Here is a 57671-nt window from a genome sequence, read left to right as displayed (position 1 = left end):
GGTAGCCGCACTCGCGGGCCACCAGGGCAACGTCTTCAGGGGTGGTTCGCGGCGTAATCCGGTCGACGGAGGTGCTCACGAAGCTGACGTTCGCCTCGATCCAGGCTGCCAGGCCGCCGTCGAGGTCCCGGGCGATACCCAGCACCCCTTCCTTGGCCACGTTGCCGTTGTCCGAGAGGTTGTCGCAGGAAACCACGGCGAGGGGTCCGGCGTCGGCGTCCTTGCGTGCGGCGAGGCCCAAGACCAAGCGGCCCAACGGCGTCGTGGGTTCCTGGCCGGAGACCAGCAGCGGGGCGTCTCCGGCACCGAGGCCGTACGCCGCTTCCGTGATGGTCAGGGTGACCACCGATGTCTGCGGCGCGGCGAGCAATTCAACCAGCCGGCCAATGTTGGCGCCATCCACGGCCTCAACGATGCTACCCACAACCTCAAAGGTGTCGCCCGAATCCGAGCGCTCCACCACGGTGAACAAACCGTCCTGGGCGGCCAGGACCTCGGCTGCGTCCGGGCGTCGACCAGTGAAGGAGGCGATGCCCCACTCCCCCGCGTCACCGGCGTGCTGGGTGAACCAGGCCTGATGCGAACGGTGGAAGGCGCCAAGGCCCAGGTGAACGATGCGCACTGGCGCTTTGGGGCGGGGCGCAACGTCGCGGCCCAGGCGCGGAAGTCCGGCGGTCATAGCTTGAACACCCGTCGGGGCGAGGAATCGACGACGTCGAGGATCAGCTCATGCGCGCGGTCTTCAGTCACGCGGTGCTCGGCTACGAGACGCGCGAGGAAGGCGGCTTCGATCCTGCGGGAGGCGTCGTGCCGTGCCGGGATGGAGCAGAAGGCCCGGGTGTCATCAATGAACCCCGAGGAGCGGGAGAATCCGGCGGTTTCAGTGACGGCCGAACGGAAGCGCAACATGGCGTCCGGTGCGTCGAGGAACCACCAGGGGGCACCGATGTAGACGGATGGGTAGAAGCCGGCCAGAGGCGCCAGTTCGCGGGAGAACACCGTCTCATCCAGGGTGAAGAGCACCAGGTGGAAATCCTTGGCCGTGCCGAAGTCCTGCAGCAACGGACGGACGGCCTCGGTGTAGTTCACGGCAAACGGAATATCGTGGCCGGTGTCGGCGCCAAAGTTCTCGAAGGTGGGCCCGTGGTGGTTCCGGTACGAGCCTGGGTGGATGGTCATGACCAGGCCGTCCTCCACGGACATCCGGGCCATCTGGTACATCATGTGGGCCTCGAACGCATCGCGGTCTGCGGCCGTTGCCTTGCCGGCGCGGGCCCGTTCGAAGAGCGCTTCAGCGTCGGCAGGGTCCAGCTTGAGCGTGGCCGGGGTGCGGACGCCGTGGTCTGCGGAGACAGCGCCATGTTCCACGAAATAACGACGCCGGTTTTCCAGCGCTGCGATGTAGCCGGCGTAGCCGGTGGCGCCGTCGGCAGCGGCCTCGATGAGCCGGTCCACGTTGGAGCTCCAGCTGGGGTGGGCCACGTTCAGGTAGGCGTCCGGGCGGAAGGTGGGCAGGACGCGGCCGTTGAAGCTCGGGTCCTCGGACAGGGCTTTGTGGCTGGCCAGGTTGTCCAGGGGATCATCCGTGGTGGCCAGGACCTCGATGTTGAAGTCCTTGAAGAGTTGCCGCGGGCGGAAGTCCGGTTCCACCAGCTTGGCGGCAATGGCGTCGTAGCTTGCATCGGCAGGAAGCTCGCTGAGGTCGGCGCCGAGCTTGAAGACGTTGTCGAACTGCGTGCGCAGCCAGTATCCGGAAGCTGTTCCCTCGAACAGGGGCCAGGCCTCCACGAAGGTGCGCCAGATCTGCCGGGACTCCGGTGCGGACGCGGTGCCGGCAAGCAGCTGATCCATCGGAACACCGTTGGCGTGGATCAGGCGGGTGACGTAGTGGTCCGGGCTGACCAGGAGGGCAGCGGGATCGGGGAACGGCGTGTTCTGCTCGATGACTGCGGCGTCAACGTGGCCGTGCGGGGAAATGATGGGCAGGTCCTGGACGCGCTCCAGCAAGGACCGCGCGATGCTGCGCGTCCCGGGATCTGCGGGCAGGAGCCGGTCAGGGTGTGCTGCGATGGACTGTGACATAGATCAATCTTGGCCGCCATGTCCAACTTTTGTCAACCGGTTGCCAAAAATTGCCAACTAGTTGCGACAGGGCTGTTCACACAACAGCAACTGTTGGGGAAACTACGCCAGCAGGCGCCCACTGGAGCCGCGCACCACGAGCTCCGTTTCCACCCGGACTGCTTCGCCGGGAGCGTCATGGCCTTGGAGCATGTCCAGGAGGATGGTCACGGCGCGGGTGCCGCACTCCCCCAACGGCGAACGGACCGTCGTGAGGGCAGGAGTGGTGAAATCGGCGCCAAAGATGTCATCAAAGCCAACAATGCTGATCTGGTCCGGAACGCGCATGCCGCCGGCCTGCAGTTCCTGCATCAGCCCGATGGCCAGGAGGTCGTTGTAGGTGATCACCGCCGTCGCCCCGCTTTCCAGGACGTCGCGCGCAACCTGCCGGCCGCCGTCGACCGTTGGTTTGGACGACTCAAGGCGCACCGCGCTGAGCTTGGACCACTCGGCGGCGGCTTTGACGCCGTCCCAGCGGCGGGCCGTCATCCAGGACTGCTTGGGGCCGGCCACGTACGCGAGCTTCTCGTGGCCATTGGCGGCCAGGCTGCGCACGGCCTCGCTGATGCCCTTGTTGACGTCCGGAACCACGCACGGAACGCCTTGGATCTCGCGGTTGATGACGGCGACGGGTTTGTCCGCAGCCAAAGCACGGATGTGGTCGTCGTCCATGCGCGGGCTGGCCAGGATCAGTCCGTCCACCGTGCTCAGGAGCCGGCGGGCCGCGGTCACTTCCGTTTCCGGCGACTCCGCTGACTCAGCCAGGACCAGAGTGTAGTCCCGGGCCGAACCGGTGGTTTCAGCGCCGCGGATGATGTCGAAGAACGTGGGGTTGGTGATGTCCGCAACGATCAAGCCGATGGTCTGTGTACGGCCTGTAGGCAGGGCACGTGCAAAAGGGTTCACCTGGTAGTTCAGCTCAGCGGCAGCATCCTCAATGATCTTCTGCGTCTTGGCGCTGACACGGCCGGGCTTGCTCAGGGCACGCGAGACGGTGGAGGGATTCACCCCCGCCAGCTTGGCGATGTCATAGATCGTGGCAGAAGACTTCTCCCCCCGCCCTCTTTTGGCAGGGGCGGGTGCTGCTCCGTTGCTCGTCACGTCAGTCACCGCTCCATCGTAGACCGCATGGCAACAAAAACAGGCCGGTTGCCATCCATTTGTTGGCAACCGGCCCCGCCCTCTGTGAAACGTCCCGCTTAGGATCGTTCGGCGAACTTGCCCTCTTCGGCGATTCGCTTGTTCAGTTCATGCAGGAACTCGTCCTCGTCAAAGTCCAGCGCCACTTCCTTGCCCGTCCAGGCCGAGAGGTGGATGGCGTTGGCCAAACGGACACCGTTGATGCCATCGGAGCCCGGGGCCAGCAGCGGAGTACCGTCCAGGATGTTGGCAGCAAAGTTCTCCAGGACCCCTGCATGCTGGCCGCCCCAGACGGACTCGAATTCAATGACTTCCGTGCTGTAGAGCTCTTCCCGGTTCAGCTGGCCCATGAAGAGCTTGCGGACATCGTCCATGCCCATCGAGTCGCTGATTTCCCTCTCCGGCTTGACCAGGCGGGTAACCGTGGCCACTTTGCTGTCTTCCACCACGATCTTGCCTTGGTCGCCCAGGATTTCGAACCTGTCGGTTCCCACGATGTCGTGGGTGGCCGTGACGAAAACGCCGGTGGCGCCGTCGCCATAATCCACGACGGCGGTCACTTCATCCTCGACGGCGATGTCACGGCGGAAGCCGAACGCCACCTTCGAGTACACCGACTTCGGGACGCCACAGATCCACTGCCAGAGGTCCAGCTGGTGCGGGGCCTGGTTGACCAGGACGCCGCCGCCCTCGCCGCCCCACGTGGCGCGCCATTCGCTGGAGTTGTAGTAACCCTGCGGACGCCACCAGTTGGTGATGATCCAGTTGGTGCGGCGAATGCTGCCGATCTCGCCGTTATCGACGATCTCCTTGAGCTTCTTGTACAACGGGTTGTTGCGCTGGTTGAACATGATGCCGAAGGAGAGCTCCGGCTTGGAGGCCGCGAACTCGTTGAGCTCCTTCACCTGCTTGGTGTAAACGCCGGCAGGTTTCTCCACGAGTGCGTGGATGTTGCGCTTGAGGGTTTCGATGGCCATCTCCGGGTGCAGGAAGTGCGGCACGCAGGTAACTATCGCATCCACCGCACCGCTCTCCAGCATCGTGATGTAGTCCTCAAAGAACGGGACACCTGGGTACTGGGAGGCTGCGAGCTCCTTCTTCGCGGGATCGATGTCGCAAATAGCGGCGATCTCCATGTTCGGGACCAGCCCATCATTGATGAACCGGGCATAGGCGCCGCCCTGCTGGCCAAGGCCGATGATGCCGAGGCGTACTTTTTTACTCATGAACGGAATCTCCTGTGTGGGAATCTAGAAAAGGTCGGCGTGGCCCATGGCCACCAGGTTGTCGTACGAGGTCTGGAGGGCATCCCACATAGTGCGTCCGTACAGTTCGTCCTGCTCCACCAGGAGGTACTGCGCGCCTGCGGCGACGGCAGCAGGAATGATCGAGGGGAAGTCCAGGTTGCCTTCGCCCACTTCGGCGAACTGCACGACGTTCCGGAACTCGGCCATGAAACCGGCGAAATCGCCCTTTTCCAAGAGCCCGAAGGATGCTTCCGGCAGTTGGCCGATCCTGTAGTCCTTCAGGTGCACCATGGCAGTCTTGCCCGCATACTTTTCCAGGGTCCGCACAGGATCCAGGCCACCGCGCTGCACCCAATGGACGTCAATCTCCATGCCCATCGCCGGGGAGTTCTCCGCGATGATGTCCAGCATGTACTTGCCGTCGAACTTCGCGAACTCAATGTGGTGGTTGTGGTAATAAAGGCTGATGCCCTGTTCCTGCAGCCGTTCCGCATAGCCGTTGGCTTGCTTGGCGAATTCAATCACTGAGTCCAGGGATTTCATGGCTCCAAAAGGAAGCATGCCGATCCGCAGCAAGGAGCTGTCCAGGCGCTTGGCGTCATCCACGATCTTGTCGAAGTTGTCCGCCAGTGATTCCACGGGCATGCCCTTGCGGCCTTCAATGTTGACCGACAGCGCCGCGATGTCCATTCCCAGCTCCGTGCGGGAGCGGTCCAGCTCGTCCACGTTCGCAGGGGTCATGGGAATCTGGGAAATTTCGACGGCGTTGTAGCCGATCGCGCTGACCTTGCGGAGCGTTTCGAACGCTCCAATGTCAGCAAAACTGTCCTTCAGCATCATGGCTTGGACGCCTATTGTGGCCACTTTTTCCTCCGGGGTTCTTGGGCCCTTCCGGACCCTGGGTCGCTGTTGGGGTGCTTGGCTGTTCAGGCCACGGCACCTTGCTGTTCGATTTGGCTGTGCTGGTTCGCGAGCAAGCGGTGACGGTCTGCCCGGCGTTGTTCCTGCCGGTCAGGGTCCGGCACGGGCGAGGCCAGCAAGAGGCGCTGGGTGTAGGGGTGTTCGGGATCGCGGGTGACTACCTCGGCGGGGCCCTGCTCCACGATTTCGCCGTGGTACATCACGGCCACCCGGTGGCTGATGTGCCGGACGACGTCGAGGTCGTGGGACACGAACAAGTACGAAACACCGGTGTCCTTCTGGATTTGCAGGAAGAGGTCCAGCACGCGGGCCTGGGTGGAGAGGTCCAGCGCACTGACGGGTTCGTCGCAAACGATCAGCTTCGGGGACAGGGCAAGAGCCCGCGCAATCGCGACGCGCTGGCGCTGGCCACCGCTGAACTCGCGCGGCAGCCGGTGGATGGCGTCGGTGGGCAGGCCCACCTGGTCCAGCAGTTCTTTGACGCGCTTTTTCGCAGCGCCCGCCTCCATGCCCTGTACGCCCAGCGGCTCTGCGAGGATGTCACCGATTTCCAAGGCCGGATTCAGCGAGGTGTACGGGTCCTGGAAAACCACTTGCAGGTCCCGGCTCAGCGTGCGGCGTTCCTTTCGGGACGCGTTGCTGATGTCGTTGCCTTCGAAAATCACTTTGCCGGCGGTGACCGGGGCCAGGCCCAGGACGGCGCGGCCAAGGGTGGTCTTGCCTGAGCCGGACTCCCCCACCAAACCCAGGGTCTCCCCCTGGCCGATGGTGATATTGATGTCCGTCAGGGCGCGGAAGGGCTTGGCCCGGAACCGCTTGCTTGGGTACTCCACCACCAGGTTCTCCACTGAGAGGAGCGGGGACTTGCCCGTTGACTCAAGAGAGGCACTCATGCCACCGGCTCCTTCTGTGCTGCTGATCCAGGCTGTGCTGCTGATCCAGGCTGTGACACAAGCATGGTCATGGGGGTCTTTCCTTCGAGCATGGACCCCAGCAGGGTCTGCGTGTAAGGCTCTTTGGGGTTCCGGAGGATCTCGCGGACCGTTCCTTCTTCCACCAGCCGCCCGTTCTGCATGACCGCTACGCGGTCGCAGAGATCGGCGACAACGCCGAAGTTGTGGGTCACCAGGATCACGCCGATGTTCAGGCGTTGCTGAAGTTCGCGCAGCAGGTCCAACACATCGGCCTGCACGGTGACGTCCAGGGCGGTGGTGGGTTCGTCAGCGATCACCAGGTCCGGTTCGCAGCTGATGGCACCGGCAATCAGCACGCGCTGTGCCATGCCGCCGGAGACCTCATGCGGGTAGGCGTTGAAAGTGCGTTCCGGGTTGGTAATTCCGACGTCGGTGAGCAGCTTGAGCGCACGCTGGCGGGCTTCAGCTTTGGAGATTCCCAGCACGCGGACCATGGGCGTGACCAGTTGGTAGCCGATGGTGAAGGCCGGGTCCAGGTTGCTCATGGGTTCCTGCGGAATGTAGGAGATCCGCTTGCCGCGCAGTTTGGACAACCGCTCCTGGCTGACGCGGTCCTCGCCCGGGGCAACGGTGTAGTTGCCGTCGAACTGGATGGAACCGCCCACAATCCGGGCGTTGTCCGGCAGCAAGCCCAGGATGGAGAACGCGGTCTGGGACTTGCCCGAACCCGATTCCCCCACGATGCCCAGGATTTCGCCGCGGTCAACATGGAAGGAAACGTCGTCCACTACCTTCTTGATGGACCCATCTGCCTGCGGATAGCCGACGCCGAGGTTGGTCACCTTGACCAGGTGGTGTTCGGTTCCGGCGTCGACGGCGGCCACGGACTTCCGTGACTGGCGCGCCTTGGCGGGGTCCGCCGTCGTGCTTGCAGAAGAACTCGTGCTTTCTGCCGTTGCAACCGCGCGTGTTTTGCGGTGCTTGATCTTTTCGCCGTCTTCGAGGGCGTCGCGGATGGCGTTGCCCAGCAGGACCAGGCCGCCGATGGTCAGTGCCATGGCAAGTGCCGGCCAGAGCAGCAAAATCGGCGTGAGATAGACGTTCTTGAAGCCTTCGGAGAGCATGACGCCCCACGTGGCTTTGGTGGGATCGCCCAGGCCCAGGAACTCGAGTCCGGACTGGATGGCGATGGCAACACCGGCGATCGCCGCGGTTTGGATGATGATCGGAGCCCGGACCACCGAGAAGATGTGGCGGGCAATGATGCTGAGGTCGGACAGGCCCGAAACCCGGGCGGCGTCCACGTAGAGCTCGTTCCGGACCGACTGCACCGCGGTGCGGGTGAGCCGGAAGTAGGAAGGGCTGATGAGGACACCGAACGCGATCATCGAGATCCACACCGAGGGGCCGAAGGCTGCACGGATGGTGAGCAGGACGATCAGGCCGGGCAGGCTCATGAGGATGCTGACTACCCAGTTGGAGACGGCTTCGAATTTGCCTGCGTAATAGCCGGCGATCAGGCCTGCCGGGAGCCCGATGGCAATGGCGACGCCGGCACACAGGAGCGCGGACAACAACGTCAACTGGGCGCCGAAAAGCAGCCGGCTCCAGGTATCGCGCCCCGCGCTGTCCGTGCCCATGATGTTGACCGAATCCGGGGCAGCCAGGGTTTTGGAGATATTGGCGAAGTTCTCTTCGAAAGGCGCGATCACCGGCGCAAGGATGGCCAGGGCCGCAATGGTCAGGAGGATCACCAGCGAGGCGATGCCCATGGGGTTCTTCAGGAGCCGGCGCATCACGGTGGAACGGACCACTGTGCCGCTCTGGCCTGATCCCTGCTTCGCCGCGAGGTCGGTACTGGCCGTTGTTACTGCAGCTGAATCTACGGAGTCGCTCATGAGACACGTACTTTCGGGTTGAGCCAACCATTGAGGATGTCCACCAGGAGGTTCACGACGATGACAACCACCACGGTGTACATCACCACTCCCATAACCACGGGAAGATCGGTTTGGGTGGTAGCGGCAACAGCCAGCGGACCCATTCCGGGGAGGGCGAAGATCTGCTCGATGATCACCACGCCTCCCAGCATGCCGATCAGCTGGAGGCTCAAGACGGTCAAGCCTGCCGGTGCGGCGCTGCGGAGCACGTGCTTGAAGAGGATTTCACGCTCTCCAATGCCTCGGCTGCGCAGCGTCCGGACGTAGTCGCGCTCGAGCTGCTTGATCACGGCGGAGCGGATCTGCTGGGCACCACCGGTCACGCCGTTGATCAGCAAGGCGATGACGGGAAGGGTCATGGAATAGACCCAGGCCTCCGGCCCCACCTCCGGGGAGATGGTGCTGGTGGCGGGGAAGAAGCCGAGCTGGATGGCCAGGATGGTTACCAGGAACACGCCGATCACGTAGCCGGGGATGGAGTCCCCCACGATCGCGCCGATCTGGACCACCCTGTCCACCCAGCCGCGCTTCACGGCTGCGGCAACACCGATCAGTGCTGCACAAATGGCGATCAGGATCATTGCGGTGAAAACCATGGTCATGGTGACCGGGATGCGGGTGGCCAGGGAGTTGGCCACCGGCTCCGAGGTGAACCAGGAGGCTCCAAGGTTGCCTGTCAGGGCGTCGCCCAACCAGGCGAAGTAGCGGACAAAGAGGGGCTGGTCGAGTCCGAGCTCCTGTTCCTTCAGGGCCACCTGTTCAGGCGTGGCCTGATCACCCAGGATGTTCTGGGCAATACTTCCGCTGGAGGTATACAGCAGGGTGAAGGTGAGGACCGAGACGACGAACAACACCACCAGACCACTGCCCAGTCTTTTCGCAATGAACTTGATCATGGGGTCCTACTTGGCGGGCGAGTAGTTGTAGATGGACGGAACGGCCTGCTGGACCTGCGGCGTGACGTTCACTTTGTCGTTGTGGTAGTACATCTGGTTCACACGGAACAGCGGGGCGAACCAGGCTTGTTCCACCACGTATTTGTTCACTTCCTGGGCCAGCTTGCCGGCATCAGCTCCACCCGTGCGCACGGCCGCGATCTTGGCCTCCAGCTCGGGGCTGGTGGTCTTGAACGGGTTGTAGAGGGCCTTGGTGGAGACGATCTGGTCGATCGCCACTGTGGGCTGTCCCTGGAAGAGGTTGTAGAAGAGTGCCGGGTACTTCTGGGCGGCAACATCGGAGGTGAAGGTGTTGGTGATTGCCGCACCCGGGTTCAGGGTGATGCCAACATCTGCCAGTTGCTGCTTCATGACCGAGATGAGGGTTTCACCACCGGGGAGGGTGGGAACGTCGATGCTGACCTTGCCCTCGAAGCCGGACTCCTTCAGGAGCTGCTTGGCCTTTTCGGGATCGTAGCTGTAGTAGTTCTCCAGCTCCTCGGTCCAGGCACCACTGTCCTTACCGAAGGGCTGGGAGGTGGGAGTGCCCTGTCCCAGCATGACCTGGTCCAGGATGGTCTTACGGTCAAAGGCGTGGTTGATGGCCTGGCGGACCTTGACGTTGGCCAGTGCCGGGTTTTTGGTACCGTCACGGTCCAGCAGAAGCAGGCCGGACCAGTCGACCTGGTTGGTTTCAAGCTTCATTTTGGCGCCCTCGGCCTGCTTGCCGTTCTTGGGATCCAGCAGGGTGGCGTCAATCTGGCCGGACACCAAGGCGTTGGTGCGGGCCGTGGGATCGAGGAGGATCTTGAGCGTGAGCTTCTTGAACTTCTGGAGGTCCTTGTTCCAGTAATCCTCGCGTACGGTGAACACGGACTGGGAGTCCTTCACCGAGGCTGCCTTGTCCATCACGTAAGGGCCGGAACCTACGGGAACGGTCTTGATGGCGTCGGTTCCCAGTGCGGCCGGGCTCCCCATCAGGCCTGCAGCCTGGCTGAGGAAGAATTCCAGGGCGGGCTCAGGTGCGGTGAGGTTGATGTCGATCGTGTCGGCATCCACCACGGCAACGTCCGAGACTGAGCTCAACTGGGCCATCTGCGGACCGTTGGCCTTCTTGAAGTGGTCCATGTTCGCCTTGGCCGCAGCGGCGTCGAACTTGGCTCCGTCGCTGAAGGTGACGTCCGTGCGGAGGTCAACAGTGAGCTTGGTGTTGGTGTCGTTGTACTTCCACGCAGTTGCCAGCATGGGGCTGAGCTTGCCGTCCGGTTCGCGGAGGATCAGGGAATCGTAAGCTGCCTGGTAGGGCTGGAGTGCGTGGCCTACGTGGGCCTGTGCCGGATCCCAGGAAGTGAGGTCCCGAAGGGTGCCCAGGGTCAGGGCCGTGACGGTTTTGCTGCCGGCAGTGGAGCCATTTCCGGCGCCGGCACCCCCGCCACCACATGCGGTGAGCGCCAGGGAGGCGCTAAGGACGATGGCGGCTGCTGCCGCCTTGGGACCTAACTTCATTGTCGGCTCCTACTGAGTCTTTGCCTGATGCGAGTCAGAGCTTGGAGTGTGTGGCCTGGACCACATTTTTATTGGGTGTGGGATTTACAGTACGGACTTTGCCCGGCCTTGGCAACCGATTGTCAAAAGTTTCTTATATTGTTGCCAAACGTCGGGGCGGGACGTCTGGATTCATCACCGTGGTGGGGTGAAAACGGCGCGAAATCCTTGAAATTCAGGCGTTTTCACGCGGTGTTTTCTGGGTTGGCTGCGGTTGCCTCAGCCGACCCGGTCCAGCATGTCCGGGTAGCTCTGCGCGTAAATGTCCTTGATGATGCCCAAGGACTTGCCTGCCTCGGCAGGGTTGATCCAGAACTGGCCCGGCTCCCCCAGCGTTGCGTAGAAGTCGGCGATAAGCAGCTGATGGGATACGCCCCAGTACGACCTTCCGCCGGTTTCCGCCACCCGCTCCTGGATGACGTCAACCCTTCCGTCCGCATAGGTCACAGTGAGGTCGCCCCGCAGGCTGAGCGTCGCCTTCTCGGTAACGATGTCCAAGGTCACCGGAGCATTGGCGGCGTTGGCCAGGGTCGCGTAGAAAACGCTGCGCGCACCGTTGACGTGCTCGGCAACGAACTCGGCAGTGTCTTCCACTTCGATCACTCCACCCAGCGAGCGCGTAGAGGCGTGGCCCTCCACTTTGGCTACATCACCTACCAGCCATTGGAGCAGGTCTACCGTGTGGATGGCCTGGTTCATCATCAGGCCACCTCCGCCTTCAGCCCAGGTGCCGCGCCATGGGCGGCTGCGGTAGTAGCTGCCGTCCCGGTGCCACATCACGGTTGCCGAGGCGCCGACCACCTGACCCAACGTGCCGCCGTCGAGCAGTTCATGCATTGCTTGCGACGTCGCGTTGTAGCGGTTCTGGAAGCAGACGCCGATCCTCGCCGGACTGCGTTCGGCCACCTCGACCAGCCGCCGCCCCTCCTCCAGCGTATGGGCCAGCGGCTTTTCGACGATCACGTTGACGCCGCGCTCCAGGCAGTCAGCCGCCACCGAGGCATGGAGGTGGTGCGGCGTACAGACATGGACGACGTCGGGACGCACCTTCTGGATCATGTCCAGGTAGTCCGCGTAGCCGGGGACGCCGTGGGTGGCTGCCGCCGCTTCCAGCCTTTCGGGGTCGGTGTCGCAAACGGCCACCAACTCCACGTCCCCCAACGTCGATAGTGCCTGGAAATGGACGGTCGAGATGTCGCCGCAACCGATAACTGCCGCTGTAGGCATGTCCTGCTCCTTCGAAGGATGATGCTGAATTGTTGGGGGCCGGCCGTCAGGCCAGGGTCACGCCGTTCTTGCTTGCCAGGCCGGCAAAGGCCCGGGCTGCGATGCCGAACGCTACCGGGCCGGAGTATCCGCCGAGTTCGTGGGCACTGGCCAGATGAGGCTCCAGGGACGCGAAGCCGGTGTAGCCATCGGCTGCGAGGGCAGCAATGGTGGCGTCCAGTTCGCCGTCGCCTTCGCCGGAGGGAACAACTTCGCCTGTAGTGGCGATCGCATCCTTGACCTGCAGGTATTCAAAGTAGGGGCGGAGCAGTGCATAGCCCTCGGTGTACGGCTTGACGCCTACCTGGACGAAGTTGGCGTTGTCCCAAGCGACCCGCAACGCCGGCGAACCAACTGTTTCCATGATGTCCAGGACTCGTTCAGGGGTGTCGCCGTAGATGCCCTTCTCGTTTTCGTGCAGCAGAACCACGCCGCCGGCTTCTGCTTCAGAGGCCAAGGCGGTCATCCGTTCCATCACAGCATCGCGGACCTCTTCCTGGCTCTGGTCCTCACCGCGGTAGAAGGAGAAGATGCGGACGTATTGGGTGTCCAGGGCTTTGGCGACGGAGATGATCTGGCGGAGCCGGGTGAGTTCGTGCTCCACCGGCAGGCTGACGTCCACTTTGCCGATGGGGCTGGCCACGGCCGAGACCTTGAGTCCGTTCTGGTCCAGTATTTCCTTGAGTCGGTGGACAGCATCGGGCTCCAGCTCGGACACATTGGTGCCCCAGGCGCTGCGGACTTCGATGTGACCTGCGCCGAGGGCCAGCAGCACGGCGGCCTGGACAGAGGGATCTGGATCTACTTCGTCGCCGAAACCGGACAGGCTCCACACGGCTTGGGGGTGGGTCACGAATTCTCCTAGGTAGCCCGTGATGCCACCGGCCGGAGCACGGTGACGCAGTTCACAGGAGTGTCTTGTCCCCACGAGTTTAGCCATCTTGGCACGAAGTTGACAACCGATTGCCATATCCGGCCAAGCTGTGGCATTCTTGACCCACGGTGTGGCAGTGGTCACAGCCGAATGATCTTTTGTCGTTCCGGAAGGAACGCCCATGTTTGCTGTTCAGAGAGGAACGCCCATGGCGACGCAACCCATGGCGACAGGCCGGCCTGCCACCATCCATGACATCGCTGCGCTGTGCGGCGTTGCGGCGTCCACTGTTTCACGGGCCCTCGCCAATCCTGAGCGCGTCAATATCCGCACCCGGGAGCGGATCCAGGCTGCCGCCGTCGAACTCAACTACACACCGAACTCCCAGGCGAAAGCCTTGAGTTCGGGGAAGACCGGAGCTGTTGGCGTCCTGGTTCCGGATATCACCAACCCCTTCTACTTCGACCTCATCCGCGGTACCCAGTTGCAGCTCAAGGCCGCCGGTTACACGCAGTTGCTGGTGGATACCGAGGAGTCGGACGAAGTTGAGGCGAGCACGCTGGAGCAGCTGCGCAAGAGTGCCGACGGCGTCATTGTGGCAGCATCGCGACTCAACGACGACTCGCTTGCCGCTGCCGCCGCCCTGATGCCGATGGTCACCGTCAACCGCGACGTCGACGGCGTCCCGGCAGTCATCATCGACACCCCCTCGGCCATGCCACAAGCCCTGGACCACCTGATTTCCTGGGGCCACACATCCGTTGCCTACGTCTCCGGTCCGGCCGTGTCCCAGTCCAGCGCCCGGCGATGGGACGCACTCTCCGCAGCCGCGGAGGAACGCGGAGTCGAGGTCCGCCGGCTTGGACCGTTCGCGCCCAAGACCCAATCAGGCGCAGCCGCCGCCGACGCCGCCGTCCACAGCGGGGTCACTGCCTGCATCGTCTTCAACGACCTGATTGCCATCGGCATGCTGCAACGGCTCCGCGAACGCGGCCTCCGGGTGCCCGAGGACATGAGCATCGTGGGCTGTGACGACATCTTCGGGGCAGATTTCTGCAATCCGCCGCTGACCACCATGAGCTCGCCCATTGAGCAGGCCGGCAGGGTGGCCGTATCAATGCTGCTGGCCCAGTTGAATCCACTCTCCGGGGGCGGGAACCGGAACCGCTCCGTCATGCCCACCCACCTCACGGTCCGGGGCTCAACGGGTCCTGCGCCCACCACTTAGGGTGAATCGCCGCCTGAGCGAATCATCAGCGCAGCCGAATCACCAGTGCAATATGGTTGAGCGTTCGTGACACGGCTGACTAGTGTTGGACCATGCGCGAACTCCAGGAAAAGATCATTGAAGAAATGGGCGTCCAGCCCCGGATCGATCCTGCGGAGGAGATCCGGCAACGGGTTGCCTTCCTGAAGGATTACGTCAAGGCAACCGGCACCAAGGGCTTTGTCCTGGGTATCTCCGGAGGCCTTGATTCAACCCTTGCCGGGCGCTTGGCCCAGTTGGCTGTCGAGGAGCTCCAGGCCGACGGCGTGGAAGCGAACTTCGTGGCTGTCCGGCTCCCCTACGGCGTCCAGCACGACGAAGACGACGCCCAGGCCGCACTGGACTTCATCAAAGCCAAGACCGAGTGGACCTTTAACATCGCCCCCGCCGTTGACGGTTTCGAGGACGAATTCCAGAAGACCACCGGCGCCGAAATTTCAGACTTCCATAAGGGCAACACCAAGGCCCGTGCCCGCATGATCGCGCAGTACGCTTTGGCCGGCGAACACAATTACCTGGTGATCGGTACCGATCACGGCGCCGAGTCCGTCACGGGCTTCTTCACCAAGTACGGCGACGGCGGTGCCGACATCCTTCCGCTGTTCGGCCTGAACAAGCGCCAGAACCGGACACTCCTTGCCGAATTGGGCGCTCCCGCCCGCCTGTGGCAGAAGGTTCCCACCGCCGACCTCTTGGACGACAAGCCCGGCCGCACCGACGAAGACGAGCTCGGCATCACCTACGACCAGATCGACGACTACCTCGAAGGGCGCGACGTCACCGACGCAGTGGCCGAACTCATCGAACAGAAGTACCTCCGGACGCGCCACAAGCGCACCGTTCCAGTGACCATCTTCGATACCTGGTGGAAATAAGCGCACCAAAACCACCGCATTCAGAACTACGGCGTTCAGAACCACCGCGCTGACAAACCACGACGGCGGGTGCCGGCTTCCGTACGGAAGTCCGCACCCGCCGTCGTGCTTTAACAAACCCTCTCGCACATCCCCCACCCCTCCGGCCAACCCTCTCGCACATCCCCCACCCCTCCGGCCAACCTTCTCGCACATCCCCCACCCACTTCCCCACGCTCAGCTCTTGACGTCCCGATAGTTACCGATATATCGTTAACTATCGCCGATACTTCTTCGGTGATTCACAACCGAAAGGACGATGCTGCTATGAAAGGCATCAACGAAAACAACAACTCATTCCCTGAGCACGACCACGGACATCCCGAACACGGGCATGGCAGAGGCCGCTTCAATCGAGGCAAAGGCCGGCGTGGTCCGGGCGGTCACGGTGGTGGCGGATTTGGTCCGGGCTTCGGTCCGGGCGGTTTCGGCCCAGGTTTTGGCCCCGGCTTCGGACCAAGGGGCTTCGGTCCCGGCGGTTCACGTCGAGCCAACCGTGGCGACGTCCGGGCAGCGATCCTCTCGCTCCTGGCAGAGGCCCCGTCCAACGGCTACGGCCTGATCAAGACCATCGCGGAGAAGACATCCGGTGCCTGGCGTCCCAGCCCCGGCTCGGTCTACCCCACGCTGCAGCAGCTGGTGGACGAGGAACTGATCGTCGCCGTCGGCGAAGGCCGCCGCACCGAGTTCACGCTTACTGACGACGGCAAGGCCTACGTCGCCGAGCACGAGGAAGAACTTGCCAACGCCTGGAACACCGAGGCCGATGGAACAGGGGCGGCCTTCCACCAAAGCGTCGGCAAGCTCATGGGAGTCATCCACCAGTTCCGCTCAGCGGCTACTGAGGAACAGCGGCAGGCAGCGATCGAAAAGCTCGACGAAACCCGCCGGGCGCTCTACCTGATCCTGGCCGACTAATGCCTGCTGAGGTCCTCTTGACCTTGACGTAACGTCAACCTCTACTGTCGAAGTACAAGCACAGAACGGGGGACGCATGGACTGGTCAATCCAGGAAATCGCCAGGATCGCAGGAACAACCAGCCGCACGCTGCGTCACTACGACGACATCGGGCTGCTGAAACCAAGCCGGACCGGTCATAACGGCTATCGCCACTATGACGGTCCGGCGCTGGTTCAGCTCCAGCGCATCCTCCTGCTCCGGGAACTCGGACTTGGCCTGCCGGCCATCGCCGAAGTACTGGATCGCGAGACGGACACCGTCAAAGCGCTGAGCAGCCATCTGGAGTGGCTCGCACAGGAGCAGGACAGGCTGACCCGGCAGATCGCCTCCGTTCGGCAAACCATCGACACAATGAAAGGGGATGGAAAGTACATGGCACAGGAGATGTTTGACGGCTTCGACCACACTCAGTACAAAGACGAGGTGGAGGAGCGCTGGGGCAAGGACGCCTATGCCGCCAGTGATTCATGGTGGCGCGGGATGAGCGCAGACCAAAAGCAGGAATGGAAGGACCGCGTCCAGAGGCTTGGTACGGACTGGATGTCCGCAGCAGAGTCCGGAGTTGCACCTGACAGTACCGAAGCGCAGGACCTGGCTCGCCGTCACGTCGAGTGGCTCAGCGGCATCCCGGGAACCCCGACGGCGGTACCTGGCGGAGACGTCAAAGGTTACGTCACGGGACTCGGTGAAATGTATGTAGCGGACCCCCGGTTTGCGGCCAATTACGGCGGGGAAACGGGAGCGTCATTCGTCAGGGATGCCCTGCGGATCTATGCCGAAAAGAACCTCTAGGCGCTCAGGATGCGGTGACCGGGGTTAGGCAATAGTGTGGCGGAATGGGTACAAGCACCGCGAAGTCCGGCCAACAGGTAGACAGGCAGAAGCGCATTCTCGAAGCGGCACTGGAGCTGCTGTCCCGCCACGGCATTTCGGGCATCAACATGCGGGCTGTGGCACGTGAAGCCGGCGTCGCACTCGGGCTGGTCAATTACTACTACGAAGACAAATCGAGTTTGATCCGCGCGGTGCTCCACCAGATCGAAGAGCATGACCTCCTGCTGGTGGAGCCGTCGCCTACCTCAACCCCGGACGAACAACTCCGCGGCTCCCTTCGTCGCGTTGCCGACCCGGGGCTCCTGACCACGCCGTACCTTTCACTCCGCCTCCACTTGTGGGCCCTCGCCCAAGCCGACGAGGAGTTTGCCCGGATCAACGCCGCAGCCTTTGACAGGTATCTGCAAGGGCTTGCGGCATTGATCGGCAATGCCATTCCCGGGCTGTCCCCTGATGAGGGCCGGGAGCGGGCGGCCGACATCGTGGTGGTGCAGAACGGGATGTGGCTCACCACCCTCCTGGGGATCGACAAGGCAGCAATCGAGCGCGGAATTGCCCGCACGGAAGAGATTGCCTTCGCCCCTTCGCAGCACCAGCCCGGGCCTTAGTCCTCAGGAAGAAACGACGACGGCGGCAGCACAGCCGTCGTCGTCTGCCTTCCAAGGCGCGCCCATGGGCAATTCCGAGGTGACAACGCTGTCCAACTCGTTCTATTTCTTGGGATCAAATTCGAATACCGCCTAGACCGTTGACTTGTCCAATGGACATATCGTAGCTTTCCTAGCACTGACAACGTTGTCTATTTGGGGATAGGCACGCGCGATGAAGGGCGCCTGGAAGACCATGACTAAATCAACGATGAATAGGGTGCGGGCAGCGACGTCTGCGCTAACGCTGGCGGGCCTGACGCTTTCCGGCATCATGGCCGGTGTTGCTCCGGCCTCTGCGGCATCGGAAGTGGGAAGCGAAGAGTTTCGACCTGCTTACCACTACACCCCCGCGAAGAATTGGATGAACGACCCCAACGGGATGGTTTTCCATAAGGGCGTTTACCACCTGTTCTACCAGCACAACCCTTCCGGGAACACATGGGGAAATATGTCATGGGGGCATGCGACCTCGAAGGACCTGGTGCACTGGGAGGAGCAGCCCCTTGCCCTCTCCACGGATGCGCAGGAGGACGTCTTCTCCGGCAGCATAGTGGTTGATAAAGACAACACATCGGGCTTCGGGACCAAGGAAAACCCGGCACTGGTAGCCATCTACACCAGCGCCTATAAGGAACCTTCCCCGTACCGCGGCCTGCAGGCCCAGTCCCTGGCCTACAGCGTCGATGATGGCCGGACGTGGACCAAGTACTCGGGAAACCCTGTGCTGAACCGCAATTCAGCCAACTTCCGGGACCCGAAGGTGTTCTGGTACGACAACCCGTCCGGCGGCGGCTACTGGGTCATGACGGCTGTCGAATCACAGGATCACAAGGTTGTCCTCTATAAGTCCAGCAACCTCAAGGACTGGACTGCCCTGAGCGAATTCGGGCCCGCCAACGCCACCGGCGGGCAGTGGGAATGCCCGGATCTGTTCCCGCTGGCGGTGGATGGGAACAAGAACAACATCAAGTGGGTCATGGTGGTCAATATCAACCCTGGCGGCGTCGCCGGAGGCTCGGCCGGTCAGTACTTCGTGGGGAACTTTGACGGCACCACTTTCACTTCCGAAACCACCGAGCCAGCGGCCGAGGCACCGGCCGGCACGCCCCTGGCAGGCTTCAACGACGGCACCTATAACGGCTGGGCCCTCAACAACGAGGCAGGCAACTGGAAGAACGGGCCTTTTGGTGATGCTCCCGCTGCAGGCTCCCTGCCCGGGCAGAGTCCAGTGACCGGATTCGCCGGACCAGGGCTGATCAACTCATTCAACGACGGCGATTGGCCCATGGGTTCCATGCAGTCACCAACGTTACGGTCACCGACGACTACCTGAACTTCCTCGTCGGCGGCGGCAAGCACCCCCGCGTCTCGGACAAACTGGACAACACCCCGCCCCCGGGAGAGTTGAAGTTTGACGGCTTCGAGGTTCCCGACGGCACAACGCTGGCCACTGCCGGCTGGGCCGGAACAGGCGATCTGACCCCCAATTTCCAGCCAGCCACCAGCGGCGGGGATTACTACATCGGCGCCAAGAGAATCAACACGTTCGAAACCGGCGCCGTGCCCGGCGACGACCGCCAGGGCACCCTTACCTCCCCCGCCTTCCCGATCACAAAGAACTTCATGTCCATGCTGGTGGGAGGCGGCAACCGTGCGGCGGACTCCGGCCAGACCCTGGCCGTTCAGCTGCTCGTCAACGGCAATGTGGTCCGCTCCCTGGCGGGTGACAATGCGGGATTGCTGAACTGGAAAGGCTGGGACGTCTCGGAGTTCGCGGGACAGAATGCCCAACTGCGGATCGTTGACGAAGCTACGGGTGGGTGGGGCCACCTGACCCTTGACCACGTCATGCTCACGGACACCGCCGCGGTCCTCCGGTCCGACGAGGAGACGGTGAACTTGGTGGTCAACGGACAAGTTGTCCGTAGCACCACCGGCAACGACAGTGAAAGCCTGGATTGGGCCTCATGGGATGTGAAGGAATTCGTCGGCCAACAGGCACACATCAAGGTGGTCGACAACAACAGATTCGGGTGGGGGCACATTCTCGCTGACGAGTTCACGGCCAGCTCCACGGCAGCCAAGTCCCGGCTGGAGTCCTACGACTGGCTGGACTACGGCCGTGACTACTACGCGGCAGTGTCCTTCTCCAACATGCCCGATAACAAGCGGGTCATGCTCGGCTGGATGAACAACTGGGATTACGCCAACAACATCCCCACCAACCCTTGGCGCAGTGCGATGTCGCTGCCCCGGGAGGTGCAGTTGACCCAGACACCTGACGGGCCACGCCTGGCCCAAAACGTGGTCAAGCAAGTGGACAAGCTCGCGAAAAGGCCCAGCTACACGGACAAGAAGGGCGGCGCCATCAAGGCCGGAACAACCCCGCTGCCCGCGTCCGCATCAGGTCAGGTACAACGCGTCGACATCACTTTTGCGCCCGGCACGGCGAAAAAGTCAGGCATCACAGTACTGGGCGACGGCAACTCCTCCACCGTCATCGGCTACGACTCCAGCACCGGGAAGGTCTTTGTTGACCGCACAAAGTCCGGAAACACCACTTTCCATCCGGCCTTCCCTTCGATTGAGGACGCCCCTGTCACCCTGGATAAGAAGGGCAATGTCACCCTGCAGGTGTATGTGGACCGCTCATCGGTGGAAGTATTCGCTGGTGACGGCCTCCGGACCATCACCGATCAAGTATTCCCCAACCCCGGAGCGGACAAGATGGCGCTCTTCGCGGAGGGTGGAACTGCGCAGCTGAAGTCCCTCACCGTGACCCCCATGGAAGGGTCAATGTTCCTTCCGGGAAAGAAGTAACACTCCCCGCATGACAAAGAAGGCGGCCGGCATTTGCCGGCCGCCTTCCTTTGCATCATGGCTATGCCAGTGGTTTCAACCAGGTCAGCTCAGAGCCATTGCCTTCGATGTGTTCGGCCAGTTCCGCATTGAACTCCCGGCCGTAATCGGCACCGATGTGCTCCTGGAATGCTTGCTCGTCCTTGTAGACCTCAAAGACAAAGTACTCGCGCGGGTTGGTTTCCCGCGTGTAAGGCAGGAACATCACGTTCCCCGGTTCGTTCCGAACGTGCTCCGTGAGCGTAGCCATCATTTCCGCGACGCGGGATTCACTGCCTTCCTTGACGGTGAACTCTGCACACAGTGTTTTGGTCATAGCCAGTCCTTTACTTGGTTGCTGTGGGATTGTTTTTCTTGCCTGGAGGAGTATTTGTCCGGATCAGCTGAGGGGACGGATTTCACCGGAGCCACGCTGTATCAATTCGGTGGGGATGACATAGGTCCGGGCGGGGTTCGCGTCGCCGTCGATCCGTGCAAGGATCCGCTCAGCTGCAAGCTTGCCGATGCGTTCAGGGTGCTGGGCGATCACGGTGATCCCGGGGTCCATCATGTCGGCCAGCGTGAAATCATCGAACCCGATGAGGGCAATCCTGTGATGCAGTCCAAGGGCTTTAAGGGCCCGCATTGCGCCAAAGGTCACCAGGTTCTGACTGGAGAAAATCGCCGTCGGAGGGTTTTCCGAGGTGAGTAGTTCGTGAGCGGCCCGAAAGGCGGTTTCCTCATCGTGAAGGTTCTCCCGAACTGCGACACCGGAGGTGGAAATGCCTGCACGCCCGACGCCGTCCAGGAATCCCGTCCGGCGCTTCCCGGCAGTCTGGATATCCGTCCGGTCACCAAGGTAGGCCAGCTGGGTATGTCCGTGCTCGATGAGGTGGGCCGCCGCGTTTGCCGCACCGACTTCGTTGTCAGTGACTACCGCGTCAGCTTCGATACCCGCCGGCTCACGGTCAATGAATACCAGTGGCAGGTCCCGGGAGTGCTCCGGGATCATGTAGGCCTGGCTCTTGGCAATGGTGGTCAGGACAAGCCCGTCAACCCTGCGGCCCAGGAAAGCTGAAATAAGCTTCTTCTCCCGCTCGGGATCGTCATCCAGGCTGGCGGCGAAGACGGCAATTCCGCGCACAGCCAGGGCGTCTTCCATGGCCCTGTGGATTTCTCCACTGAACGGGTTGGACACGCTCGGGAGCAGCAGGCCTATGGACTGGGTCTTGCGTCCGGAACGCTTGAGGCTGCCGGCGGTGATGTCCAGTTGGTACTGCAGTTGTTCGGTGGCCCGGATGACGCGCTGCCGCGTGGCCTCGGAGACCCCCGGCTCGTCGTTGACTACGCGGGAGACCGTCTTGATCCCAACGCCGGCAAGATCCGCCACGTTCTTCATCGTTGGGCGCTTGCGCCCGGAATCCGGTTGGTAACGATTAGACACCGTTGTCAACTTGCTGCTCCTCACCTTGATTTAATACTTGACTCTATCGTGTGAGCTTGCTTACATGTTACCTGACAACGTTGTCAGCCGCAGAAGATGCGCCGCCAACAGCCACAAAAACAGGAGTTTCAATGTTGAGTTCCACAGTCAAGCAGTCCGCCCGGACCCGCCTTCTTGCCGCCGGCGCAGTCCTGACGCTCGGCGCACTTAGCCTCACAGCCTGCGGAGGCGGCTCCACCCCTTCAGCCAGTGGGGGCTCCGATGAAAAGATCGGCGTTTCGCTGATCGTCAAGACCACGTCCAACCCATTCTTCGTTTCCATGCAGGATGGCGCGAAGAAGGCTGCAGAGGCCGACGGCGTCGACCTCAAGCTTGCTGCCGGCAAGGCCGACGGCGACGAGGACACCCAGATCCAGGCTATTGAAAATGCTATTTCCAAGGGTGACAAGGGAATCCTCATCACCCCCAACGGCCCGTCCGTCGTCGATGCCCTGAAGAAGGCCAAGGACGCCGGCCTGTTCGTTATTGCGCTCGACACTCCCCCGGACCCGGCCGACGCCGCGGACATCACCTTCGCCACGGACAACTTCAACGCCGGCGAGCTGATCGGCAAGTGGACCGCTCAGCAACTGGCGGGCAAGAAAGCCGTCATCGCCCTCATTGACCTCTTTGACGACAAGGTGGTCTCGGTGGATTACAACCGCGACCAAGGCTTCCTGACCGGACTGGGCATCGACACCGCGGATAAGAAGAAGAACGGCGACGAAGCCAAGACCGGAAAATACACCGGAGGCAAGGGCGGCGAGTACGAGATCGTCGGCAGCCAGGCATCCCAGGGCGCCGAAGACGGTGGACGTACGGCAATGGAAACCCTGCTGGCCAAGAACCCCAATGTCAACGTTGTCTACACGATCAATGAGCCGGCTGCAGCTGGCGCCTTCGAGGCCCTGAAGTCCGCCGGCAAGGAAAAGGATGTCCTGATCGTCTCCATTGACGGCGGCTGCACCGGCGTAAACAACGTCAAGTCCGGCGTGATCGGAGCAACTGCGCAGCAGTACCCGGTCAAGATGGCCGAGCTGGGCGTAAAGGCAATTGTTGACCTGGCAAAGACGGGTAAAAAGCCGGCCAACTCCGAGGGCCTGGACTTCTTCAACACCGGGGTGGAGCTGGTCACTGACAAGCCCGCCGATGGCGTCAAGAGCATCACCACCACCGAAGCATCCCAGATCTGCTGGGGCAAGTAACCCCATTCCACCCCGGGGAGGCGCACCAAGCAGCGCCTAAAGCAGCGCACCAAGCAGCGCCTCTCCGGGTACCAGCAGTTACAGAACATGGAAGTTCAGGAGCAACCTAAAGTGACCCAGCAACAGACCGCCGGCCCCCCGAGCGCCGGGCATGCTGACTTGGCCGAGGAATTCCTTGACCGACAGACCCCCCTCAGCAAAATCCGCAACATCCTCCACCGCTACCCCGCCCTCAGCCCGGCCATTGTCCTGCTGATCGCCGTGGTTGTCTTCGGGCTCCTCAATGACCGGTTCCTCCGCGTTGAGAACCTTTCCCTGATCACCCAGCAGGTTGCCGTGGTCGGCACCCTGGCAATCGCCCAGACCTTGATCATCCTGACAGCGGGAATCGACCTCTCCGTGGGCGCAGTGATGATCCTGTCGTCCATGGTGATCGCGCAGCTTGCCGTCAGCAACGGCCTCCCGGGTCCCATTGCACTGTTGGCCGGCCTCGTCGTCGGACTCGGTTCCGGTGCCCTGAACGGATTCCTGGTAACAAGGTTCCGGCTGCCCCCGTTCATCGTCACGCTGGGAACACTGAACATCTTCATCGCTTTGACGCTGCTTTACTCCGGCGGAAGCACCGTGCGTGGCTCGGCAATGCCGGACATGCTCACCTGGCTCGGGAGCACCTTCCCGATCGGCCCGGTCCGTATCTCAACCGGCGTGGTCATGATGCTGCTCCTGTATGTGGCCGTTGCCTTCATCCTGGGCAAGACCGCCTGGGGACGGCACGTCTACGCTGTGGGTGATGACAAGGAAGCGGCCCGCCTCGCCGGCATTCCCGTCAACCGGGTCCTGATGAGCGTCTACCTTGCCGCCGGCGCAGTCCTGGCTGTAGGTGCCTGGATCCAGATCGGCCGCACCAACGCTGCCAGCCCGAACGCCGGCGTCGATTTGAACCTGGACTCCATCACCGCCGTCGTGATTGGCGGCACCAGCCTCTTCGGCGGGCGCGGCTCGATCTGGGGCTCGTTGCTCGGAGCGCTGATTGTTGGTGTATTCCGCAACGGCCTGTCCCTCGCCGGCCTGGACGTCCTCTATCAGACCCTCGCTGTAGGCATCCTGATCATCATTGCCGTATCCGTCGATCAGTGGATCCGAAAGGTCAAGTCATGACCACCACAGAATTTGAAGCTCCCCGCACCGAAACCCGCGAGCCCATCCTCAAAGCCAGGAACCTCGTCAAGACGTTCGGCCGCGTTGTAGGTCTCGACGGCGTCAGCCTGGACCTCTACCCCGGCGAAGTCCTGGCCGTCATCGGCGACAACGGCGCCGGTAAGTCCACGCTCATCAAATGCCTTACGGGCGCTGAAGTTCCCGACACCGGGGAGCTTTTCGTCTCCGGACAACAGGTCCACTTCAAGCGGCCCCAGGACGCCCGCGTCCACGGCATCGAGACCGTCTACCAGAACCTTGCCGTTTCGCCGGCCCTGGACGTTGCCTCGAACCTGTTCCTCGGCCGCGAAGAGCGTCTCCCCGGACCACTGGGAAGCCTGTTCCGGATGCTCGACACCAAGGGCATGCGACGGAAAGCCAAGGAAGAACTGACACGGCTGGGCATCTCCACCCTGCAGGATGTCACCGTACCGGTGGAGAACCTTTCCGGTGGCCAGCGTCAGGCCGTTGCTGTGGCCCGTGCAGCGGCGTTCGGATCCAAAGTGGTGGTTCTCGATGAGCCGACAGCCGCTTTGGGTGTCCGTGAATCCAACCAGGTGCTCCAACTGGTCCGGGACCTCCGCGACCGCGGCCTGCCGGTTATCCTGATCAGCCACAACATGCCGCATGTGTTCGATGTTGCAGACCGCATCCACATCCAGCGCCTGGGCAAGTGCGCGGCGACCATCACCCCGCAATCCCACACCATGACCGACGCCGTCGCCATCATGACAGGTGCGGCAAAAGCCTGACGGCCGCACCGGGCTTTCCGTTCCACACGGAACTCCTGTCCCCGTCCGCGGACCTGCCACCAGGTCCGCGGACGGATCCATCCCTGCCGCCCCACCGATCAGGCGGCAACCCGACGAAAGAACCAAGATGCACAACCCTTACCCGGGCGGATCAGCCCAAAACCCACTGGACGTCCTCGTTATCGGCGAGGCCTTGGTGGACATTGTGAATACCCGGGAAGGACGCATCAGCTACCCTGGCGGGTCACCCGCCAACGTCGCCTACGGCCTGGGCCGCCTCGGCGTGCCCACCGGGCTGCTCACAGCGATCGGCGAGGACGAACACGGCGCCGCCATCACCTCCCACCTTCACAGCGCCGGTGTCCAACTGCTTCCCGGATCAACCTCCCTCACACGCACCGCCACAGCAACCGCCACCCTCGCAGCGGACGGCTCGGCAAGCTACGAGTTCGACATCTTGTGGGAACTCCCACCCGTGGCACCGGCCATGATCCCGAAAGTCCTGCACACCGGATCCATCGCCACGTTCCTCGCCCCGGGAGCGGCCAGCGTGCGAACCCTCCTTGAGCAGAGCCACGACTCATGCCTGGTCACCTACGACCCCAACATCCGTCCAGCGCTCCTTGGCAGCCACGCCGAAGCACAACAGACATTTGAGGACTTGCTCCCCCTCATTGACGTCATCAAACTCAGCGACGAGGACGCGCAGTGGCTCTATACAGGGTCCTCGCCGGACGACGTCGCCTCCCGCCTGCTCAACCACGGCGCCCGGATGGCCGTCATCACCCGTGGCGCTGAAGGAGCACTCCTTGCCGCTCCGGGGGCGCGCGCCACCATTCCCTCTGTGAAGACCAACGTCGCGGACACCATCGGTGCCGGTGACTCCTACATGGCCGCCCTCATCTTTGAGCTGCTGGCCCGGGGTGAAAAGGCGTTTGCACCAACAGCCCTCGGCGACATCGGACAAACAGCAGCTGTGGCCGCAGCGATCACCGTCAGCAGGCCCGGCGCCAATCCTCCTACCTCCGATGAACTTCAAGCGCGTTTGGAAGGACTCAAACAGCAGCCCCTGGCCGTCGTCTAGGCCGGGGCAGAACTCCCCATGGCACTGCTGCGGGCCGACGCCTACGATGTCAGTGGACCACTCGGTCCCCTTTAGTCACTTTTTTGGGGAAAAGGACCATACCCATGCCGTTGCAGCGACGTGCCGCCCACCATCCGATTCGAAGTACGCGGCAGGGGGTGTGGGCCATCCTGACGGCAGTCGTCCTGGTGGCTGCGGGCCTCTTCGCCGGCGCTGCGCCCGCTTCGGCCGCGACGTACACCTTCAAGGGAGTCGTCAAGGGAAAACTGACAGCCACCGCAACGGCAACTCCGCTGGGCGACGTCTGGGTGGGTGCATACACCAACGACGAACGGGCCTCCTACGTGGCCGGCGCCTGGTCCGCGGCCGATGGCTCGTACAGTTTCACCGTGCCTGCGGCCGGCAGCTACAAGATCTGGACAACCTGCAGCACCGGGCCCTGTTCGGCCACCTACGCGGATGAGTGGAACGGCAACCAGTCCAGTTCCTACGGTTCGACGCCGGTTGCCGTCACCGACGCTGCCCCCACCACCACTTTCAACCCGCAGTTGGAAGCCTTCGGCAGCATGACCGGGCGGGTCACCAATAAGGCCGGCCAGCCACTGACTGCTGTGTCCGTTTCAGCCTCGCCCAACAACGGCGGACAGATCAGCAGCACCAAGCCCGATGCCAACGGCTACTTCACCCTGACAAAGATCCCGCCCAATCAGGCATACATCAGCGTCCGGGACGAGTCCGGCCAGCGCCTCTACCTGGAGCAATACTGGACCGGCACGGCAATGGTGGATACCTACACCGTTGCCACCGTCCCCGCGGGGGTCAAATGGACCAACGTGAACTTCGTCCTCAAGGATGAAACCGTCATGGAGGCCACCGTCGTCGATCCCGCGGGTGCGCCGATTGCCGACGTCGGCTACAGCCCGTACGTCTACAACGACGCAACTGCAGCATGGGAAGGTCCCCAAATGGGACCGCTGACCTCGGACGCGCAGGGCAAGATCTACTGGCGCATGACAGTAGGCAGGAAGTACAAGCTCTGCGTCTCGGACACTGTCTACGAGGGCGCACCCCGCGAAAAGCGATACAAGGCCGAGTGCTATGACAACACTGCCACGCTGGACACGGCCACCGTCCTGACGGCAACTGCTGCCGGCCAGCGCATCAAGCTGACCATGCAGCTGGACGTTGCAGGGTTGTCGCTGACGCCTGACAGGCCGTTTGTTTATGGTTCAGCCCAGGCCGGACAGAAACTGACGGTCGATCCCGGCGTTTGGGGTCCGGCTCCGGTGACGCTCGCCTACCAATGGCAGCGTTCCAAGGACGGCGTAGTCGCCCAAGACATTCCCGGCGCCACCACCACTGTCTACACTCCCACCGCCGCCGATGCCGGCTACGACATCTGGGCCAAAGTCACCGGGACCAAGACCGGCTATGCCTCGTACACCACCTCGGTTCACGGCGGTAAATCCGGCGCCGAGGCTGTCACGGCTTCGAAGCCCTTCACCCTTCTGGGCACGCCGGTCGCCGGGAACACCCTGACCGTTGACCACGGCACCTTGACCCCTGCACCTGATTTTGGCCCCTACTACGACTGGTTCGTCAACGGAGTGCAGGACCATAGGACCAATGGCCCCACGTTCCTCCTCCAGGCTTCCGACGCAGGCAAGAAAGTCACGGTACGGCTCAGCGTCCACGACTGGCCGTTGCAGCCCTACTACGGCCAGGCCAGCGTCACTGTCGCCGCAGGGACCCTGACTGCTCCTGTTCCCACCGTTTCCGGAACAGCGAAAGTTGGCTCGACGCTCACCGCTGTTCCCGGGACATGGGGACCTGCCCCGGTGACGCTGGCCTACCAGTGGTTCCGCAGCGGTGTCGCCATCACAGGTGCCACGTCAGCTACTTACGCCTTGGCTGCCGCGGATCTGGGCAAGACCATGACCGTCAGGGTCACCGGAACCAAGACGGGATTCACGACGACGGCGAAGACTTCCGCTGCGACCGCAGCCGTCGCGGCGGGCACGTTGACCGCACCGGTGCCGACCGTATCCGGAACAGCGAAAGTTGGCTCGACGCTCACCGCTGTTCCCGGCGCATGGGGACCTGCCCCGGTGACGCTGGCCTACCAGTGGTTCCGCAGTGGCGTTGCGATCACAGGTGCCACATCGGCCACCTACGCATTGGCTGCCGCCGACTTGGGCAAGACCATGACCGTTCAGGTCACTGGCACCAAGGCCGGATTCACCACCGCGGCCAAAACCTCCACTGCCACTGCTGCCGTGGCGGGAGGCACACTGACCGCTCCCACCCCGACGATCTCCGGGACGGCAAAGGTGGGCTCTGCGCTCACAGCTGTTCCAGGGGCGTGGGGACCGGCTCCCGTAACGTTGGCTTACCAGTGGTACCGGACTGGTGTTGCCATTACCGGGGCTACGTCTGCCAGCTACACATTGACTGCCACCGACCTTGGTAAAACCATGAGCGTCCGGGTCACCGGCACCAAGGCAGGATTCACGACGGCGGCCAAAACCTCCGCGGTCACCGCGGCCGTGGCGGTGGGAACCCTGACCACGCCGACGCCGACGATCTCCGGGACCGTGAAGGTGGGCTCGACGCTCACGGCAGTGCCAGGAGCCTGGGGCCCAGCCCCTGTGACTCTGGCCTATCAGTGGTTCCGGAGTGGCATCGCGATCACGGGTGCCACATCAGCTACTTACGCATTGACTGCCACCGATCTCGGCAAGACCATCACTGTCCGGGTCACGGGAAGCAAGACCGGATTCACGACGACGGCCAAGACCTCCGCGGCGACTGCGGCCGTGGCGGCGGGCACGCTGACCGGGCCCACCCCAACCATCGCTGGTACCGCGACCGTGGGCAGCACGCTCACGGCGACCCCCGGTGTGTGGGGTCCGGCGCCTGTCACACTGACTTACCAGTGGTTCCGGGGCAGCACTGCGATTACCGGCGCCACCGCCCAGACGTACAAACTGGTTGCCGCGGACAAGGGAAGCGCCATCAAAGTACGCGTGACCGGGACCAAAACTGCTTACACCGCATTGGCCCGCTACTCTGCGGCCACTGCCCTGATCGGCTGATGTTGTCAATCTCCGGAAATTGAAAGGTCTACCAATGAAAATCATCAAGCGAATCACCGGGACCGTGTCATTGCTTGGATTGGCAGCAGGGGCGTTCCTTGCCGGCGCACCCGCGGCTCAAGCCGGCTCAACGTGCCCCTACGAGAGGCTGTGCTTGTACTTCAACAGCAACTACGAAGGGGCGCGCGCCGACACCCAGTACTCGGACGGTTGGCTGGGTGACGAACTGTTCAACAACGGCCCCGCCGGCGCGAACGGATGGAACGTCCAGGTCAACAACAACGCCGCCTCGATCATCAACAACACCAGCGAAACTGTCTGGGTCTACGACGATTCCCATTGCGGCGGAAACCCACTCAGCATCGGACCCGGCGGACGATGGAACCTCGAGGCCCTGGGATTGAAGAACAAGGTGTCCTCGTTCTACATCGACAACAGAGGCAACTGCGCAAACCGATGAGTACCACAGCGAGAGGCCTCGAGCCGATGACCGCCTGGAACCTGGCCTTTCGCTGTGGCAATGGCGTCGGCAACGCGCCAGGACGAACTGCCGTTGCTGCACTGCCAAGCCAGCCGCCTTCAGGGTGGACAGGCGGCCATGGTCCGGGCGTTCGTTGGGAACACTGGCCGCGCAGCCTCAACACCGGGTTGCCGATGATGCATGTGCTGACTCTCTGGCTGCCCGCAGACTTCCTACGGCGCGGGCCACAGTCCCCTGGGATAGCCATCTTTGCCGGCGAGGGCCAGTTTGCAGTGGAAGACACATCTGCCATTCCCAGCGCGGAATCAGCCGATCCTTTCCTGCGTGACCTTGCAGCAGCCCAGGACCATCCCGGCCTGCTGAGGCGAAGAGACGTGATCGACGGAGAATTCGCGATCCTTTGGCTCACCCACGATGAATTGGCGGCCGGACCAACAGCGCCCCGCCCGGATCTTCGTGCCGGGGGTGACCATGCGGATGAGTCAGAAGGTACAAACGCCTGGGACAACGTCGAGCCAACCACAGACATTTGGCTGATCCCGCGCGCCGATCCCAATGCCGGCAAGGCCCCCGTCGAACTCTGGGGAGATGAAGTTGGCCCGGATGGATATGTCAGTCCCTCAACAGGCGACGGACTCACAGACTGGGCAGAACCCCTGTTTGCCATGAGCCACCTGGGCGGGACGGCCTTTCCCATCCAAGCAATGCCTGACGGGCTTACTCCTTGGTACCTCGAATTGGAAGAGATTTCAGGGCTTAACTTTGGCGGTGGCGGCAATGCCCAATTCGACCTGGAATCCGATACGTTCGACTGGGCTTGCGGATAGCGCAGTCGAAGCACCCAGCAGTATGCACTCTCGCAGCCGGCACATGAGTCCTAGACACCGCAGCCTCGGTTATATGGGGACTAATTTTCGGTTTTTCGTCGTCGGCTTGGCCGCTTTGCTCGCAGGCTGTTCCGCCGTTCCGTCATCCATTTCCGAGTCTGAATTTCGCGGAGGACTTCCGTCGGCAGCAATTACAGCTGATCCCGGTTCCTGGGCTGAGGATCCGTCATTCCCCGCTCCTGTTCCTGTAGCGGGCTGGCTGGACGCCGGCGCGAGGTTTGCGGTTGTCCTCAGCGGCAGTTCCAGCTGCCCGGTCTTCCCGTCTTCAATAGAGGTCCTCAATGCCCACCACATAAAGTTGGGCATTGGCTCGCATACCGCGCAGGCCTGTTCAGCCGATTTAGCCCCTCGTACCTATGTGATCAAGACCCCCGGCGACGTGGACGTCTCCAACGAAGTCACACTCGAATTTGGCGAAACGAGCGTTGTTTTGCCACCCCTGTGAGTTTGCGCCGCGATACGTTCGCCCCAACGGACGACGCGTCCAACCGCGGGCTAGATCAGGGTGCTCCAGCCTACTATTTTGACGTTAGTTGGATCGGGCCAGGCGCCGGGCATATCCTCGGACCACCAAGGGTGTTCAATTCCGGATAAATAGCCATTAGAGAAACATTGGCAGGCGCCCAACTACCACCTCTGCGTTTTCAAGCTGCACCATTAGGTCCGCATCCCCGAAAGCCTCCAGTATCTTCCGGCAGATTTCGTACTCAGTTGAAGCCAAGGCACGCCTGGTCTGTGGACTGGTCATGCAGTAACCATAGGGAGTCAGAGTTCATCTAAGAAGCTCCTGTGGGCCGGGCTATTGACACGCAGTCCTGACGGCACCCAACTTGGGTTGCAGCGGACGCCTAGCCCTTGAGGCAGAAATACGCCATCCCGAGTACGCCCCGGTAGCCCTCTTCATAGGCAGCGCGCTGTTCCTCGTATTGCCGACGGACCTGATCTGCGGCGGGATGGTCGGCATCATGTGCCTCCAGCCAGCGGGTAAACCGGTTACGAAATCCGGCTTCGAAAACGTCCCACTCCTGAATGCTCGCCTGGTCCTCATCCACCACCTCGAAACCGGCGGCGCGGATCTGCTCGCGTAACGCCTCGGTTGTCAGGTACTCGTCATCACGGCCAGCCAGAGGGGCGGTAGCAGCCGGGTGCGGTGTTGCCGACCAGATCGCTTCTCCGTAGACGAGCCGGCCGCCAGGAAGAACCAGAGTTCGAAGGGCACGGAGTGCTGCGGCGTAGTCGAGGGGCTGCGCGTCCTCTACCGGCGGTCCCCAGATCTGGCTCGCGCCGATGCAGATGACAGCGTCTGCGGGGCGGTGCTGGCCTTCTGCCCCAGGATTCGAATCAAACGTCGCCCTATCCAGCAGTCCACGGATGGATGCCTGCTGCGTCGCCCGGTCGATGAATGCGGAGGCACAGTCCACTCCGCGTCCCCGAGCCTGCGGGGCCGACGCCAAAACCCGAAGAAGCAGTTCTCCCCATCCGCACCCCATGTCCAGAACCTCAGCCGGGGCCGGGTCGGACAAGAACGCCACAAGGTGGGCGGCACGTTCCTCCGAAAGCGGGGTGAGCCAGGTGAGGGACTCATACAGGGGCGGCAGTTTAGGCGAAGTGTCGTCGATCACTCCATGATGCTCTCACGACTCAGGGATCCGAAAACCTACTCCACCGTCACCATCACCGACGGCCAACCCGAGGCTCCATCGGGCACGGGATCGGCGAGTTTGTCGGTCTGGGTTTCGCCGGTGCCGTCGGTGGCGCGGGCTTTGACGTAGTGGAGGCCGGGTGTTGCGTCCCATTCATAGGACCACTGCCGCCAGGTGATGGTGGAGGCTTCGTCGGAGAGGGTTGCTTCCACCCATTCTCCGTCGTCGATCTGTACTTCCACTTTGGTGATGCCGCGGGTCTGGGCCCAGGCTGTGCCGCCCACGGCGACCTTTCCGGGAGGGAACTTGGCAAAGGATTTGGGTACGTCCACGCGTGCCATGGTCTTGATGGGACCACGCTCTGACCAGCCGCGTTCGGTCCAGTAGGCCTTGCTGTCAGCGAAGCGGGTGACCTCCAGTTCCACTACCCATTTGGTGGCGGAAACGAAGCCGTACAGCCCGGGAACCACCATGCGCACGGGGTAACCATGCTCCACCGGAAGTGGCTCACCGTTCATGCCGATGGCCAGCATGGCATCACGGTCATCCTGCAGGACGTCCAGCGGAGTGGAGGCGCTGAAACCGTCGATGGAGCGTGAGAGCACCATGTCCGCACCATCCTTGGGCTTGGCCCTTTTCAGGACTTCGCGGATGGGAAGGCCCAGCCATTTGGCGTTTCCAGCGAGCTTTCCACCCACCGGGTTGGAGACGCAGGTGAGGGTGACGTGTGATTCGATCAGGTCGGCGTCGAGCAGGTCCTGGAAGGTGAGGGTGACCTCTTCCTCGACCATGCCGTGTACACGCAGCGACCAATCGTTGACGTTGATTTCGGGGACGCTCAGGGCCGTATCAATGCGGTAGAACTCGTTGTTCGGCGTCAACCAGGGGAAGACTCCTGCCACCGGGGACTGGACACCCGCCGGCACGGGAGCTGCCGCCTTGATCGGTGCCGGCAGCCGCAGCGCATCACGGACCTGGGCAACGTTGTTCCGTGCTGCGCCCAAGAGCCGCCCACCGGTGGCCGCAATTCCGGCAGCAACGGCGGTGACTCCGGCAGCGGCGAAGAAGCGACGACGGCTGGTGCCGGCCCCGCCAACCTGTTTGTCGGCGTCGGCCGCCACGTCAGCTGGAGCCTCCGGCCATGCTTTCAGCCTCCACAGCGGCACTATGAGCCGGCGGAGGGCGATCAGGCCGGCGATGGTTCCCAGGACGGAGGGGATGGCGTCGACCAAGCCGACGCCTGCGCGGGTCAGAACGGCGGCCACAATCACGGCACCCATGAACAGCACGCCCAGGACGCCCAGCGCCCACTTCTTGTAGGCCACTATGCCCAGGACACAGGCCAGCAGAGCGATCGTCAAGCCCATGCCCACGAAGAGCGCGGCTTTGTCGTTAGTGCCGAACGTGGCAATCGCAAAGTCCTTCATCCACGGTGGAGTGAAGTCGATGAACGTTGATCCCAGGGCGAATACGGGGGTCGCCCTGGCGGTGAAGAAGGCACCGATCAGCTCGGCGACGGCCAGCACGACGGCGGCAGACACCACGCCTGCCAACGCTGCCATGGTTTCGGGGCCTTTGGTCCGGAGTCCGAGCTTTTTCATGCAAGTAGTTCGTAGCGCGCGGAAGCAGGGATGGGTGCAACCAACTGGTAGATTAATCCAGTCGATAGATATTCACCTGAAGCAGGTAAGTTGCCTCGGGGTAAGCGCACAGGAAAAGGAACCATATGACCACGCCAAGCCCATCCCGCACGCAGTTCTTTGCACTGTTCTCGTCCATTCTTGCCATCACGGCACTGGCAGGCTGCAGCATCGGAGCGCCGGCTCCGATCAACACTTCCACCCCCGTTGCAACAAACTCCGCCGGGTCACAAAGTCCGCACCCAAGCGCAGCTTCAGCCAGCGGGGAGGCAAAGACTGACAGCGACACCGCCACCGGGAGGCTCGATCCGGCAACCGAAGATCTTTCCTGGACCAACGGCAACAGGATCATCGGCGATGAAAATGGTGGACACACCCCCGATATCGCCAGCTCACTGACGGACCCAGCTGCCGGCTGGGAAGCCGACTACAGCCGCATGGCAACGGACGGGATAATGACCTTCACCTCCGGCAACACGCGCTGCAAGGTGCGAACGGTCCAGGCGCGCAACAATCCCGCCGAGCTCGTTGCCGGCGACGACAAGGCATCAACCCAGGAGATCCTCGCCATCCTCTTCCCCGGCAAGACGGACCTCATGGCCAATGCCAAGGACGCGACGCTGGGCTATGGCATCGGCGGCAGCCATGAAGTGGACATGCTGGCCGTGACATACACATCTGGCGACGCTTATGGATACACCGCGGTCAGGACCTTCAACAAGCCGGCGGTCACAGTCAGGGTTGAAGCCCTCTGCCCCACCCTCGACACCCTCAAGGCCACCCTTCCCGAGATCCGCAAGAGCATTTCCATCAATGCCCGTTGAGGCCTGCATGGCCGCGTCACTTTGAACATTTGTTCATAATTTTCCTTGAACAGATGTTCAAGATGCACTAGCCTGCTTCGTATGACCCAAGCCACATTTTCCGATTCCGCCTCCACGCTTTTCATCAACGGCGCGTGGGAACCGGCCGCTTCCGGCGCGGTGCGCGCGATTCACAACCCGGCCGACGGCGAACTGGTCGCCACAGTGTCCGAGGCAGGCCGCGAGGACACCGAGCGTGCCATTTCCGCCGCCCGGGCAGCCTTCGATTCCGGCGTCTGGTCGGACGTTCCTGCCCCCGAAAGGGGTGCGTTCCTGCTCAAGGTCGCCGCTGAACTGCGCGAACGCCGGGAGAAGTTCGCCCGCGCCGAATCGCTGGACACCGGCAAGCGGATCATCGAGAGCCGCATCGACATGGACGACATCGCTGCCTGCTTCGAATACTTCGGACGCCTCGCCGGGCAGTCAGCGGGCCGCGTAGTGGACGCCGGGGACCCCGCCGTCGTGAGCAAAATCGTTTACGAACCCGTGGGCGTGTGCGGCCTGATCACACCATGGAACTACCCGCTGCTGCAGGCCGCCTGGAAGATCGCACCCGCACTGGCCGCCGGCTGCACCTTCATCCTGAAGCCTGCCGAACTGACCACCTCCACCGCAATCCTCGCCATGCAGTTGCTCCAGGATCTCGGCCTGCCGAACGGCGTCGCCAACCTGGTGACCGGCCCCGGTCCGCAAGCGGGCGCACCGCTGTCCGATCACCCCGACATCGACCTGGTTTCCTTCACCGGCGGCCTGGAAACCGGCAAGCGCATCGCGGCTGCCGCAGCGGGCACCGTGAAAAAGGTGGCGCTGGAACTTGGCGGCAAGAACCCCAACGTGGTGTTCGCTGACGCTGACTTCGACGCCGCCGTCGACAATGCGCTGAATGGCGCCTTTGTACATTCCGGTCAGGTCTGCTCCGCGGGGGCACGGCTGGTGGTGGAGGAATCCATCGCCGGGCGCTTCGTTGATGAACTTGTCCGCAAGGCCAAGGACATCCGCCTCGGCGGTCCTTTCGATGAGTCCGCCGAAACCGGTCCGCTGATTTCCGCTGCGCATCGGGAGAAGGTGGACGCCTACGTCCAGCGCGGCGTGGCCGAAGGCGCGCGGCTGCGGTGCGGCGGCGCGGCCCCGGAAGGCGAAAAGTTCGACGCCGGCTTCTACTACCAGCCCACCGTCCTGGACCGCGTCCAACGGGGAATGTCGGTAGTCATCGACGAAGCCTTTGGCCCGGTGGTAACGGTGGAAACCTTCCGCACGGAAGACGAAGCCGTAGCTACAGCGAACGACACCATCTACGGGCTCGCGGGCGCCGTGTGGACCCAGGATGCCGGCAAAGCCCAGCGGGTAGCGGGCCGTTTGCGGCATGGCACGGTCTGGATCAACGACTACCACCCCTACCTTCCGCAGGCCGAGTGGGGTGGCTTCGGCCAGTCCGGCGTCGGCCGTGAACTCGGCCCCACCGGACTGGGCGAATACCAGGAAGCCAAGCACATCTACCAGAACACCAACCCCCAGGTGACCGGCTGGTTCGCAGATCACGGCAAGGAGAACTAAATGCACGTGGACAACATTGAGAACCTCAGCGAGCGCGGGTTCGATTACGTGGTCATCGGCGGAGGATCCGCTGGAGCTGCCGTTGCCGCCCGGCTGAGCGAAGATCCTGCCGTCACCGTGGCGCTGGTGGAAGCCGGCCCGGATGACCGGAACCTGCCGGAGATCCTGCAGTTGGACCGCTGGATGGAACTGCTGGAATCCGGCTACGACTGGGACTACCCCGTGGAACCGCAGGAAAACGGCAACTCCTTCATGCGCCATGCCCGCGCCAAGGTGATGGGTGGCTGCTCCAGCCACAACTCCTGCATCGCGTTCTGGGCTCCCCGCGAAGACCTGGATGAATGGGAGTCGAAATACGGCGCTACCGGCTGGAACGCTGCTGCTGCCTGGCCTGTCTACCAGCGCCTGGAAAGCAACGAAGACGCCGGTCCGGACGCTCCCCACCATGGCGATTCCGGTCCCGTGCATTTGATGAACGTTCCCCCGAACGATCCCGCCGGTGTCGCGCTCCTTAACGCCTGTGAGCAGACCGGCATCCCCCGCGCAAAGTTCAATGACGGCACCACCGTGATCAACGGCGCCAACTTCTTCCAGATCAACCGACGTTCGGACGGCACCCGGTCCTCCAGTTCCGTCTCCTACATCCACCCCATCATGGAGCGTGAGAACTTCACGCTGCTGACCGGCCTGCGCGCCCGCCAACTGGTATTCGACGCGGATAAGCGCTGCACCGGCGTCGATGTCGTCGATTCGGCGTTCGGCCGGACGCACAGGCTGGACGCACATCGCGAAGTCATCCTGTCCACCGGCGCCATCGACTCCCCCAAGCTGCTCATGCTTTCCGGCATCGGCCCGGCCGCCCACCTGGCGGCGCATGGCATTGAGGTGTTGGTGGACTCACCGGGTGTCGGCGAGCACCTGCAGGACCACCCGGAAGGCGTGGTGCAGTTCGAGGCCAAGCAGCCCATGGTCCGGACCTCCACCCAGTGGTGGGAGATCGGTATCTTCACTCCCACCGAAGATGGCCTGGACCGCCCGGACCTCATGATGCATTACGGTTCGGTCCCGTTCGACATGAACACCCTGCGCTACGGCTATCCCACTACGGAGAACGGCTTCAGTCTCACTCCCAACGTCACTCACGCACGTTCCCGTGGAACGGTCCGGCTCCGCAGCCGGGACTTCCGCGACAAGCCCATGGTGGATCCCCGGTACTTCACCGATACCGAGGGCCACGACATGCGAGTGATGGTCGCGGGCATCCGCAAGGCGCGGGAAATCGCCGCGCAACCTGCCATGGCTGAATGGACCGGACGGGAGCTCTCCCCCGGCATCGAAGCCCAGAGCGACGAGGAACTGCAGGACTACATCCGCAAAACCCACAACACTGTGTACCACCCCGTAGGCACCGTGCGCATGGGGCCGGTGGAGGACGATATGTCGCCGCTGGATCCTGAGCTGAGGGTCAAGGGCGTCACCGGGCTGCGTGTGGCCGATGCCTCCGTCATGCCGGAGCACGTCACCGTAAACCCCAATATCACCGTGATGATGATCGGCGAGCGCTGCGCTGATTTCATCAAGGCCGACCTCCTCCGGGCCCACGGGACGGAGGAAACCACGACGGCGGAAGCCGGCTTCAGCTTGTCCCTCGCCTGAACAGGGACCCTGCTTTTAGACCCACGCAACAAAAAATGGGGGAAACAGCCGTTGGCACACCGTGGTGCCCGGCTTTTGATATACACCGCGTCCAATGACGGCCGCGGGCTATCACCATTCATGCATGTCTGAACTAGGAGTTCGAATGTCAGAACCCAGCAAATCAGGACCCTGCAAGAGCGATGCGAGCGGTATGGACGAGTTTGGCTATGCCCAGACCCTGGACCGCAGCATCGGCAAGTTTGCCAGTTTCGCCGCCGGCGTCAGTTACATCTCCATCCTCACCGGCGTTTTTCAACTGTTTTACTTCGGATTTTCGACGGCGGGACCCGCCTATGCGTGGTCGTGGCCCATTGTCTTCGTTGGCCAATTGATGGTGGCTTTGTGTTTTGCGGAATTGGCCGGGCGTTATCCGGTGGCCGGATCGGTCTACAACTGGGCGAAGAGGCTTTCGACAGGAGCGTGGGCTTGGCTGGCGGGATGGCTGCTGCTGCTTTCCTCCATCATGGCCCTGGGTTCGGTTGCCTTGGCCCTCCAGATCACGTTGCCCCAGATCTGGGACGGCTTCCAGCTGGTGGGCGATGGCACGGGTCCCTACGACTTTGCCGTCAACGGGGTGATCCTGGCGAGCATCATGATCGGCATTTCCACCCTTATCAACGCGTTCGGCGTGAAGCTCATGACCATGATCAACAGTGTTGGCGTGTTCGTGGAGCTGGTGGCGGCCGTCCTGCTCATCATTGCGCTCATTTGGCACTCGGTCCGAGGGCCGGAAGTCCTCCTCGATACCGCCGGCTTCGGCGAAGATCATCCGCTGGGGTTCTTCGGGGTCTTCCTCATTGCCGCCATGGCATCCGGGTATGTCATGTACGGCTTCGATACCGCCAGCTCCCTGGGAGAAGAAACCAAAGACCCCAAACGCACCGCTCCCAAAGCGATCCTGCGTGCGGTTACGGCGTCATTCCTTTTGGGAGGGCTGCTTCTCCTGGGCGGAATCCTGGCGGCGCCGGATCTTTCCGATCCCAAGCTTGGAGCCGCTGACGGCGGTCTGCAGTACATCGTGTTGTCGGTGCTCGGTGGCCCGTTCGGCAAGGCTTTCCTGGCGTGCATCGTTGTGGCCGTGGTGGTCTGCACCCTGGCCGTCCACGCAGCTGCCATCCGAATGATGTTTGCCATGGCCAGGGACAACAACCTTCCCTTCAGCCGTCAGCTCAGCAAGGTGCACCCCACCCGGAAGACCCCCACAGTGGCTGCGATCGTCATCGGCATAGTGGCCGTCATTCCCTTGATCGTGAACATCTCCCAGCCGGCTATCTTCACCATTCTCTCCAGCATCAGCATTGTCCTGATCTACCTGTCATACCTGCTGGTGACGGTGCCCCTGCTGCGGCGGCGCTTCCTGAAGAAGTGGCCCTTGAAGGACGACGGATCGGAACCGGGATTCAGCCTGGGCAAATGGGGGCTGCCCGTGAACATCCTGGCCGTGCTGTGGGGAGGCGCCATGACGCTGAACCTGGTGTGGCCACGGCCCGAAATCTACAACTCCGTGCCGCCGTTCGAGTGGTACCTGCAATGGGGTGGCGTGATCTTCGTCGGCACAGTCATCATTGGCGGAACGCTCCTCTACCGTCTCCGCATCCGGCACAAGACCGGAGTCCTGGCCGAGCACGCCGCCGTCGCTGCACCATCCGGCGCGGGTCCGGAGGCTGATCCGAGCACAGACCCGGACGCCGATCCGGCGTTGGTGGCGGCACAGAACTCCTAGTCAGCCCATCCCCCAACCATGGAGCATCCCCTCGCCTATATTGATCCGGCGAAGGGATACTCCTTTCGTTTCAACTGAACCGGCGTCTCTAGACGAATCGCCGCGTCTAGACGAACGCAGACTTCCCCGTCACTGCACGGGCCACGATCATCGAGTTGATCTCGTAGCTGCCCTCATAGGTGTAGAGGATCTCGGCGTCGCCAAAGAGCTTGGCCATCTCATAGTCCGTGGTGATCCCGTTCCCGCCCAACAGCGACCTGCCCATGGCCACGGATGACCGGGCCAGCCGGGTAGTGGTGGCTTTGCACATTGCTGCCTGCACCATTTCGAGCTTCCCTGCCTGCTGGATCCGCGCGAGCTCCACCATCATGGACAGTGAGGCGTTGGCATTGCCCAGGATGTCTGCCAGCTGCTGCTGCACCAACTGGAAACGGGCCAGCTCCTTGCCGAACTGTTTGCGTTCCAGAGCGTAGGAACGGGCAATATCGAAGGCCGCCAGCTGGATTCCTGCCGCTTGCCATCCCACCCAAGCCCGGGAATCACGCAGGAGTTCATTGGCCCGCGAGAACTCGGTGGCCCCCGGCAGGAGGTTTTCCACGGGGATGCGGACCTTGTCCAACACGATGTCAGCATTTTGCATGATGCGCAGGCCGATTTTGTGGGAGATCTTGGTGGCGGAGTATCCGGGGCGGTCGCTCTCCACAATGAAGCCTTTGATGTGTCCGTCGGATTCGTCACGGGCCCAGACCAACGCGAAGTCGGCAATCGTCCCTGCCCCGATCCAGCGCTTGGCACCGTTGATGACCCATTCGCCGCCGTCGCGCCGCGCCGTCGTCGAGAGTCCTCCGGCGATGTCCGAACCGTGGTCCGGTTCGGTCAGGGCGAAGGCGCCCAGTTGGGTAAATGCCTCCAACCCCGGCAGCCACTTTCGCTTCTGCTCAGGCGAACCGAGTTCGTCGATCATGCCCACGATCAGCTCATTGTGGATGCCCACCAATGCCGAAAGCGAGACGTCAGCCCGGGCCACTTCGGTGTACATAAGGCCTTTGAACAGCTTGGAGGACCCATCAGTTTGCAACCCGCCCAGCCCGAACTTGGCCATGTCGGCCAACAGCCCGAACGGGAACTCCTCCCGGTTCCAGTACTCGATGCTCGCAGCACGGATCCGCGTTTGCAGGAACTCCCTGATCTCGAGGTAGCGCGCACGCTCGTCCGGGGGCAGCAGGTCCAGGACGTGCATTAAGTCCGCCTCCGGATAAGGAGGCAGGACGTGTTCTGGTGCCGCACCGCTGGTAACGGTGCCGGCAGCTTTGTGATCGAGCATTTGACCCCTTCGTCATGTCCCGCGCAGGCTCTTCCAAACCCTTGGATGTCCTAGTATATTGCAAGGTGATGTGGATCACTAGGCGGGGTGCTGAGGCAAGGGTGCCGGCATTACCCGAAGGCGAAAGGCGGACTATGACAGTCACAGAAGACTTCCGTGCGGCCCGCGACCGGCTGCTGGAACTACGCGAGGACTACAAGCAGGCGCACGCCGGGTTCCAATGGCCCCGCTTTGAGGCGTTCAACTTCGCCCTCGACTGGTTCGATCACATCGCGGCGGACCCGGCCCGGGGCGAACAGCCGGCCCTGGTGATCGTGGAACAGGACGGCAGCTCCATCCGCCGCACTTTCAAGGACCTCTCGCGCAGGTCTTCACAAGTGGCCAACTGGCTGCGCGGCCAAGGCGTCCAGCGTGGCGACCACATGATCATCATGCTCGGCAATCAGGTGGAACTCTGGGAACTCATGCTCGCCGGCATCAAGCTGGGTATCGTCATGATCCCCACCACCACCCTCATGGGCGCCCGCGATCTCCAGGACCGCGTGGAGCGTGGAGGGGCTGCCTGGGTGACCGTAGGAAGCGCCAACATCGGCAAGTTTGCCGACGTCGAGGGTAAATACACCCTGATTGAGGTCGGTTCCGAGCGCGCCAATGCGGACGCCATGCAGTACTCAGACTCGAACGACGCCGGCACGGACTTTACGCCCGACGCCCCCACCAAAGCCGACGAGACCCTCCTGCTCTACTTCACGTCCGGCACCACCTCCCGGGCCAAACTGGTGGAGCACACCCACACCTCCTACCCCGTGGGCCACCTGTCCACCATGTACTGGATCGGCCTGGAACCCGGCGACGTCCACCTCAACGTCGCCTCGCCCGGCTGGGCCAAGCACGCCTGGTCCAACGTCTTCACCCCCTGGATCGCCGAGGCTACCGTCTTCATCTACAACTACCAGCGCTTCGACGCCGCCGCACTGATGGACCAGATGGGCCGGGAAGGAGTCACCAGCTTCTGCGCCCCGCCCACAGTGTGGCGCATGCTCATCCAGGCCGACCTCACGCAGCTCACCAGCCCGCCGTCAAAAGTGGTTTCGGCCGGCGAACCGCTCAACGCCGAGGTCATCGGCCAAGTGGAGGAAGCCTGGGGCGTCACCATCCGCGACGGCTTCGGCCAGACTGAATCCACCGTCCAGATCGCCAACACCCCTGCCCAGCCGGTGAAGATCGGCTCCATGGGACGGCCGCTGCCAGGGTACGACGTCGTTCTGGTGGACCTGCTCACCGGACAGGAAGCCGACGACGGCGAACTCTGCTTGCGCTTGGACCCCCGGCCCGTGGGACTCATGAAAAGCTACTTCGGCGACGAAGCCAAAACGGCCGAGGCCTTCCGCGATGGCTACTATCACACCGGGGACATGGCGAGCCGTGATTCCGACGGCGTCATCACCTACGTCGGCCGGGATGACGATGTCTTCAAGTCCTCCGATTACCGTTTGTCGCCTTTTGAACTCGAGAGCGTCCTGATCGAACACCCCGCAGTGGCGGAGGCCGCCGTCGTGCCTTCACCAGATGCCGTGAAGCTGTCGGTGCCTAAGGCCTTTGTGGTGTTGGCCGCCGGATATGAAGCCGGACCGGCTGTTGCGGAGGACATTTTGAAGTACTGCCGCGAGCATCTGGCACCGTTCAAGCGCATCCGCCGCCTGGAGTTCGGCGAGCTGCCCAAGACCATTTCGGGCAAGATCAGGCGTGTTGAACTGCGCGGGACGGAAGTCGCCCGGCATGGCGATGGTCCATTGCCCGCTGGTTTGGGCGTGGAATACACCGAGGAAGAGTTCCCGAATCTGAAAGACTAGCCAACAGTAGGCCAAGCAAGCAAACAAAGGAGGCCCATGGGCACGCCACTCCCCCGCGACCCCATCGCCGATGCCCAACGCAACTGGGAACGGCATGGCTGGGGTGATGTCGCCGCGCCCATGGCCGCCATTACCGCCATCATGCGGACCCAGCAGATCCTGCTTGCGCGTATTGAGACGGTCCTTAAGCCGTTCGGGCTGACCTTTGCACGCTACGAACTGCTCGCACTCCTGAGTTTCGCCCGTAGCGGCGCGCTGCCCATGAACAAAGCCAGCGCGCTCCTGCAGGTGCATCCCACCTCGGTGACCAACGCCGTCGACCGCTTGGAAAAGGCAGCCCTGGTTGCCCGGTCACCGCACCCCACCGATGGGCGCACCACCCTGATCGAGCTCACTCCTGAAGGCCGAACGCTCGCCAAAAAAGCGACGGCGGCCCTCAACGCCGAGGTCTTCGGACAGTCGGGATTCGGGCCCGACGACGTGGACCACCTCATCCGCGTGCTGGGCAGCTTCCGGAGGGACGCCGGAGATTTCACCGAGGAATAGGGCTTACGCCTGTCTACGTTCTGGAGGGATGGTGGCCGGGCAGTGGTGGAGCCTTTGATTGGTATGTGTGACCGGTAGGGGTGCTGATTTCCAGGGCGTGAACGTCCCCGGGCATGACCTTGGTGCTCCAACCGGCGTTTTCCTTGGTGTGGTTGCACGCTTCGCATAGACCGGCGCCGTTAGCCAGGCTGGTCCCTCCTCCGGAACGCCACGGAACCACATGGTCAATATGCCGTATGGGCGCATCGCAATAAGGAGTCCGGCAACTATCGTCGCGGGTTTCAATGAAGCGCCGAAGCCCACCCGTGAAGAGCCGGGCCTTGGAATCGGTAGCGAGCAGTTCCCCTGTGCCCGGCGCGGTGTAGAGCCGACGAAGCCATACGGTGAACTCTGCGTTCAGCCCTGCCGCGGGACCCAGAGGTGCGGCTTGCCCTGCTCTAGAGGCTGGGTTCGCGCCCGCCTGACCCACGGCTGCTGAGGCTTGCCCCAACGCGAGCAGTTCCCTTCCCCATTCAGCGGGGACGATTCCGTAGCCCTTGAGCCGGGCTGGTTCGCTGTCGCCTTGGAAAAGGGTGCGGTCAGTCATGACGAGGTCCAGGTTGATCCCCGAAATCCCGCCCGGGGTGCCCGTAATGCGTGCGGTGAGGGTGTCGGCCATGAACTGGCCCCGACCCCGGGTATCCCCACTGGAACGGGCAGAATCAGCCGCTCGAGTCAATGCGGCGTAGACCGCTACGCCCTGGGCTACCGGAAGCAAGGCCGTCAGGTATGTCATAGTGTCCGGGGCTGGTCGGAGGCTGACGGTCCGCTCGGCCGCAGCACGGCTGGCCCGCCCGACCACTGACCGCGGATCCCGTCGATATGCGGCAGCTTTCGCGGCGGCAATGATCGCTTTATCGCCCTTGCCGTCAAAGGTCCCGGTATCGGGGGCGAGCTCCTCGTCCACCGCACAACGGTCCTCGACAGACAGGCAGGCCGTCTCCTTAACAAGAAGCGTGGCGCGCCATTCATTCAAGTTCCCCGATTTCAGGGCCGCCAAGGTGCGGGGCATCTCGGTGACAAGGGCTTTTGCCAAGCCCAGGAGACGCGACCCACGGTTCGGTGACTCGCGCCGTGCCAACGCAACCTGGGCTCCCACGCCTTGTCCACGCTCGGCCGCAGGGACGCCTGCCTCGGCTTGCTCGGCACGCTGGGTGAGATCAAAGGCCACGGCTATCCGCGCCTGCAAAGCCGAGATGGCAGACTTCATCTCCTCCAGGACCCGTAACTGTTCAATCAGGTCACTGCTAACGGTGGTGGCGGGTGCAGTGTCGGGCTGAACTGGGCTGGGCGGAACTCCGCCCAGAGAGTGGGCGGGCGTGGCAGCAGCAAGCGGACCCGCCACCCCGGCGGCCGCTCGATTCTCCCCAATTCGCTCCATGCCCTAACTCTGGCAGCAGGCACCGACAAAATAACGTCGGTGATCCAGGCGGAGCCCAATTCAGTGGCCCGAGGTGAGGGAGTCCCTCGGAGGACCTCCCTTAAGCGGGACTCCCTCCCGCTTAGAAAACCTGATGTTCTGGAGTCATGACCACAACTCTCCCCAGTACCAAGACCCGGCGCTTGCCCCTAGTGACCTACGTTCTGGCGGCGGGCGTGTTCCTGATGGGAACCACCGAGTTCATTGTTGCGGGCATCCTGCCGGAGATCGCCACTGATCTTGGCACGTCCGTAGCCGATGCGGGCCTCATGATCACGGTCTTCGCGGTGGGGATGATCGTGGGAACACCCACCATGTCCATCCTGACCTTGAAGCTGCCGCGCCGCCTGACCCTGAGCTTGGCACTGGTGGTCTTCGCCGTGGGCCACGTCATTGTGGCGCTAACCTCCGATTTCACGCTCATTCTTGGCGCACGTTTCCTCACTGCTTTGGCGACTGGCGCATTCTGGGCGGTAGCCGCCGTCGTGGGTGCCAAAGCGGCGGGTGCGGCTTCAGCGTCCCGGGCGCTGGGCGTTGTCCTCGGCGGCGGCATGCTCGCCAACGTGGTGGGTGTACCCCTTGGATCGTTTGCCGGGCAGGTGGTGGGCTGGCGGGGGCCGTTTTGGGCGTTGGCTGTCCTCGCGCTGGCGGCCTCCGGTGTGGTGTACCGGCTGGTCCCGGTCACCCCGGAATCCGGCGCTGCTCCGTCAGTGCGGGCCGAGCTTGCCAGCATGCGTGATGCCCGGGTCTGGCTTGTCCTGGCAGGCTGCGCAATCGTGTGCGGATCGTCCTTGGCCGCTTACAGCTTCATCGCTCCCCTGCTGACGGTAAATACCGGACTTGCCGCTACCGTGGTGCCATTGGTGCTGGTGGCCTACGGCGTCGGGGCGTTCATAGGCTCGAATTTGGGAGGCCGCTTCGGCGCCCGCCACCCCTATCCGGCGCTCTTCATCCCGGCCGGCATGACATTCCTGGTGCTGGGTGCCCTTGCACTGTTCTCCCGCTACGCGCTGGTCACCGTGGTGCTGATCTTCCTGCTGGGGCTTTTCGGCATGGCTACCAATCCGATCCTGATCAGCAAAGCCGTTGGTTATGCAGGCAACGCACCGACTTTGGCGTCGGCGTTGAGCACCTCAGCATTCAACTTCGGTACGGCAGTGGGCTCGTGGATCGCTGGTTACGCCTTGGAGTCGGCGCTTGGTGTCACAGGTCCTGTGGTGGTGGGAACAGTGATCGCCGCACTGTACTTAGTGCCCCTTACCTTGCTGATGCTCAAGGATCGAAAGGCAGGTGATTCGGCATGAGGCGCTCCATTCCTGGGCTGCAGGTGCCGGCAATAACGGTTACATTTGCCCTTGCCCTGCTTCTGGCACTGCCCGGTTGCAGCCCGGCACCAAAGGACGGGCCAGCTCCGCGACCAGACGATGGGACAGCACGACCCCGGGAAACAGCCACCACCGCAGGGACATCAGGACCCTGGAAGTCACCCACCACCGCCGTGGACAGCGTGGCAGGTACCGTGGTCCGCTTCAGCACCCATTCAGAAACACTGAATGTGACCATCGACGAGGACAGCCCCGCCACCCGGGACTTCCTGAGCATGCTGCCCCTCACCCTCACCATGGAAGAGTTCGCCGGCCGGGAGAAGATCGCCGACCTGCCCAGGCCTCTCCGCCACGAAGGCTCACCCGGATCCGACCCCGGGGACGGCGACCTCATCTACTTCATCCCTTGGGGAAACCTGGGTTTCTACTACAACGCATCGGGCATCGAATTCTCGGACCAAACCGTGCACCTGGGACGCTACGACGCCACCCCGCAAGAGCTCGCGCGTTTTGAGGGCCAGGAAGTGCACGTGGAAGTCGTGCGCTGACCCTCGCAGGCACCGCAGCCTGCAGCAGCGCGGGGCGGCAGCACCGCCGTCGCACGCACCGCCGTCGCACGCACCGCCGTCGCACGCTGTCCGGCGGTCAGCTGTCCGTCCGCGTCTTTTCCGACGCCGGGTGGGCGCCTTGCCCGTATTCGCTGGCTGCCCATGATGCCAACAGTTGCAGGCGCTCGGCCGACGGCGATCCGGGTTCCGCCGCGTAGATGGTGAGGGTCAGTCCAGGTTCTGCTGCCATCTCCAGGCCCTCAAACGCTAGCGTCATCTCGCCGACAACCGGGTGGTTGAACGTCTTGAACCCGGTGCCGTGATGGCGGACGTTGTGGGCGCCCCAGCGGGTGCGGAATTCCTCGCTGCGGGTGCTGAGCTCGCCAATGAGATCGTGAAGTTCTTTGTTGTGCGGGTCGCGGCCAGCCTCAGTGCGCAGGATGGAAACGGTGACCTCGGCGAAGGCGTCCCAGACCGGATAGAACTGATGGGCACGCTGGTCGAGGAAGGTGAACCTGGCGATGTTGGGTGACTGGCCGGGCATGTCGTAGCAGTCCTTATAGAACGCCCGGGCCAAGGGGTTAACAGCAAGCAGATCCATCCGGCCGTTCCTGACGAAGGCGGGGCCGGCCGTGACGGCGTCCAGTGCCCATTGCAGGCTCTGGTGGGGAACATAGGACGTGGAGTTCCGGCGCCTCGGGGGCCGCGCTACGGGACTGGCGGCGTGGGCGAGATCGAACAGGTGCGCCCGCTCGGCGTCGTCCAGGTTCAGTGCCCTGGCCAGGCTCTCCAGTACTTGCGGCGAAGCTCCGCTGATGGCGCCGCGCTCCAAACGCGTGTAATACTCCACGCTCAGACCTGCAAGCGTGGCAACTTCGCTGCGACGCAATCCCTTGACCCGACGGTTGGATCCGGTGGGCAAGCCAACCTGTTCCGGTGCCACCTGTGCCCGCCGGGAAATCAGGAATTCGCGTACTTCTGCCCTGTTGTCCATGCCCTCCATGCTAGGGCGGGTCTTTCATGGGAGGGAGTCCCTGCGAGGGCCTCCACCACGACAACGCCGGAAAGAATGGTTACGTCTCCTCGGAGGCGGCTTTGCGGCGTGAAACCAGCACGGGACTGTGGGCGTGGTGGAGCACAGCGTGGGCGGTTGAGCCGATGGTGCCTTTGATGAGGCCATGTCCTTTGGTCCCCACCACCGTGAGCCGAGCACCTTGTGAAGCTTTGACCACGGCACGGGAGAAGGATGAGTCCACCAGCAACTCGCCGGACACTGCGATCCCGGGGGCTTTGTGCCGGGCATGGCTCAGCACGGAGTCGAGCATCGCTTCAGCGTCCGGGTAAGCCTCCACGGGCTCGCGCAACCGCCTGTAGCCCTCGGGCTCGTGCAGCACGTGGACGATCATGAGTTCGGCACCTGTTGCTGCCGCAAACAGGCATGCGTCCTCGAGTGCTGCCGGCGAACCTGTCTCATCCACCGCCAGCAGGACGGGACCGTCGGGATGGTCGTCGGCGCGGATCACAGCCACCGGGCATTCGGCGGTTGCCGCCATTTCCAAACTCACGGACCCCACCAGCAAGCCCATGAATCCGCCAAGGCCCCGGCTTCCGAGCACCAACATCGCAGCCCCGGCTGAAACGTGGACCAGATGATCGCGGGGCATCCCGTGCAGCAAGGTGCCGCGAACATCCAGTTCGGGGACGGTCTCCTTGGCCAGGGCCACCCCTTCCTCCAGGACTTTGTGCGCCGCGCGTTCCAATCCGCTGTCGGCCACTCCAGGGACCGGGCCCCGGTTCTGGGACAGCAGTACCCACAGCGAGCAGTGCACAATCTGCAGCGAACAACCCCGCAAGACCGCATGCCCGGCCGCCCACCGGACCGCCCGGTTGGCCTCCTCAGAGCCGTCATAGCCAACCACGATCGTCTTTGATGCGTGCTCGTTCATCATGGCCAGAGCCTACGCCGGCCACCTAAGCGGCACCAGAGCGTCATGTTCGCTTCCAATCCACGGCACGCTGCTAGGCTCCGATGCTGACACTTCAGGAGGAAACATCGTGGGCTTTGCCGAAGAACTCAGGAACCAGTCGGCCATTGATTGGGACGCAGCAGTGAACCATCCGTTCGTGGACCAGCTGCTGGACGGATCCCTTCCTGATGAGCGGCTGCGCCAGTACCTGGTGCAGGATTACCAGTTCTGCGATGCCTTCACCGCCCTGCTGGGACAGGCCGTTGCCTCAGCACCTTCGCTCCCTTCACGCCTGGTGTTTGCCCGGGTTCTGGGGGCTTTCGCCTCTGACGAGAACACGTATTTCCAGGACTGCTTCGATGAACTGGACGTCCCGGAAACGGAGCGGACATCGCCTGCCCTCGGAAGTGCCACCCAGGCCTTCGACGCCCTCATGCGGGAAGCCCTGGCGAGCCGCTCCTACCCAGAGGTCCTCGCTGTGCTGCTGGTCGCTGAGTGGCTTTACGGAGAGTGGGCCGGCCGCGCCGGAGGTCCCGCGCAGTGGCCCTCCGAACCCAAGCACTCCGAATGGATCCGGCTCCACAACAACCCTGAGTACAACGCGTGGGTGACGTGGCTGCGAGACGAGTTCGACGCCGTCGAGCCTTCACGCCCGCAGGAGCGGCAACGCGTTGCCGTGGTCTTCGCCGAGGCCGTGCGGCTGGAGCGGGCGTTCTTCGACGCTGCGCTTGTCCCGGACGAGGCCTACGCCGCGAAGTAGATGCGGACGGGCCCCTGCTTAGCGGCCCCGTGTTCATCAGAACCACGGCAGGCCTCCGGACTTCCCGTCAGGTCAGTCCAGTGCCAGCTCCCGGGGCAGTAATCGTTGTCGCAAAATTGCCAGGTCATGGGTCCCTCAGTCCGCTTGCTTCGTGTCTCCCTCAGTAGGAGGCGCAATCAGGTGGAACATGACGAAGGAAGGACCGTGAGCTGCGCCGCAATCTGCGGACAAATGCAGCGGACTAAAGCAGCGGAACTCCCGGCACTACCCGGTAAACGCGAAGATCAGCGCCGAGCCCAGGGACAAGAGACCTATCCCGTAGCCCACCACCAAAGCGGCGATGGCAAAGCCCCGTCCACGTTCACCGCGCTGCTCGATCTGGTTCAGGGCCACGTGCCCCGCCCCCACTACGAAGACCGCGATGACTGCCATGCCCGCGAAGAACAACCCCGCGAGGGCAAGGACGGCCATGGCCGCAGCCACCAGGGCCTGCCGGTTGATCGGCTGGGTGGATGCTTCAGTGTGGTTAGCCTGAACGATCTCCGTTGACATGTTCTCTCCCCATTTGTAAGTGCCCCGAGTCTATCCCCGGCACGCCCTAAAACCCGCGCGAATTACCGGTGTTTGAACTCCGGTTGGCGCTTCTCGCTGAATGCGGCCATGCCTTCCTTTTGGTCCTCGGTGGCGAAGAGCGAGTGGAACACGCGCCGTTCGAAGACCACCCCTTGGGACAGGCCCATTTCGAAGGCCGCGTTGACGGCTTCCTTGGCCACCATGGCGGCGGGTTTGGACTTGGAGGCGATGACTTCCGCTGCCTTGACCGCTTCGTCGATGACCTCAGCAGCAGGAACCACCCTTGAGACCAGGCCGGAGCGTTCGGCTTCATCAGCGTCCATGAACCTGCCGGTCAGGACCATGTCCATGGCCTTGGCCTTGCCGACGGCGCGGGTCAGCCGCTGGGAGCCTCCCATTCCAGGGATCACGCCCAGGTTGATCTCCGGCTGGCCGAACTTGGCGTTGTCGCCGGCGATGATGAAATCGGCCATCATGGCCAGCTCACACCCACCACCCAAGGCAAAACCGGACACAGCAGCAACAACAGGGATCCGGAGGCGGGTGAGGTCCTCCCAGCGCCGGAACCAGTCCGCCGCGTACATGTCCATGTAGCTGTTGGAGGACATTTCCTTGATGTCGGCGCCGGCAGCAAACGCCTTGGCCGATCCCGTGATCACTACTGCGCCCACGTCGGGATCGGTGTCCATTGAAGTGACGGCATCCACGAGTTCATTCATCAATGCAGTGTTCAGCGCGTTCAACGCCTCCGGCCGGTTCAGGGTCACCAGGCCAACCCGGCCCCGACGCTCCACCACAATGTTCTGGTACTGCTCCGTCATGCTCTCCCTCTCGCCAAGCTCCATCAATCCCTTACCTTTCAAACCTCTCACGCGGACTTGTCGCGGATCTCCGTAATGATGCCGGAGAAGTCCCTTCCGGCGCCTTCGCCTGCAGCAAAGGCATCGTAAATCCGTGATGCCAGCGGCCCCATCTCCGCCGCGACACCTGTGCTTTCCAACGCGTTCAGGGCCAGGCGCAGGTCCTTGGCCATCAAAGCGCCGGCAAAACCAGGCTGGTAATCGCGGTTGGCCGGGCTGGTGGGCACAGGTCCCGGAACGGGGCAGTTGGTGGTCAAGGCCCAGCATTGCCCCGAGGCGTTGGAGGCGACGTCGAACAACGCCTGATGTGTGAGGCCCAACTTTTCACCGAGAACAAACGCTTCGGCCACCGCAATCATGGACACTCCCAGGATCATGTTGTTGCACACCTTGGCAGCCTGCCCTGCGCCGTGGTCTCCGCAGTGGACGATCCTCTTACCCATCAATTCCAGGATGGGCTTCACGGTCTCGAAGTCCTCCGGCAAAGCACCCACCATGAACGTCAATGTGCCGGCTTCGGCCCCCACCACACCGCCGGAAACCGGGGCGTCCACTGAGCGGTGCCCGGCTTCAAGGGCAACGGCGGCAGCTTCCCGGGCTTCGTCCACATTGATGGTGGAACAGTCCAGGAAGAGTGTGTTTGGCCGGGCAATGGAAAGCAGTCCCGGGCCGTCAACTCCACGATAGGCATCCAGGACGTGCTTGCCGCTGGGCAGCATGGTCAGCACCACTGCCGCCGCCGCAGCAGCTTCATGTGCCGTGGCCGCCATGGGAATCCCATGGGCCACCGCTGCCTCGACGGCTGCCGGAACGGGATCATAGCCAATGACGTTGTGCCCGGCCTTGATCAGGTTGGCCGCCATCGGCCCACCCATATGTCCGAGTCCAAGGAACGCGATGAGTCCCGTTTCCGATCCTTGGATATCTGCCATGGCTGCATTCTCTGTCATACCGTCTCCTTCGACTCGCTGCCCAGTGTGGCCAAACCCAGTTCCCGTTCCCCGAGCGGCGCAAAGTAGCCCTCGACGTCGGACGGGCGGACGTCTGCCAGGATGGGCGGCTTCCATTGCGGATTCCTGTCCTTGTCCACCACCTGCGCCCGGATGCCCTCACGGAAGTCAGGACCGGCCAGGCAGCGAAGCCCCACGCGATATTCCTGGTCCAAAGCCTCCTCCAGGGAAAGCCCCCGCACCCGGCGCAGCGATGCCAAAGCGACCTTCACGGACGTGGGCGACTTCGCTTCAATCGTGTCGGCTGCGGCGGCTGCCTCGTCGCCCAAAGAGCGCAGGCTCCGGACAATCTCTTCGGCGTCGTCATACACGTACGCGGTGTCGATCCACTCGCGCTGGGCCGCCAGGGCCGAGTCCGGCGCGGCGTGCGCAAAGCGCTCGACGGCGGCTTCCGGCGTCGAGCTTTCCAGCGCTTCCGCCAGCGCGGGCAGGTTTTCGGACGGCACAAAGTGGTCCGCGAGTCCCAGGAACAACGCGTCCGCACCGGACAGGTGCGCTCCCGTCAGGGCCGCGTGGGTTCCCGACTCCCCCGGCGAGCGCGACAGCAGGAGCGTGCCGCCGACGTCGGGCACAAAGCCAATCGTGGTCTCGGGCATGCCGGTACGCGTCCGTTCGGTGACCACGCGCACTGAGCCATGGGCCGAAACGCCAACGCCGCCACCCAAAACCAGCCCGTCCATGAACGCAACATATGGTTTGGGGTACTGCGAAATGAGCAGGTTCAGGCGGTACTCCTCAGCCCAGAACTCCGCAGTTTCAGTGCCGCCGTGCAGCATGTCCTTGTAAATGGCCACGATGTCACCGCCTGCGCACAGCCCACGGTCACCGGCGCCGCGCACCAAAACCGTGGCAACGGCGTCGTCGCCGGCCCAATCGGTCAGCTGCCGGAGCATGGCTTCCACCATTCCCGCGTTCAGCGCGTTGACCGCCTTGGGGCGGTTCAGGGTGACGATCCCCAGGTGGCCGCGACGCTCGAACAGGACTTCTTCCTCTGCCGCTTCGGACCCCATCAGCTGCCTGCCGGCATGATGAAGCTGGCGCCCTGGCGGATGCCGGAGGGCCACCGCGACGTCACGGTCTTGGTCTTGGTGTAGAAGCGGAAGGCGTCTGCGCCGTGCTGGTTGAGGTCGCCGAAGCCGGAGGCCTTCCAGCCGCCGAACGTGTAGTACGCGATAGGCACCGGGATGGGCACGTTGATGCCCACCATGCCCACCTCCACGCGGCTGGCGAAGTCGCGGGCGGAGTCGCCGTCGCGGGTGAAAATGGCGACGCCGTTGCCAAACTCGTGCTCGCTGCAGAGCCGCAGCGCTTCGTCGTAGTCAGCTGCACGCAGCACGCTGAGGACCGGTCCGAAGATCTCTTCCTTGTAGATCTTCATGTCCTTGGTGACGTTGTCGAAGAGGGTGGGGCCTACCCAGAAGCCTCCGTCGTAACCGTCCACGGTCAGTCCGCGGCCATCGGCCACCAGGGTTGCGCCTTCGTCCACGCCGGACTGGATGTAGCCCTCAATGCGCTCCTTTGCAGAAGCTGCCACCACGGGACCGAAGTCTGAATCCTTATCCAGGCTGTGGCCCACCTTCAGGTCCTTGACGCGCTCGGTCAGCTTGGCCACCAACGCATCGGCAGTTTCCTGGCCCACGGGTACGGCCACGGAGATCGCCATGCAGCGTTCGCCGGCGGAACCGTACCCGGCACCAATCAGGGCGTCGGCTGCCATGTCCAGATCGGCGTCGGGCATGATCACCATGTGGTTCTTTGCCCCGCCGAAGCACTGCGCCCGCTTGCCGTGCGCGGCCGCCGTGGCGTAGATGTACTGGGCAATGGGCGTGGAGCCGACAAAGCCGATGGCCTTGACCCGTGGATCCTCGAGCAGTGCATCCACGGCTTCCTTGTCGCCGTTGATGACGTTGAAGACGCCGTTGGGAACCCCTGCCTCGCTGTAAAGCTCAGCAAGGCGAAGCGGCACTGAGGGATCCCGTTCGGAAGGCTTGAGGATAAAGGCGTTACCGGCGGCGAGCGCGGGACCGGACTTCCAGAGGGGAATCATGGCGGGGAAGTTGAATGGCGTAATACCTGCCACCACGCCCAGGGGCTGGCGAAGCGAGTGGACGTCGATCCCCTGGCCTGCGTTGTCCGAGAACTCGCCTTTGAGCAAGTGCGGCGCACCGGCCGAGAACTCCACAACCTCGATGCCGCGTTGGATATCGCCCTTGGCGTCGGCGAAGGTCTTGCCGTGCTCAGAGGACAGGAGTTTTGCCAGTTCATCCATGTTCTCGTTGACCAGGTCCACGAACTTGAGCAGGATGCGTCCGCGGCGTTGCGGGTTCATGGCCGCCCATTCGAGCTGGCCCTTCTCGGCATTTGCGACGGCGTTGCGGACCTCGTCCGCGCTGGCCAGCGGAAGCCGGGCCTGGACTTCGCCTGTGCAGGGATCGTAGACGTCACTGAAACGGCCGGACGTGCCGTCCACCCTTTGGCCGTCCATGTAGTGGGAAAGTTCGCGCACCATGGTGAAATGCTCCTTTGCATCGTGAATGACTGCCGTACCGCTGGTTCTGGGACCACTGCGGGGAACACGTGACCAACTGTGATCCAGGTCATCTCTGAACCTGAATATACTCGGACTTCCTACTAATTTCCAGAGGGTGCCGTGAAGGCGCTCAGTGGACCTCCTTCATCCCCTTATACGCCTCCAGGGCATCGGCCCGGGTAGCTTTCAGGTCAACGATTTCCTCCGGATAATCGGGCGTTCCGAACTCGGGAAGCCAGTGGGCAATGTACTTTCCCTGCGGATCGAACCTGGTCCGCTGGGCTTCAGGGTTAAAGATCCGGAAGAAGGGCGAGGCATCCGCCCCGGAGCCCGCCACCCACTGCCAGTTGGCAGGATTCGACGCCGGATCGGCATCCACCAGGGTGTCCCAGAACCACTGCTCACCGAGCTGCCAATGGATGCCCAGGTTCTTGACGAGGAAGCTGGCAGCCACCATGCGGACACGGTTATGCATCCAGCCGGTGTGCCACAGCTGGCGTTGCCCGGCGTCCACCATGGGGAAGCCGGTACGGCCCTGCTGCCATGCGCGGAACTCCTCCGGCGCGCTCTCATGCCCGGGGTGTTTCCCGTTCGCTCCGTTACTACCGGGCCAAGCCCACGGGAACCGGTCAAACTCGGGGCGAAGGTTGGCTGTGGCGATCTCCGGGTTGTGGAAATACTGATGCCAGCAGAATTCGCGCCAGCCGAGCTCGGAGGCATAGATGCTTGCACTTTCGGAACGTTTGGATCCCAGCGCACGCCACACCTCAAAGGGGCTCAGCTCGCCCCACCGCAGGTAGGGAGACAAGCAACTGCTGCCATCAGTGTCCGGGCGGTTCCTGCCCTCGCTGTAGTTATCCAGTCCGTCCGCCACGAACGCAGCGAGCCGCTTGTGCCCGGCAGCTGACCCAGGGGTCCACATCTCCGCCAATCCACCGGACCAGTCCGGGGTGGTGGGCAGCAGCTGCCAGGAATCCAGGTCATCGTACGCCGGCAACTTTCCGGTGAATCCGTGGCCTTTTGCCGGGACGGCCAGCGGTTCACGGAATTCCTGGGCTGACACTGTCCGCCAGAAGGGCGTAAAAACCTTGTATTGTCCGCCCGTTTTGGTGGTGACATTCCACGGTTCATGAAGGAGGGAGGCCTGGAAACTAGCCACATGCAGGCCGGCCTCGCCCGCCCAAGCCTTGAGTCCGGCGTCGACCGTCCGCTCGGCTGCACCGTAGCGACGGTTCCAGTACAGCGCGCCCGCGCCCAGCGTCGTCGCCGTTTTCTGCACGATGTCCGCGGCAGGACCGCGGCGGAGCAGCAGCGGGATGCCGAGTTTGTCCAGGTCCTCACGCAGCGCCGTCAGCGAATGGTGGAGCCACCAGCGTGCGGCGCCCCCGTGGGCGCGGATGCCCGGCGACTCTTCGTCGAGGACGAACAAAGCCACGGCTTCGCCGTCGTCGACGGCGGCCCGCAAGGCCGGATTGTCGGCGACCCTCAGGTCGTCCCGGAACCATACGATGGACGGTTTCATCAATTCCTTTCAGCGCACACTCCGGAAACGGGAACAGCCCGTGCCCCCTATGAAATCCTAGGGGCACGGGCTGGACGCTGGCTGTTGAATGAAATCAGGCGATGGACGGAACTGCTTCCTCCGCCATATCCGAAAGGGCGGCGGTGCTGGCCTCAGTCTCATGCCACATGGGAACGCTGTTCACCACATAGTCCCTGGCGGCCGGGCCTACCATGCTCATCCCGGCGTAGATCCTGTGGCCATTTTCTTTAGTGGGCCTGAGCCCCTCAAGTTCCAGGGCTGTCTTGAAAGCGGAGTCGGGAATGGGAATCTTACGTCCAAGAACGCACCAGCTGATGTACAGGCCGTAGAAAGTGTCAAAATCCAAGCCGTTCTCAGTGTCGTCCTCAAACACCACACAGTCGCGAATAAAGCTGCCAATTTGGGTGTCGGTCATTACGGGCCTCCGGCGTCGGAAGAAAAAGCGGGCCGCCGGGCTGCATCAGCGAATGTCCTATCCCTCACTATAGACCCGTTCGGGTTACCCGGACGACGAAATGAGGTTAACTCTGGGTTGAGGGGTGGAAAATCCCGTGTCGTGGCGGGAGATTATTGAATAGCTGCCTTAAGCTCTTTCGCCGCCAGTTCCGGGTCGGCCGCGCTGTAGATCGCGCTGCCGGCAACTGCCACGTCCGCACCGGCCAACTGCACGGCTCCAATGGTTGAGGCATTGACTCCTCCGGCCACGGAGAACGGCACGCGGGCCTCTTCACCGGCGTTGAGCAGGCCGCGGAGGTCGAAACCGGGTTGGGCCTGCTCATCAAGGCCGGCGTGGAACTCGACGAATTTCGCGCCCAAAGCCCGGGCTTCCTTGGCGCGGGTCACCTTGTCAGCCACACCAATGAGGTCCACCACGATGCCCTTGTTGTGGGATTGTGCGGCTTTTACTGCTCCGGCAATAGTGGAGTCGTCCGCCGTTCCAAGGACAGACACCAGGTCGGCGCCGGCCTTGAACGCGATATCGGCTTCGAGTTCCCCTGCGTCCATGGTCTTCATGTCTGCGAACACGATCTTGCCCGGGTGCGCTTCCTTGATTGCTGTCACAGCGGACAGGCCCTCGGCCTTGATCAGAGGCGTACCCAGCTCAATGATGTCCACGTGCGCGGCCACTTTGCCGGCCAGTTCCAGGGCGTCTTCGATGGTGAGGAGGTCGAGTGCAACTTGCAGCTTCATGGGGTGATGTCCTTCGTTGGATGGTTGGTAAATCGTTCGGGAACGGGAGCCTGGTGACGCCCTATTCGAGGTTGGCGTGGCGCAACCAGAGCTGCTCCGCAGGCTCGTTGGTGGCACCCCACAAAGAATGGAAAACAGCCTCTGTTACCAGAAAAAGCGATTGTTCAAAGAGGCTGCCGGAGTACTGCAGCGAAAGATCCGAACCATGGTCCGTTTTTTGGGCGGCGGGGATAATAACCACGGCATCGGCAAGACCTGCCAGGGGAGAAGATGCGTCCGTAGTGATGGCGGCAAGCTGCGCCCCGGCGGAGAGTGCGGTTCGAGCCGCTTTGACCACTCCGGACGTTGTACCGGAACCGGAAGCGACCACCAGCAAATCCCCGGCAGTTATAGCCGGTGTTGTAGTGTCGCCGGCAATGTGGACGGTCTTCCCGAGGTGCATCAGGCGCATCGCCGCCATCCGCAGGACCAAGCCACTTCGGCCGGCCCCCGCGAAGAAGACACGTTCAG

At 62.9% G+C, this 57671-nt stretch carries 49 protein-coding genes and 1 pseudogene (2 of these 50 only partly in view); 22 read left to right on the top strand and 28 right to left on the bottom strand.

The window, feature by feature from the left end; translation table 11 throughout:
• The 11 genes from LDN85_RS02990 to LDN85_RS02940 all read right to left on the bottom strand — a co-directional run.
• Window positions 1-679, bottom strand: partial view of a mannitol dehydrogenase family protein gene (locus LDN85_RS02990; protein ID WP_223944552.1) — the start only. 692 nt of this gene lie to the left of the window's left edge; only the first 679 of its 1371 coding nucleotides appear in the window; it begins with the start codon at window positions 677-679; the stop codon falls past the left edge of the window.
• A complete protein-coding gene (gene uxaC / locus LDN85_RS02985) occupies window positions 676-2082 on the bottom strand; it encodes a glucuronate isomerase (protein ID WP_026542299.1) in 1407 nt (468 codons plus the stop codon). Before uxaC ends, LDN85_RS02990 begins: the two co-directional genes overlap by 4 nt.
• Before the next feature lie 102 nt (window positions 2083-2184).
• A complete protein-coding gene (locus LDN85_RS02980; protein ID WP_026542298.1) occupies window positions 2185-3231 on the bottom strand; it encodes a LacI family DNA-binding transcriptional regulator in 1047 nt (348 codons plus the stop codon).
• A gap of 89 nt (window positions 3232-3320) precedes the next feature.
• Window positions 3321-4487 carry a Gfo/Idh/MocA family oxidoreductase gene (locus tag LDN85_RS02975; RefSeq protein WP_223944551.1) on the bottom strand — a complete coding sequence of 389 codons (1167 nt, stop codon included), beginning with the start codon at window positions 4485-4487 and terminating at the stop codon, window positions 3321-3323.
• Between the two features lie 24 nt (window positions 4488-4511).
• Window positions 4512-5372, bottom strand: coding sequence for a sugar phosphate isomerase/epimerase (locus LDN85_RS02970; RefSeq protein ID WP_223944550.1), 861 nt, complete (start codon window positions 5370-5372; stop codon window positions 4512-4514).
• A 62-nt stretch (window positions 5373-5434) separates the two neighbouring features.
• Window positions 5435-6322: an ATP-binding cassette domain-containing protein gene (locus LDN85_RS02965; RefSeq protein ID WP_026548136.1), complete on the bottom strand. Its 888-nt coding sequence runs from the start codon at window positions 6320-6322 to the stop codon at window positions 5435-5437.
• Complete coding sequence (locus LDN85_RS02960; RefSeq protein WP_026548137.1) at window positions 6319-8241, bottom strand: dipeptide/oligopeptide/nickel ABC transporter permease/ATP-binding protein; 1923 nt, start codon at window positions 8239-8241, stop codon at window positions 6319-6321. Before LDN85_RS02960 ends, LDN85_RS02965 begins: the two co-directional genes overlap by 4 nt.
• Window positions 8238-9179, bottom strand: a complete 942-nt coding sequence (locus tag LDN85_RS02955; RefSeq protein WP_026542293.1) for an ABC transporter permease — start codon at window positions 9177-9179, stop codon at window positions 8238-8240. Before LDN85_RS02955 ends, LDN85_RS02960 begins: the two co-directional genes overlap by 4 nt.
• A gap of 6 nt (window positions 9180-9185) precedes the next feature.
• A complete protein-coding gene (locus tag LDN85_RS02950) occupies window positions 9186-10724 on the bottom strand; it encodes an ABC transporter substrate-binding protein (RefSeq protein WP_223944549.1) in 1539 nt (512 codons plus the stop codon).
• A 258-nt stretch (window positions 10725-10982) separates the two neighbouring features.
• A complete protein-coding gene (locus tag LDN85_RS02945; RefSeq protein ID WP_223944548.1) occupies window positions 10983-11990 on the bottom strand; it encodes a Gfo/Idh/MocA family oxidoreductase in 1008 nt (335 codons plus the stop codon).
• A 46-nt stretch (window positions 11991-12036) separates the two neighbouring features.
• Entirely contained in the window at window positions 12037-12882 is an 846-nt protein-coding gene (locus LDN85_RS02940; RefSeq protein ID WP_223944547.1) for a sugar phosphate isomerase/epimerase family protein, read from the bottom strand.
• Window positions 12883-13111: 229 nt separating this feature from the next.
• Between LDN85_RS02940 and LDN85_RS02935 the strand changes: the two genes are divergently transcribed.
• The 6 genes and pseudogenes from LDN85_RS02935 (at window position 13112) to LDN85_RS02910 (ending at window position 20349) form a co-directional block, all read left to right on the top strand.
• On the top strand, window positions 13112-14131 hold the full coding sequence (locus LDN85_RS02935; protein WP_223944546.1) for a LacI family DNA-binding transcriptional regulator: 1020 nt from the start codon (window positions 13112-13114) through the stop codon (window positions 14129-14131).
• 92 nt (window positions 14132-14223) lie between these two features.
• Entirely contained in the window at window positions 14224-15045 is an 822-nt protein-coding gene (gene nadE / locus LDN85_RS02930; protein WP_026542288.1) for an ammonia-dependent NAD(+) synthetase, read from the top strand.
• A gap of 306 nt (window positions 15046-15351) precedes the next feature.
• Window positions 15352-16002: a PadR family transcriptional regulator gene (locus tag LDN85_RS02925; protein ID WP_026542287.1), complete on the top strand. Its 651-nt coding sequence runs from the start codon at window positions 15352-15354 to the stop codon at window positions 16000-16002.
• A 76-nt stretch (window positions 16003-16078) separates the two neighbouring features.
• The gene (locus tag LDN85_RS02920) at window positions 16079-16837 is read left to right on the top strand and encodes a MerR family transcriptional regulator (protein WP_223944545.1); all 759 of its coding nucleotides are present in this window, start codon (window positions 16079-16081) and stop codon (window positions 16835-16837) included.
• A 44-nt stretch (window positions 16838-16881) separates the two neighbouring features.
• Window positions 16882-17487, top strand: a complete 606-nt coding sequence (locus LDN85_RS02915) for a TetR/AcrR family transcriptional regulator (protein ID WP_223944544.1) — start codon at window positions 16882-16884, stop codon at window positions 17485-17487.
• Window positions 17488-17800: 313 nt separating this feature from the next.
• A pseudogene (locus tag LDN85_RS02910) lies at window positions 17801-20349 on the top strand (GH32 C-terminal domain-containing protein).
• Between the two features lie 61 nt (window positions 20350-20410).
• Here the strand turns inward: LDN85_RS02910 and LDN85_RS02905 are convergent.
• Window positions 20411-20704, bottom strand: a complete 294-nt coding sequence (locus LDN85_RS02905) for a putative quinol monooxygenase (protein WP_223944543.1) — start codon at window positions 20702-20704, stop codon at window positions 20411-20413.
• A 63-nt stretch (window positions 20705-20767) separates the two neighbouring features.
• Window positions 20768-21766, bottom strand: coding sequence for a LacI family DNA-binding transcriptional regulator (locus LDN85_RS02900; protein ID WP_091553769.1), 999 nt, complete (start codon window positions 21764-21766; stop codon window positions 20768-20770).
• A 176-nt stretch (window positions 21767-21942) separates the two neighbouring features.
• On the opposite strand from LDN85_RS02900, the gene LDN85_RS02895 reads away from it, so the two are divergent.
• The 7 genes from LDN85_RS02895 (at window position 21943) to LDN85_RS02865 (ending at window position 30491) form a co-directional block, all read left to right on the top strand.
• Window positions 21943-23055, top strand: a complete 1113-nt coding sequence (locus LDN85_RS02895) for a substrate-binding domain-containing protein (protein WP_026548148.1) — start codon at window positions 21943-21945, stop codon at window positions 23053-23055.
• Window positions 23056-23166: 111 nt separating this feature from the next.
• Window positions 23167-24213: an ABC transporter permease gene (locus LDN85_RS02890; protein ID WP_026548149.1), complete on the top strand. Its 1047-nt coding sequence runs from the start codon at window positions 23167-23169 to the stop codon at window positions 24211-24213.
• The gene (locus LDN85_RS02885) at window positions 24210-25004 is read left to right on the top strand and encodes an ATP-binding cassette domain-containing protein (RefSeq protein ID WP_091553772.1); all 795 of its coding nucleotides are present in this window, start codon (window positions 24210-24212) and stop codon (window positions 25002-25004) included. The genes LDN85_RS02890 and LDN85_RS02885 overlap by 4 nt, the downstream gene beginning before the upstream one ends.
• A 127-nt stretch (window positions 25005-25131) precedes the next feature.
• On the top strand, window positions 25132-26088 hold the full coding sequence (locus tag LDN85_RS02880; protein ID WP_223944542.1) for a carbohydrate kinase: 957 nt from the start codon (window positions 25132-25134) through the stop codon (window positions 26086-26088).
• A gap of 104 nt (window positions 26089-26192) precedes the next feature.
• Window positions 26193-29183: a carboxypeptidase regulatory-like domain-containing protein gene (locus tag LDN85_RS02875; RefSeq protein ID WP_223944541.1), complete on the top strand. Its 2991-nt coding sequence runs from the start codon at window positions 26193-26195 to the stop codon at window positions 29181-29183.
• A gap of 34 nt (window positions 29184-29217) precedes the next feature.
• Window positions 29218-29643: a peptidase inhibitor family I36 protein gene (locus tag LDN85_RS02870; protein WP_026542277.1), complete on the top strand. Its 426-nt coding sequence runs from the start codon at window positions 29218-29220 to the stop codon at window positions 29641-29643.
• 26 nt (window positions 29644-29669) lie between these two features.
• A complete protein-coding gene (locus LDN85_RS02865) occupies window positions 29670-30491 on the top strand; it encodes a hypothetical protein (protein WP_223944540.1) in 822 nt (273 codons plus the stop codon).
• 908 nt (window positions 30492-31399) lie between these two features.
• On the opposite strand, the gene LDN85_RS02860 is transcribed toward LDN85_RS02865, so the two are convergent.
• Both LDN85_RS02860 and LDN85_RS02855 read right to left on the bottom strand, forming a co-directional pair.
• A complete protein-coding gene (locus LDN85_RS02860) occupies window positions 31400-32173 on the bottom strand; it encodes a class I SAM-dependent methyltransferase (RefSeq protein WP_223944539.1) in 774 nt (257 codons plus the stop codon).
• A 35-nt stretch (window positions 32174-32208) separates the two neighbouring features.
• Window positions 32209-33795: a molybdopterin-dependent oxidoreductase gene (locus tag LDN85_RS02855; protein ID WP_223944538.1), complete on the bottom strand. Its 1587-nt coding sequence runs from the start codon at window positions 33793-33795 to the stop codon at window positions 32209-32211.
• A 125-nt stretch (window positions 33796-33920) separates the two neighbouring features.
• On the opposite strand from LDN85_RS02855, the gene LDN85_RS02850 reads away from it, so the two are divergent.
• From LDN85_RS02850 to LDN85_RS02835, 4 genes are all read left to right on the top strand, one after another.
• Complete coding sequence (locus LDN85_RS02850; RefSeq protein WP_223944537.1) at window positions 33921-34658, top strand: hypothetical protein; 738 nt, start codon at window positions 33921-33923, stop codon at window positions 34656-34658.
• Window positions 34659-34739: 81 nt separating this feature from the next.
• Window positions 34740-36251: an aldehyde dehydrogenase family protein gene (locus LDN85_RS02845; RefSeq protein WP_223944536.1), complete on the top strand. Its 1512-nt coding sequence runs from the start codon at window positions 34740-34742 to the stop codon at window positions 36249-36251.
• Window positions 36252-37907, top strand: coding sequence for a GMC oxidoreductase (locus tag LDN85_RS02840; protein WP_223944535.1), 1656 nt, complete (start codon window positions 36252-36254; stop codon window positions 37905-37907).
• Window positions 37908-38052: 145 nt separating this feature from the next.
• Window positions 38053-39672, top strand: coding sequence for an APC family permease (locus LDN85_RS02835; RefSeq protein WP_223944534.1), 1620 nt, complete (start codon window positions 38053-38055; stop codon window positions 39670-39672).
• A 106-nt stretch (window positions 39673-39778) separates the two neighbouring features.
• Here the strand turns inward: LDN85_RS02835 and LDN85_RS02830 are convergent, their stop codons facing one another.
• Window positions 39779-40996, bottom strand: coding sequence for an acyl-CoA dehydrogenase family protein (locus tag LDN85_RS02830; RefSeq protein ID WP_223944533.1), 1218 nt, complete (start codon window positions 40994-40996; stop codon window positions 39779-39781).
• Between the two features lie 134 nt (window positions 40997-41130).
• Here LDN85_RS02830 and LDN85_RS02825 point away from each other — a divergent pair, with 134 nt between their 5' ends.
• Together LDN85_RS02825 and LDN85_RS02820 are read left to right on the top strand one after the other, a co-directional pair.
• Window positions 41131-42849 carry an AMP-binding protein gene (locus LDN85_RS02825; protein WP_223944532.1) on the top strand — a complete coding sequence of 573 codons (1719 nt, stop codon included), beginning with the start codon at window positions 41131-41133 and terminating at the stop codon, window positions 42847-42849.
• A 36-nt stretch (window positions 42850-42885) separates the two neighbouring features.
• Entirely contained in the window at window positions 42886-43395 is a 510-nt protein-coding gene (locus LDN85_RS02820; protein WP_026542267.1) for a MarR family transcriptional regulator, read from the top strand.
• Window positions 43396-43408: 13 nt separating this feature from the next.
• On the opposite strand, the gene LDN85_RS02815 is transcribed toward LDN85_RS02820, so the two are convergent.
• Entirely contained in the window at window positions 43409-44815 is a 1407-nt protein-coding gene (locus LDN85_RS02815; protein WP_223944531.1) for an HNH endonuclease signature motif containing protein, read from the bottom strand.
• 146 nt (window positions 44816-44961) lie between these two features.
• Here LDN85_RS02815 and LDN85_RS02810 point away from each other — a divergent pair, with 146 nt between their 5' ends.
• Window positions 44962-46158, top strand: coding sequence for an MFS transporter (locus LDN85_RS02810; protein WP_223944530.1), 1197 nt, complete (start codon window positions 44962-44964; stop codon window positions 46156-46158).
• Entirely contained in the window at window positions 46155-46727 is a 573-nt protein-coding gene (locus LDN85_RS02805; RefSeq protein WP_223944529.1) for a cyclophilin-like fold protein, read from the top strand. The genes LDN85_RS02810 and LDN85_RS02805 overlap by 4 nt, the downstream gene beginning before the upstream one ends.
• Window positions 46728-46824: 97 nt before the next feature.
• Here LDN85_RS02805 and LDN85_RS02800 read toward each other — a convergent pair whose 3' ends face one another.
• Together LDN85_RS02800 and LDN85_RS02795 are read right to left on the bottom strand one after the other, a co-directional pair.
• Complete coding sequence (locus LDN85_RS02800) at window positions 46825-47721, bottom strand: helix-turn-helix transcriptional regulator (RefSeq protein WP_223944528.1); 897 nt, start codon at window positions 47719-47721, stop codon at window positions 46825-46827.
• 79 nt (window positions 47722-47800) lie between these two features.
• Window positions 47801-48676, bottom strand: coding sequence for a universal stress protein (locus LDN85_RS02795; protein ID WP_223944527.1), 876 nt, complete (start codon window positions 48674-48676; stop codon window positions 47801-47803).
• Between the two features lie 106 nt (window positions 48677-48782).
• Between LDN85_RS02795 and LDN85_RS02790 the strand changes: the two genes are divergently transcribed.
• Window positions 48783-49454, top strand: a complete 672-nt coding sequence (locus LDN85_RS02790) for a TenA family protein (RefSeq protein WP_091553803.1) — start codon at window positions 48783-48785, stop codon at window positions 49452-49454.
• 264 nt (window positions 49455-49718) lie between these two features.
• On the opposite strand, the gene LDN85_RS02785 is transcribed toward LDN85_RS02790, so the two are convergent.
• The 9 genes from LDN85_RS02785 to hxlB all read right to left on the bottom strand — a co-directional run.
• Window positions 49719-50006: a DUF4190 domain-containing protein gene (locus LDN85_RS02785; RefSeq protein ID WP_051420990.1), complete on the bottom strand. Its 288-nt coding sequence runs from the start codon at window positions 50004-50006 to the stop codon at window positions 49719-49721.
• Window positions 50007-50068: 62 nt separating this feature from the next.
• A complete protein-coding gene (locus LDN85_RS02780) occupies window positions 50069-50848 on the bottom strand; it encodes an enoyl-CoA hydratase (protein WP_026542260.1) in 780 nt (259 codons plus the stop codon).
• A 47-nt stretch (window positions 50849-50895) separates the two neighbouring features.
• Window positions 50896-51837, bottom strand: coding sequence for a 3-hydroxyisobutyrate dehydrogenase (gene mmsB, locus LDN85_RS02775; RefSeq protein WP_223944526.1), 942 nt, complete (start codon window positions 51835-51837; stop codon window positions 50896-50898).
• Entirely contained in the window at window positions 51834-52907 is a 1074-nt protein-coding gene (locus tag LDN85_RS02770) for an enoyl-CoA hydratase/isomerase family protein (protein WP_223944525.1), read from the bottom strand. The genes mmsB and LDN85_RS02770 overlap by 4 nt, the downstream gene beginning before the upstream one ends.
• Entirely contained in the window at window positions 52907-54406 is a 1500-nt protein-coding gene (locus LDN85_RS02765; RefSeq protein WP_026542257.1) for a CoA-acylating methylmalonate-semialdehyde dehydrogenase, read from the bottom strand. The genes LDN85_RS02770 and LDN85_RS02765 overlap by 1 nt, the downstream gene beginning before the upstream one ends.
• A gap of 151 nt (window positions 54407-54557) precedes the next feature.
• On the bottom strand, window positions 54558-55949 hold the full coding sequence (locus tag LDN85_RS02760) for a deoxyribodipyrimidine photo-lyase (RefSeq protein ID WP_223944524.1): 1392 nt from the start codon (window positions 55947-55949) through the stop codon (window positions 54558-54560).
• A 94-nt stretch (window positions 55950-56043) separates the two neighbouring features.
• Complete coding sequence (locus tag LDN85_RS02755; RefSeq protein ID WP_026542255.1) at window positions 56044-56385, bottom strand: hypothetical protein; 342 nt, start codon at window positions 56383-56385, stop codon at window positions 56044-56046.
• A 152-nt stretch (window positions 56386-56537) separates the two neighbouring features.
• Window positions 56538-57161 carry a 3-hexulose-6-phosphate synthase gene (gene hxlA, locus LDN85_RS02750; RefSeq protein ID WP_026542254.1) on the bottom strand — a complete coding sequence of 208 codons (624 nt, stop codon included), beginning with the start codon at window positions 57159-57161 and terminating at the stop codon, window positions 56538-56540.
• Window positions 57162-57222: 61 nt separating this feature from the next.
• On the bottom strand, window positions 57223-57671 hold the 3' portion of the coding sequence (gene hxlB / locus LDN85_RS02745; RefSeq protein WP_223944523.1) for a 6-phospho-3-hexuloisomerase. 142 nt of this gene lie beyond the right edge of the window; 449 of the gene's 591 nt are visible here — the last part of the coding sequence; the start codon falls outside the window, past its right edge — the gene reads right to left on this strand; the stop codon is at window positions 57223-57225.

This window comes from Arthrobacter sp. StoSoilB20 (assembly GCF_019977295.1).
Classification (GTDB): Bacteria; Actinomycetota; Actinomycetes; order Actinomycetales; family Micrococcaceae; genus Arthrobacter; species Arthrobacter nicotinovorans_A.
Note: the sequence above shows the minus strand (reverse complement) of the source record. Positions and strands in the feature narration are given on the sequence as shown.

Coding starts and splice junctions, on each gene's coding strand:
- LDN85_RS02825 (WP_223944532.1), top strand. CDS start 41,131: ATGACAGTCACAGAAGACTTCCGTGCGGCCCGCGACCGGCTGCTGGAA.
- LDN85_RS02900 (WP_091553769.1), bottom strand. CDS start 21,766: ATGAAGAACGTGGCGGATCTTGCCGGCGTTGGGATCAAGACGGTCTCC.
- LDN85_RS02960 (WP_026548137.1), bottom strand. CDS start 8,241: ATGAGCGACTCCGTAGATTCAGCTGCAGTAACAACGGCCAGTACCGAC.
- LDN85_RS02755 (WP_026542255.1), bottom strand. CDS start 56,385: ATGACCGACACCCAAATTGGCAGCTTTATTCGCGACTGTGTGGTGTTT.
- LDN85_RS02920 (WP_223944545.1), top strand. CDS start 16,079: ATGGACTGGTCAATCCAGGAAATCGCCAGGATCGCAGGAACAACCAGC.
- LDN85_RS02875 (WP_223944541.1), top strand. CDS start 26,193: ATGCCGTTGCAGCGACGTGCCGCCCACCATCCGATTCGAAGTACGCGG.
- LDN85_RS02915 (WP_223944544.1), top strand. CDS start 16,882: ATGGGTACAAGCACCGCGAAGTCCGGCCAACAGGTAGACAGGCAGAAG.
- nadE (WP_026542288.1), top strand. CDS start 14,224: ATGCGCGAACTCCAGGAAAAGATCATTGAAGAAATGGGCGTCCAGCCC.
- LDN85_RS02815 (WP_223944531.1), bottom strand. CDS start 44,815: ATGGAGCGAATTGGGGAGAATCGAGCGGCCGCCGGGGTGGCGGGTCCG.
- LDN85_RS02885 (WP_091553772.1), top strand. CDS start 24,210: ATGACCACCACAGAATTTGAAGCTCCCCGCACCGAAACCCGCGAGCCC.
- LDN85_RS02850 (WP_223944537.1), top strand. CDS start 33,921: ATGACCACGCCAAGCCCATCCCGCACGCAGTTCTTTGCACTGTTCTCG.
- hxlA (WP_026542254.1), bottom strand. CDS start 57,161: ATGAAGCTGCAAGTTGCACTCGACCTCCTCACCATCGAAGACGCCCTG.
- LDN85_RS02765 (WP_026542257.1), bottom strand. CDS start 54,406: ATGGTGCGCGAACTTTCCCACTACATGGACGGCCAAAGGGTGGACGGC.
- LDN85_RS02785 (WP_051420990.1), bottom strand. CDS start 50,006: ATGTCAACGGAGATCGTTCAGGCTAACCACACTGAAGCATCCACCCAG.
- LDN85_RS02760 (WP_223944524.1), bottom strand. CDS start 55,949: ATGAAACCGTCCATCGTATGGTTCCGGGACGACCTGAGGGTCGCCGAC.
- LDN85_RS02835 (WP_223944534.1), top strand. CDS start 38,053: ATGTCAGAACCCAGCAAATCAGGACCCTGCAAGAGCGATGCGAGCGGT.
- LDN85_RS02945 (WP_223944548.1), bottom strand. CDS start 11,990: ATGCCTACAGCGGCAGTTATCGGTTGCGGCGACATCTCGACCGTCCAT.
- LDN85_RS02810 (WP_223944530.1), top strand. CDS start 44,962: ATGACCACAACTCTCCCCAGTACCAAGACCCGGCGCTTGCCCCTAGTG.
- LDN85_RS02865 (WP_223944540.1), top strand. CDS start 29,670: ATGACCGCCTGGAACCTGGCCTTTCGCTGTGGCAATGGCGTCGGCAAC.
- LDN85_RS02855 (WP_223944538.1), bottom strand. CDS start 33,795: ATGAAAAAGCTCGGACTCCGGACCAAAGGCCCCGAAACCATGGCAGCG.
- LDN85_RS02935 (WP_223944546.1), top strand. CDS start 13,112: ATGGCGACGCAACCCATGGCGACAGGCCGGCCTGCCACCATCCATGAC.
- LDN85_RS02780 (WP_026542260.1), bottom strand. CDS start 50,848: ATGACGGAGCAGTACCAGAACATTGTGGTGGAGCGTCGGGGCCGGGTT.
- LDN85_RS02840 (WP_223944535.1), top strand. CDS start 36,252: ATGCACGTGGACAACATTGAGAACCTCAGCGAGCGCGGGTTCGATTAC.
- LDN85_RS02880 (WP_223944542.1), top strand. CDS start 25,132: ATGCACAACCCTTACCCGGGCGGATCAGCCCAAAACCCACTGGACGTC.
- uxaC (WP_026542299.1), bottom strand. CDS start 2,082: ATGTCACAGTCCATCGCAGCACACCCTGACCGGCTCCTGCCCGCAGAT.
- LDN85_RS02965 (WP_026548136.1), bottom strand. CDS start 6,322: ATGAGTGCCTCTCTTGAGTCAACGGGCAAGTCCCCGCTCCTCTCAGTG.
- LDN85_RS02870 (WP_026542277.1), top strand. CDS start 29,218: ATGAAAATCATCAAGCGAATCACCGGGACCGTGTCATTGCTTGGATTG.
- LDN85_RS02830 (WP_223944533.1), bottom strand. CDS start 40,996: ATGCTCGATCACAAAGCTGCCGGCACCGTTACCAGCGGTGCGGCACCA.
- LDN85_RS02800 (WP_223944528.1), bottom strand. CDS start 47,721: ATGGACAACAGGGCAGAAGTACGCGAATTCCTGATTTCCCGGCGGGCA.
- LDN85_RS02955 (WP_026542293.1), bottom strand. CDS start 9,179: ATGATCAAGTTCATTGCGAAAAGACTGGGCAGTGGTCTGGTGGTGTTG.
- mmsB (WP_223944526.1), bottom strand. CDS start 51,837: ATGACAGAGAATGCAGCCATGGCAGATATCCAAGGATCGGAAACGGGA.
- LDN85_RS02820 (WP_026542267.1), top strand. CDS start 42,886: ATGGGCACGCCACTCCCCCGCGACCCCATCGCCGATGCCCAACGCAAC.
- LDN85_RS02895 (WP_026548148.1), top strand. CDS start 21,943: ATGTTGAGTTCCACAGTCAAGCAGTCCGCCCGGACCCGCCTTCTTGCC.
- LDN85_RS02805 (WP_223944529.1), top strand. CDS start 46,155: ATGAGGCGCTCCATTCCTGGGCTGCAGGTGCCGGCAATAACGGTTACA.
- LDN85_RS02845 (WP_223944536.1), top strand. CDS start 34,740: ATGACCCAAGCCACATTTTCCGATTCCGCCTCCACGCTTTTCATCAAC.
- LDN85_RS02905 (WP_223944543.1), bottom strand. CDS start 20,704: ATGACCAAAACACTGTGTGCAGAGTTCACCGTCAAGGAAGGCAGTGAA.
- LDN85_RS02795 (WP_223944527.1), bottom strand. CDS start 48,676: ATGATGAACGAGCACGCATCAAAGACGATCGTGGTTGGCTATGACGGC.
- LDN85_RS02950 (WP_223944549.1), bottom strand. CDS start 10,724: ATGAAGTTAGGTCCCAAGGCGGCAGCAGCCGCCATCGTCCTTAGCGCC.
- LDN85_RS02975 (WP_223944551.1), bottom strand. CDS start 4,487: ATGAGTAAAAAAGTACGCCTCGGCATCATCGGCCTTGGCCAGCAGGGC.
- LDN85_RS02770 (WP_223944525.1), bottom strand. CDS start 52,907: ATGGGGTCCGAAGCGGCAGAGGAAGAAGTCCTGTTCGAGCGTCGCGGC.
- LDN85_RS02925 (WP_026542287.1), top strand. CDS start 15,352: ATGAAAGGCATCAACGAAAACAACAACTCATTCCCTGAGCACGACCAC.